At 67.3% G+C, this 56,544-nt stretch carries 52 protein-coding genes (1 of these 52 cut by a window edge); 33 read left to right on the top strand and 19 right to left on the bottom strand.

Annotated elements, in window-relative coordinates:
- The 4 genes from JF542_RS09910 to JF542_RS09895 all read left to right on the top strand — a co-directional run.
- Positions 1 to 895: the 3' portion of an ornithine cyclodeaminase family protein gene (locus JF542_RS09910; protein ID WP_207075724.1), read on the top strand. It extends 17 nt beyond the left edge of the window; only the last 895 of its 912 coding nucleotides appear in the window; its start codon lies off the left edge, out of view; the stop codon is at positions 893 to 895.
- A 402-nt stretch (positions 896 to 1,297) separates the two neighbouring features.
- Entirely contained in the window at positions 1,298 to 3,184 is a 1,887-nt protein-coding gene (gene mutL / locus JF542_RS09905; RefSeq protein ID WP_207075723.1) for a DNA mismatch repair endonuclease MutL, read from the top strand.
- The gene (locus JF542_RS09900; protein ID WP_207075722.1) at positions 3,181 to 4,314 is read left to right on the top strand and encodes a DNA recombination protein RmuC; all 1,134 of its coding nucleotides are present in this window, start codon (positions 3,181 to 3,183) and stop codon (positions 4,312 to 4,314) included. Before mutL ends, JF542_RS09900 begins: the two co-directional genes overlap by 4 nt.
- 149 nt (positions 4,315 to 4,463) lie before the next feature.
- Positions 4,464 to 4,793, top strand: a complete 330-nt coding sequence (locus JF542_RS09895) for a DUF3775 domain-containing protein (protein WP_007794976.1) — start codon at positions 4,464 to 4,466, stop codon at positions 4,791 to 4,793.
- 11 nt (positions 4,794 to 4,804) lie between these two features.
- Here the strand turns inward: JF542_RS09895 and JF542_RS09890 are convergent, their stop codons facing one another.
- Complete coding sequence (locus JF542_RS09890; protein ID WP_207075721.1) at positions 4,805 to 6,058, bottom strand: DNA polymerase IV; 1,254 nt, start codon at positions 6,056 to 6,058, stop codon at positions 4,805 to 4,807.
- A 67-nt stretch (positions 6,059 to 6,125) separates the two neighbouring features.
- On the opposite strand from JF542_RS09890, the gene JF542_RS09885 reads away from it, so the two are divergent.
- On the top strand, positions 6,126 to 6,518 hold the full coding sequence (locus JF542_RS09885) for an NUDIX hydrolase (RefSeq protein WP_340689150.1): 393 nt from the start codon (positions 6,126 to 6,128) through the stop codon (positions 6,516 to 6,518).
- Between the two features lie 5 nt (positions 6,519 to 6,523).
- On the opposite strand, the gene JF542_RS09880 is transcribed toward JF542_RS09885, so the two are convergent.
- Complete coding sequence (locus JF542_RS09880; protein WP_207075720.1) at positions 6,524 to 6,841, bottom strand: hypothetical protein; 318 nt, start codon at positions 6,839 to 6,841, stop codon at positions 6,524 to 6,526.
- 121 nt (positions 6,842 to 6,962) lie between these two features.
- Here JF542_RS09880 and JF542_RS09875 point away from each other — a divergent pair, with 121 nt between their 5' ends.
- The gene (locus tag JF542_RS09875; RefSeq protein WP_207075719.1) at positions 6,963 to 7,862 is read left to right on the top strand and encodes an SPFH domain-containing protein; all 900 of its coding nucleotides are present in this window, start codon (positions 6,963 to 6,965) and stop codon (positions 7,860 to 7,862) included.
- Positions 7,859 to 8,125 carry an NfeD family protein gene (locus JF542_RS09870; RefSeq protein ID WP_207075718.1) on the top strand — a complete coding sequence of 89 codons (267 nt, stop codon included), beginning with the start codon at positions 7,859 to 7,861 and terminating at the stop codon, positions 8,123 to 8,125. The genes JF542_RS09875 and JF542_RS09870 overlap by 4 nt, the downstream gene beginning before the upstream one ends.
- A 45-nt stretch (positions 8,126 to 8,170) precedes the next feature.
- On the opposite strand, the gene pyrF is transcribed toward JF542_RS09870, so the two are convergent.
- Positions 8,171 to 8,878 (bottom strand): orotidine-5'-phosphate decarboxylase, encoded by a 708-nt coding sequence (gene pyrF, locus JF542_RS09865; protein ID WP_207075717.1) that lies wholly within the window; start codon positions 8,876 to 8,878, stop codon positions 8,171 to 8,173.
- A 52-nt stretch (positions 8,879 to 8,930) separates the two neighbouring features.
- Positions 8,931 to 9,254: a hypothetical protein gene (locus JF542_RS09860; protein WP_207075716.1), complete on the bottom strand. Its 324-nt coding sequence runs from the start codon at positions 9,252 to 9,254 to the stop codon at positions 8,931 to 8,933.
- A gap of 192 nt (positions 9,255 to 9,446) precedes the next feature.
- Here JF542_RS09860 and clpB point away from each other — a divergent pair, with 192 nt between their 5' ends.
- On the top strand, positions 9,447 to 12,062 hold the full coding sequence (gene clpB, locus JF542_RS09855) for an ATP-dependent chaperone ClpB (protein ID WP_207075715.1): 2,616 nt from the start codon (positions 9,447 to 9,449) through the stop codon (positions 12,060 to 12,062).
- An 87-nt stretch (positions 12,063 to 12,149) separates the two neighbouring features.
- Here the strand turns inward: clpB and JF542_RS09850 are convergent, their stop codons facing one another.
- Together JF542_RS09850 and JF542_RS09845 are read right to left on the bottom strand one after the other, a co-directional pair.
- Entirely contained in the window at positions 12,150 to 13,577 is a 1,428-nt protein-coding gene (locus tag JF542_RS09850) for an amidase (RefSeq protein ID WP_207075714.1), read from the bottom strand.
- 99 nt (positions 13,578 to 13,676) lie between these two features.
- On the bottom strand, positions 13,677 to 15,425 hold the full coding sequence (locus tag JF542_RS09845) for a nitrilase-related carbon-nitrogen hydrolase (RefSeq protein ID WP_207075713.1): 1,749 nt from the start codon (positions 15,423 to 15,425) through the stop codon (positions 13,677 to 13,679).
- A gap of 347 nt (positions 15,426 to 15,772) precedes the next feature.
- On the opposite strand from JF542_RS09845, the gene JF542_RS09840 reads away from it, so the two are divergent.
- From JF542_RS09840 to JF542_RS09790, 12 genes are all read left to right on the top strand, one after another.
- Positions 15,773 to 17,008 carry an urea ABC transporter substrate-binding protein gene (locus tag JF542_RS09840; protein ID WP_007794941.1) on the top strand — a complete coding sequence of 412 codons (1,236 nt, stop codon included), beginning with the start codon at positions 15,773 to 15,775 and terminating at the stop codon, positions 17,006 to 17,008.
- Positions 17,009 to 17,031: 23 nt separating this feature from the next.
- Positions 17,032 to 17,898: a branched-chain amino acid ABC transporter permease gene (locus JF542_RS09835; protein ID WP_007794938.1), complete on the top strand. Its 867-nt coding sequence runs from the start codon at positions 17,032 to 17,034 to the stop codon at positions 17,896 to 17,898.
- 13 nt (positions 17,899 to 17,911) lie between these two features.
- On the top strand, positions 17,912 to 18,952 hold the full coding sequence (locus JF542_RS09830; RefSeq protein ID WP_207075712.1) for an ABC transporter permease subunit: 1,041 nt from the start codon (positions 17,912 to 17,914) through the stop codon (positions 18,950 to 18,952).
- Positions 18,949 to 19,683: an ABC transporter ATP-binding protein gene (locus JF542_RS09825; protein WP_007794932.1), complete on the top strand. Its 735-nt coding sequence runs from the start codon at positions 18,949 to 18,951 to the stop codon at positions 19,681 to 19,683. The genes JF542_RS09830 and JF542_RS09825 overlap by 4 nt, the downstream gene beginning before the upstream one ends.
- The gene (locus JF542_RS24400) at positions 19,667 to 20,380 is read left to right on the top strand and encodes an ABC transporter ATP-binding protein (RefSeq protein ID WP_242533698.1); all 714 of its coding nucleotides are present in this window, start codon (positions 19,667 to 19,669) and stop codon (positions 20,378 to 20,380) included. The genes JF542_RS09825 and JF542_RS24400 overlap by 17 nt, the downstream gene beginning before the upstream one ends.
- Before the next feature lie 75 nt (positions 20,381 to 20,455).
- Positions 20,456 to 21,970 (top strand): amidase, encoded by a 1,515-nt coding sequence (locus JF542_RS09820; RefSeq protein WP_242533697.1) that lies wholly within the window; start codon positions 20,456 to 20,458, stop codon positions 21,968 to 21,970.
- Positions 21,971 to 22,040: 70 nt separating this feature from the next.
- Positions 22,041 to 22,514, top strand: a complete 474-nt coding sequence (locus tag JF542_RS09815; protein ID WP_007794923.1) for an urease accessory protein UreE — start codon at positions 22,041 to 22,043, stop codon at positions 22,512 to 22,514.
- Complete coding sequence (locus tag JF542_RS09810) at positions 22,511 to 23,173, top strand: urease accessory protein UreF (RefSeq protein WP_207075711.1); 663 nt, start codon at positions 22,511 to 22,513, stop codon at positions 23,171 to 23,173. The genes JF542_RS09815 and JF542_RS09810 overlap by 4 nt, the downstream gene beginning before the upstream one ends.
- Before the next feature lie 15 nt (positions 23,174 to 23,188).
- Positions 23,189 to 23,863, top strand: a complete 675-nt coding sequence (gene ureB, locus JF542_RS09805; protein WP_207075710.1) for an urease subunit beta — start codon at positions 23,189 to 23,191, stop codon at positions 23,861 to 23,863.
- Entirely contained in the window at positions 23,860 to 25,563 is a 1,704-nt protein-coding gene (ureC, locus tag JF542_RS09800; RefSeq protein WP_207075709.1) for an urease subunit alpha, read from the top strand. The genes ureB and ureC overlap by 4 nt, the downstream gene beginning before the upstream one ends.
- On the top strand, positions 25,560 to 26,165 hold the full coding sequence (gene ureG, locus JF542_RS09795) for an urease accessory protein UreG (RefSeq protein ID WP_007794911.1): 606 nt from the start codon (positions 25,560 to 25,562) through the stop codon (positions 26,163 to 26,165). The genes ureC and ureG overlap by 4 nt, the downstream gene beginning before the upstream one ends.
- Complete coding sequence (locus tag JF542_RS09790; RefSeq protein ID WP_207075708.1) at positions 26,162 to 26,959, top strand: urease accessory protein UreD; 798 nt, start codon at positions 26,162 to 26,164, stop codon at positions 26,957 to 26,959. The genes ureG and JF542_RS09790 overlap by 4 nt, the downstream gene beginning before the upstream one ends.
- Here the strand turns inward: JF542_RS09790 and JF542_RS09785 are convergent.
- A complete protein-coding gene (locus JF542_RS09785) occupies positions 26,949 to 28,397 on the bottom strand; it encodes an amidase (RefSeq protein ID WP_207075707.1) in 1,449 nt (482 codons plus the stop codon). The two genes, JF542_RS09790 and JF542_RS09785, sit on opposite strands and share 11 nt — an antisense overlap.
- Positions 28,398 to 28,599: 202 nt before the next feature.
- Here JF542_RS09785 and JF542_RS09780 point away from each other — a divergent pair, with 202 nt between their 5' ends.
- Positions 28,600 to 29,640, top strand: a complete 1,041-nt coding sequence (locus tag JF542_RS09780; RefSeq protein ID WP_195903840.1) for a substrate-binding domain-containing protein — start codon at positions 28,600 to 28,602, stop codon at positions 29,638 to 29,640.
- Between the two features lie 132 nt (positions 29,641 to 29,772).
- On the top strand, positions 29,773 to 30,192 hold the full coding sequence (locus JF542_RS09775; RefSeq protein ID WP_007794900.1) for a MarR family winged helix-turn-helix transcriptional regulator: 420 nt from the start codon (positions 29,773 to 29,775) through the stop codon (positions 30,190 to 30,192).
- Positions 30,193 to 30,205: 13 nt separating this feature from the next.
- On the opposite strand, the gene JF542_RS09770 is transcribed toward JF542_RS09775, so the two are convergent.
- The 5 genes from JF542_RS09770 to JF542_RS09750 form a co-directional block, all read right to left on the bottom strand.
- The gene (locus JF542_RS09770) at positions 30,206 to 30,973 is read right to left on the bottom strand and encodes an HAD-IIA family hydrolase (protein WP_207075706.1); all 768 of its coding nucleotides are present in this window, start codon (positions 30,971 to 30,973) and stop codon (positions 30,206 to 30,208) included.
- Positions 30,970 to 31,836, bottom strand: coding sequence for a helix-turn-helix domain-containing protein (locus JF542_RS09765; RefSeq protein ID WP_207075705.1), 867 nt, complete (start codon positions 31,834 to 31,836; stop codon positions 30,970 to 30,972). The genes JF542_RS09770 and JF542_RS09765 overlap by 4 nt, the downstream gene beginning before the upstream one ends.
- 28 nt (positions 31,837 to 31,864) lie before the next feature.
- Complete coding sequence (locus JF542_RS09760) at positions 31,865 to 32,704, bottom strand: DeoR/GlpR family DNA-binding transcription regulator (RefSeq protein ID WP_007794892.1); 840 nt, start codon at positions 32,702 to 32,704, stop codon at positions 31,865 to 31,867.
- A 98-nt stretch (positions 32,705 to 32,802) separates the two neighbouring features.
- Entirely contained in the window at positions 32,803 to 33,753 is a 951-nt protein-coding gene (locus tag JF542_RS09755) for a choline/ethanolamine kinase family protein (RefSeq protein WP_207075704.1), read from the bottom strand.
- A complete protein-coding gene (locus JF542_RS09750) occupies positions 33,750 to 34,712 on the bottom strand; it encodes a phosphotransferase family protein (RefSeq protein WP_207075703.1) in 963 nt (320 codons plus the stop codon). Before JF542_RS09750 ends, JF542_RS09755 begins: the two co-directional genes overlap by 4 nt.
- Before the next feature lie 191 nt (positions 34,713 to 34,903).
- Between JF542_RS09750 and JF542_RS09745 the strand changes: the two genes are divergently transcribed.
- Positions 34,904 to 36,127 carry a Zn-dependent hydrolase gene (locus JF542_RS09745; RefSeq protein ID WP_207075702.1) on the top strand — a complete coding sequence of 408 codons (1,224 nt, stop codon included), beginning with the start codon at positions 34,904 to 34,906 and terminating at the stop codon, positions 36,125 to 36,127.
- Between the two features lie 31 nt (positions 36,128 to 36,158).
- On the opposite strand, the gene JF542_RS09740 is transcribed toward JF542_RS09745, so the two are convergent.
- The 4 genes from JF542_RS09740 to JF542_RS09725 form a co-directional block, all read right to left on the bottom strand.
- Entirely contained in the window at positions 36,159 to 37,256 is a 1,098-nt protein-coding gene (locus tag JF542_RS09740; protein ID WP_207075701.1) for an ABC transporter ATP-binding protein, read from the bottom strand.
- 5 nt (positions 37,257 to 37,261) lie between these two features.
- Positions 37,262 to 38,176 (bottom strand): carbohydrate ABC transporter permease, encoded by a 915-nt coding sequence (locus tag JF542_RS09735; protein WP_007794878.1) that lies wholly within the window; start codon positions 38,174 to 38,176, stop codon positions 37,262 to 37,264.
- Positions 38,169 to 39,041 (bottom strand): carbohydrate ABC transporter permease, encoded by an 873-nt coding sequence (locus JF542_RS09730; RefSeq protein WP_007794877.1) that lies wholly within the window; start codon positions 39,039 to 39,041, stop codon positions 38,169 to 38,171. The genes JF542_RS09735 and JF542_RS09730 overlap by 8 nt, the downstream gene beginning before the upstream one ends.
- Before the next feature lie 76 nt (positions 39,042 to 39,117).
- Entirely contained in the window at positions 39,118 to 40,362 is a 1,245-nt protein-coding gene (locus tag JF542_RS09725) for an ABC transporter substrate-binding protein (RefSeq protein WP_207075700.1), read from the bottom strand.
- A 211-nt stretch (positions 40,363 to 40,573) separates the two neighbouring features.
- Between JF542_RS09725 and JF542_RS09720 the strand changes: the two genes are divergently transcribed.
- From JF542_RS09720 to JF542_RS09685, 8 genes are all read left to right on the top strand, one after another.
- A complete protein-coding gene (locus JF542_RS09720) occupies positions 40,574 to 41,311 on the top strand; it encodes a response regulator transcription factor (protein ID WP_040544390.1) in 738 nt (245 codons plus the stop codon).
- A complete protein-coding gene (locus JF542_RS09715; RefSeq protein ID WP_340689149.1) occupies positions 41,308 to 42,750 on the top strand; it encodes a sensor histidine kinase in 1,443 nt (480 codons plus the stop codon). Before JF542_RS09720 ends, JF542_RS09715 begins: the two co-directional genes overlap by 4 nt.
- 216 nt (positions 42,751 to 42,966) lie before the next feature.
- Positions 42,967 to 44,358, top strand: a complete 1,392-nt coding sequence (locus JF542_RS09710; RefSeq protein ID WP_207075699.1) for an ethanolamine ammonia-lyase subunit EutB — start codon at positions 42,967 to 42,969, stop codon at positions 44,356 to 44,358.
- Positions 44,355 to 45,149, top strand: a complete 795-nt coding sequence (gene eutC, locus JF542_RS09705; RefSeq protein WP_207075698.1) for an ethanolamine ammonia-lyase subunit EutC — start codon at positions 44,355 to 44,357, stop codon at positions 45,147 to 45,149. The genes JF542_RS09710 and eutC overlap by 4 nt, the downstream gene beginning before the upstream one ends.
- A gap of 157 nt (positions 45,150 to 45,306) precedes the next feature.
- Positions 45,307 to 46,080: a DeoR/GlpR family DNA-binding transcription regulator gene (locus JF542_RS09700; RefSeq protein ID WP_207075697.1), complete on the top strand. Its 774-nt coding sequence runs from the start codon at positions 45,307 to 45,309 to the stop codon at positions 46,078 to 46,080.
- A gap of 289 nt (positions 46,081 to 46,369) precedes the next feature.
- Positions 46,370 to 47,764: an NAD(P)/FAD-dependent oxidoreductase gene (locus JF542_RS09695; protein WP_242533696.1), complete on the top strand. Its 1,395-nt coding sequence runs from the start codon at positions 46,370 to 46,372 to the stop codon at positions 47,762 to 47,764.
- Entirely contained in the window at positions 47,761 to 48,978 is a 1,218-nt protein-coding gene (locus tag JF542_RS09690; protein WP_207075696.1) for an NAD(P)/FAD-dependent oxidoreductase, read from the top strand. Before JF542_RS09695 ends, JF542_RS09690 begins: the two co-directional genes overlap by 4 nt.
- Before the next feature lie 3 nt (positions 48,979 to 48,981).
- Positions 48,982 to 50,373: an FGGY family carbohydrate kinase gene (locus JF542_RS09685; RefSeq protein WP_207075695.1), complete on the top strand. Its 1,392-nt coding sequence runs from the start codon at positions 48,982 to 48,984 to the stop codon at positions 50,371 to 50,373.
- 356 nt (positions 50,374 to 50,729) lie between these two features.
- Here JF542_RS09685 and JF542_RS09680 read toward each other — a convergent pair whose 3' ends face one another.
- The 3 genes from JF542_RS09680 to JF542_RS09670 form a co-directional block, all read right to left on the bottom strand.
- A complete protein-coding gene (locus tag JF542_RS09680) occupies positions 50,730 to 52,007 on the bottom strand; it encodes a TRAP transporter large permease (RefSeq protein WP_207075694.1) in 1,278 nt (425 codons plus the stop codon).
- A 6-nt stretch (positions 52,008 to 52,013) separates the two neighbouring features.
- A complete protein-coding gene (locus JF542_RS09675; RefSeq protein WP_007794846.1) occupies positions 52,014 to 52,523 on the bottom strand; it encodes a TRAP transporter small permease in 510 nt (169 codons plus the stop codon).
- A 65-nt stretch (positions 52,524 to 52,588) separates the two neighbouring features.
- Positions 52,589 to 53,590, bottom strand: a complete 1,002-nt coding sequence (locus JF542_RS09670; RefSeq protein ID WP_207075693.1) for a DctP family TRAP transporter solute-binding subunit — start codon at positions 53,588 to 53,590, stop codon at positions 52,589 to 52,591.
- Positions 53,591 to 54,045: 455 nt separating this feature from the next.
- Between JF542_RS09670 and ggt the strand changes: the two genes are divergently transcribed.
- Positions 54,046 to 55,713 carry a gamma-glutamyltransferase gene (gene ggt, locus JF542_RS09665; RefSeq protein WP_207075692.1) on the top strand — a complete coding sequence of 556 codons (1,668 nt, stop codon included), beginning with the start codon at positions 54,046 to 54,048 and terminating at the stop codon, positions 55,711 to 55,713.
- A gap of 32 nt (positions 55,714 to 55,745) precedes the next feature.
- Positions 55,746 to 56,480, top strand: coding sequence for an SDR family NAD(P)-dependent oxidoreductase (locus JF542_RS09660; protein WP_007794836.1), 735 nt, complete (start codon positions 55,746 to 55,748; stop codon positions 56,478 to 56,480).
- Positions 56,481 to 56,544 lie beyond the last annotated feature (64 nt).

Raw genomic sequence — 56,544 nt, 5'->3', positions numbered from 1 at the left:
CATCCCCTACGAGGCCGAGGCCAAGCTCGACTGGCTTGGCCTGACCGAGGCCTTTGTCGAGGGCCACCAGCGCCCCAAGGCCGAGATCGCCGACAGCTTCCTCTATCGCGGTGACGACACGCTCCTGAACCGGGCGGCCTGGATCGACGGGCTGGGGCTGGCGGTGAAATCCGCCACGATCTTTCCCGGGAACCAGACGCGGGGCCTTGGCGCGGTGAATGGCGGGGTATCGCTCTATGCCGATGACACCGGACTGCTCGAGGCGGTGGTGGATTTTCACCTGATCACCAAGTGGAAGACCGCCGGCGACAGCCTCTTGGGCGCGTTGCGGCTGGCGCGGCCCGACTCGAAGGAGATCCTGATCGTCGGCGCCGGCCATGTCGGGCACTCGCTGTTCGAGGCCTATAGCGCGGGCTTCCCTGGGGCCAGATTCAAGGTCTGGAACCGGACGATCGCCAAGGCCGAGGCGATGGCCGAGGAGCTTGGCATCGGCGTGGCGCGCGATCTCGAGACGGCGGTGGGCGAGGCCGATATCGTCACCTCTGCCACCATGTCGACCGAACCGCTGATCCGGGGCGACTGGCTGCAGCCGGGCCAGCATCTCGACCTGATCGGGGCCTATCGACCCGACATGCGCGAGGCCGATGACGCGGCGCTGCAGCGCGCGCGGGTCTTCGTCGACAGCTGCGACACCACGCTCGGTCACATCGGCGAGCTGAAGATCCCGCTCGAGAGCGGCGCGATCCGCCGCGAGCAGGTGTTGGCGGATTATTATGCCATGGACGCGATGCGGCGCGAGAGCGACGATGAGATCACGCTCTTCAAGAACGGCGGCGGGGCGCATCTCGATCTGATGACAAGCCGCTATGTGCACGCGCGCTGGCTGGCGACATAGCGCCCAAGGCTCTCGGGGTCCGCGAAGCGGGCCCCGGCCTCTCGCAGTCGGCTGAGGCTCAGTTGGTTTCCTTGAAGACCGCCGAGACGGGGCGGAACCAGAGGCTGGCAAAGCTCTCGCCGTAGATCTTGGCGATGGTCTCGTAGGTGAAGCGATTCACGGGCATGGCGTTTTTCCTTGGTCTGGTCGCGGGTCTCTACCGGGTTTTTGGCGCCGAGGCCCTCGCATCGGGCTGAACGTCGCTGTCAGTAAGTGCGCAACGAAATGAAAAAGGTTCGGCGCTCAAGGTAATAATATGTCTCAAACTCGCCAATTAGGACTTTGGTTCCATGTGGTGGCGAAACCCGGTAGGTCTGGCCTTTCCCGTTTCAGAATCGCGGTGTGCCTGCTAGGTTTGGTAGAATGAACACGTTCAGCCCCAATATGCGCCCGATCATCCGACAACTGGACGATTCCGCCATCAACCGGATCGCGGCTGGCGAGGTCGTCGAACGCCCCGCCTCGGCGGTCAAGGAACTGGTCGAGAACGCCATCGACGCCGGGGCGCGCCGCGTCACCATCGAGCTGGCCGATGGTGGCAAGACGCTGATCCGGGTCACCGACGATGGCTGCGGCATGAGCGCCGACGAGCTGCCGCTGGCGCTGTCGCGCCACGCCACCTCGAAGATCGACGGCTCCGACCTGCTCAACATCCACAGCTTCGGCTTCCGCGGCGAGGCGCTGCCCTCGCTGGGCGCGGTCGGGCGGCTGACCATCCAGAGCCGCGCCAGCGGCGAGGAGGCGGCCGAGATCGCCGTCGCCGGCGGCCAGATGGCGGCGGTGAAGCCCTGCGCGCTCAACGGCGGTACCGTCGTGACCCTGCGCGACCTGTTCTTTGCCACGCCCGCGCGGCTCAAGTTCCTGCGCTCGGACCGGGCCGAGATGCAGGCGATCTCCGAGGTCATCAAGCGCCTTGCCATGGCCGAGCCCTCGGTGGGCTTCACCCTGCGCGACGTGAGCGAGGGCAAGGACCGCACCACCTTCCGCGCCGATCCGTGCTCGGGCGATCTGTTCGATGCGCTGCGCGGGCGGCTGGCGCAGGTCATGGGCGGAGAGTTCACCGACAACGCGCTCAACATCGATGCCGAGCGCGAGGGCTTTCGCCTCACCGGGCTCGCGGCGCTGCCGACCTATTCGCGCGGCTCCTCGGTGGCGCAGCATCTCTTCGTCAACGGCCGTCCGGTGCAGGACAGGCTGCTGCTCGGCGCCCTGCGCGGGGCCTATGCCGACTATCTCAGCCGCGAGCGGCACCCGGCGGTGGCGTTGTTTGTCGATTGCGATCCGCACAAGGTCGACGTGAACGTGCACCCGGCGAAATCCGAGGTCCGCTTCCGCGAGCCGGGGCTGGTGCGCGGGCTGATCGTCTCGGCGCTGCGTCATGCGCTGGCCGAAGCCGGGCACCGTGCCTCGACCACCGTGGCCGGGGCGACGCTGGGCGCGATGCGGCCCGAGCCGTCGGGTCCGCCGCGGGTCTACCAGATGGACCGCCCCTCGCAGGGCGCGCTGAGCTCCGCCTACCGGGCGCAGGCGCCGATGACGCCGGCGGCGCCCTACCAGCCTTTTGAGGCCCAAGCGCCGCGCCCCGCCGAGACGGGCTTTGCCGAGTTCGCCGGCAGCTTCTCGGGCCGGGTCGATCCGGTCGAGGAAAGCCCGCAAGGATCCGACGAGACGCTGCCGCTCGGTGCCGCGCGTGGGCAGGTGCACGAGAACTACATCATCGCCCAGACCGGCGACGGCATCGTCATCGTCGACCAGCACGCCGCGCATGAGCGGCTGGTCTATGAAAAGCTCAAGCACCAGATGGCCGAGCGTGGCGTTGCCGCGCAGGCGCTGCTGATCCCCGAGATCGTCGAGCTTTCCGCCGACGATCTCTCGCGTCTTCTCTCCATCGCCGATGATCTGTCGCGCATGGGGCTGACCATCGAGGCCTTCGGCGGCAGTGCCGTCGCGGTGCGCGAGACGCCGGCGATCCTTGGCGAGGTCAACGCCAAGGCGCTGCTTACCGACATCCTCGACGAGATCGCCGATTTCGGCTCCAGCCAGTTGGTGCAGGAGAAGATCGAGGCCATCCTCAGCCGCGTCGCCTGCCACGGCTCGATCCGCTCGGGCCGCCGGATGCGCGCCGAGGAGATGAATGCGCTGCTGCGCGAGATGGAGGCGACGCCGCATTCCGGCCAGTGCAACCACGGTCGTCCCACCTATGTGGAGCTGAAGCTGTCGGATATCGAGCGGCTGTTTGGGCGCACATGACCGACCCGCTTTCCCTGATGCTCGAGGATCCGCGGCTCTGGGCCGCCGCCGCGGTGGCACTGCTGTTTCTCGTGATGATCGTCGTGGTGATCCGCGCCGCCAACCGCGCCGCGAGGCTGGCGCACCCGCTGTCCCAGCTTGGCCAGCGGGTGCAGGCGCTTGGCGAGGGGCAGGAGCGGCTCGCCGGCGGGCTGCACCATGTCACCGAGGCGCAGCTGCAGAGCCAGACCGCGATGCTCGAGCTGGTCGAGCGCCGGCTCGCGGAGGTACAGGGCCACATGTCCGAGAGCCTGCATGGCACCGCGCGGCGCACCGCCCACAGCCTCGGCGAGTTGCAGGAGCGGCTCAAGGTCATCGACCGGGCGCAGGAAAACATCACCCGGCTATCGGGCGACGTGCTGTCGCTTCAGGACATCCTGTCGAACAAGCAGACCCGCGGCGCGTTTGGCGAGATCCAGCTTAACGACATCGTCTCGAAGGCGCTGCCGACCGACAGCTACACGCTGCAGGCCACGCTCTCGAACGGGCGCCGGGCAGATTGCCTGATCAACATGCCCGAGCCGCCCGGGCCGATCGTCATCGACGCCAAGTTTCCGCTCGAATCCTACGAGCAGCTGCAGCGCGCCGAGAAGGGCGACAGCCGCACCCGCGCCGCGCAGGCCTTCCGCCTCGCGGTGCGCAAGCACCTGCGCGACATCGCCGGACGCTACATCATCGAGGGCGAGACGGCGGATTCGGCGCTGATGTTCCTGCCCTCCGAGGCGGTATATGCCGAGCTGCACGCGCATTTCCCCGAGGTGGTGCGCGAGGGGTTTAACCTGCGGGTCTGGATCGTCTCGCCAACGACCTGCATGGCAACGCTCAACACCCTTCGGGCGGTGCTCAAGGATGCCCGGATGCGTGAGCAAGCCGGGGCGATCCGGCGCGAGCTCGCGCTGCTCAATGCCGATGTCGAACGGCTCGGCACAAGGGTCGAGAATCTCGACCGGCACTTCTCGCAGGCCGCCCGCGACGTGGCCGAGATCCGCATCAGTGCCGACAAGGCCGGCCAGCGGGCGCGGCGCCTCGACAATTTCGATTTCGAGGACGGGCGCGGCGAGAAGGTCGTGCCGATGCCGCAGAACTCCTGACCCGGCTCTCTCCACCCGGGCAATGGGATTGCCGGTCCCCCCATCGACAGTCTTTGCCAGATGGGTGCGGCTCTCGTAACCTTGCGCAGGATCAAGGACGGGGGCGGGGCTTTGCCTCAGTCTGTCTGCCAGTGAAAGGAGACGGGGAAATGGAAGAGATCAGTGTCAGGAAGGTCGCCCATGTCATCCTTCTGGCCCGCGAGATGGATCGCGGCGAGGGTGAGATGCGCGGCGTCATCGAGCAGATGACCGAGGAAGAGCAGGCCGCGCTGGTCGCGATCATGTGGATCGGTCGCGATGCGTTTGACGCCGATGAATGGGCTGAGGCCTATGGAACGGCGATGGCCGAGGCCAGCACACCGACCGCCGATTACCTGATCGGCACGCCACACGTGGCCGACCATCTCGAGGCCGGGCTCGAGGCGCTGGGCTTTGACGCCCAGGACGAGGAAGACGAGCTGATGCGCCGCGGCGCCTGAGGTTCGATCCGTCAGCGCAGCGAGCGCCCCTTCACGATCGCCTCGTTGCCGAAGCGCGCGCGGATCGCATCCGTCGCGCGCTCGGCGCTGGCGCGCTTCTCGGCCTGCGGGTCGAGCAGGTCGCCCAGCCGGTCGGCCTGCTCCGCCGGCACAAGCTCTGAAATTCCAGTGCCGAGCAGGCGATAGGACACGCCCGCGCCCAACTGGTCAAACATGGCGCGCGCAGTGCGGTAGATGCGGTCGGCCATCTGCGTCGCATCGCCAAGCGCGTGGCGCCGGGTGATCAGCTTGAAATCCGCCCGCTTCACCTTCAGCACCACCACGCGCCCCGCCAGACCCTTCGCCTTGGCGCGGTCGGCGACCTTCTCGCTCATGCGCCAGAGGTGGCCGTCGAGGATGTCCGGGTCCTTGGTGTTCTCGTGAAATGTGGTCTCGTTCGAGATCGACTTCACCGGCGCATTGCGGGTGACGCGGCGATGATCCTCGCCGCGGGCCAGATGCCAGAGCCGCTCGCCCATGCTGCCAAAGCGCACCATCAGCCCCTCGCGATCCCAGCGCAGCAGGTCCTCGAAGGTGCGGATGCCCGAGCGCTCCAGCGCATCCTGACCGGCCTGTCCCACGCCCCAGATCATCCGCACCGGCCTTGGCCGGAGAAACGCCTGAGTTTCAGCCTTGCCGATCACCGAGAAACCATGCGGCTTGTCGAGATCCGAGGCGATCTTGGCGAGGAACTTGTTGTGGCTCAGCCCGACAGAGCCGGTCACGCCCAGCTCGTCCTTCATCCGTTTCACCAGCCGCGCCAGCATCACCGCCGGCGGCGCGCCATGCAGGCGCTCGGTGCCGGTCAGATCGAGAAACGCCTCGTCGAGCGACAGCGGCTCGATCGCCGGGGTCAGCTCTTCCATGAAGCCGCGGATCTGACGCGAGACTTCGGCATAAAGCGCCATGCGCGGCTTCAGCACCACCGCGTCGGGGCAGAGATCGAGCGCCTTGAACATCGGCATGGCCGACCGTACGCCTCGGATGCGGGCGACGTAGCAGGCGGTCGAGACGACGCCGCGCTTGCCGCCGCCGATGATCACCGGCTTGTCGGCAAGCTCGGGGTTTTCGCGTTTCTCGACGCTGGCATAGAAGGCGTCGCAATCCATGTGCGCGATGGAGAGGTTGCGCAGTTCGTCATGGTGCACGATCCTCGGCCGCCCGCAGGCGGGGCAGCGGGGGTCGCTCTCGAATTCCGTGAGACAGTCACGACAAAGCGCAGGCATGGGTGGTCAATCGCAGCCGAGTGGTTATCTGGGGACTATAGGACGTAACCATCGCGGGGGCCATCGCGTGCGCTTTGCAGGTGCGAAACTGATGCTGTTCCTCGGCGAGGAGCTGCTGGTGATCCGGCGCGATGAAAAGCCCGAGATCCCGTGGCCGGGTTATCTCGACTTCCCGGGCGGCGGGCGCGAGGGCGAAGAGACGCCGGAGCAATGCGCCCTGCGCGAGACCTTCGAAGAGGTCGGGCTGGACGTGACCGAAGATCAGATCGTCTGGTCACGCCAGCATGGGGCAAGCTGGTTCTTCGTGGCGCATTTGCCGGGCGCGCTGGTCTCGGAGGTGCGCTTTGGCGGCGAGGGGCACGGATGGTGGATGATGCCGCCCGAAGAATACGTCGCGCGCGAGGACGGCATTCCGCACTTCCGGGAGTTGCTGAACGCCTACCTCACCGAGCGGGGCTGAGGCGCTCAGGCCGCGCGGCCACCAATCCGGCGCAACCAGTCGACTGCGCCATGCAGCGGGGTCTTGGGTTCGGACGCGGGGCGCGGGCGCTCCGCGAGGCGCGGCTTGAGCCGGGCGCGCAAGCGGTTGGGGCTGTCCTGCCCGATCAGCGCGTCGGAAATCAGCGCGCGTTCCACGTCGACCGGATCGGCATCGAGCGGGGCGCTATGGGTACATGCGACGCGGATACGGCCTTCATCCGTGTGGAAGGTCACCAGCGCCTCGTAGCATTCATCGGCGGCATTATAGGTCAGATTGCCGATCTGAGCTTGGCTCTGTGTCATCGGAGTGTCTCCTGCCTGTTACGGCAATGAAACGCGATGCACGGGGCACGGTTCCCGAAAGGGCTTTCGCCCCGGCGGCCCGCGCGCCATAGTGCGCAGGCATTTCGTGAGGTCGGAACCCATGACCGTAGAAGACTTTCTCCTCGATTTCCTGCTCGGCGGCAATCTCGTGGTGCTGCTGCTCGCGGGCTTCATCATCCTTTGCGTCCTGCTGGGCGTGCGCATCGTGCCGCAGTCGGAAAAACACGTGGTTGAGCGCTTCGGGCGCCTGCGTGCCGTGCTCGGGCCGGGCATCAACGTCATCGTGCCGTTTCTCGACCGGGTGCGCCACAAGGTGTCGATCCTCGAGCGTCAGCTGCCCAATGCCAGCCAGGACGCCATCACGGCCGATAACGTTCTTGTGGAGGTTGAGACCTCGGTGTTCTACCGCATCCTCGAGCCCGAAAAGACCGTTTACCGCATCCGCGACGTGGATGGCGCCATTGCCACCACGGTGGCCGGGATCGTCCGGGCCGAGATCGGCAAGATGGAGCTTGACGAGGTGCAGTCGAACCGGGCGGCGCTGATCTCGACCATCAAGGGCAATGTCGAGGACGCGGTGGACAACTGGGGCATCGAGGTGACCCGGGCCGAGATCCTCGACGTGAATCTCGACCAGGCCACCCGCGACGCCATGCTGCAACAGCTCAATGCCGAGCGCGCCCGCCGGGCGCAGGTCACCGAGGCCGAGGGCAAGAAACGCGCGGTCGAGCTGTCGGCGGATGCCGAGCTCTACGCTGCCGAGCAGGTTGCCAAGGCGCGCCGCATCGCCGCCGATGCCGAGGCCTATGCCACGCAGGTGGTGGCGCAGGCCATCGCCGAGCACGGCCTGTCGGCGGCACAGTACCAGGTGGCGCTGAAGCAGGTCGAGGCGCTGACCGCGCTGGGGCAGGGCGAGGGCAAGCAGACCATCGTGCTGCCGGCGGATGCGGTCGACGTGTTCCGCGATGCCTTCGGCCTGCTCAAGGGCACGCGCGCATGATCTATCTCTGGTGGGTCTGGATGGCGGCGGCGGTGCTGCTGCTGGTGCTCGAGGTGCTGGCGCCGGGCTTCATCTTTCTCGGCTTTGCAATCGGGGCCGCCGTGGTCGGCCTCTGGCTGCTGGCAGGCTATGCGATTGCCTGGGTCTGGCTGCTGCTGATCTTCGCCGTGGTCTCGCTGATTGCGTGGCTGGTGCTGCGGCAGGTCGTGGGCGTGCGCAAGGGGCAGATCAAGCTCTGGGATCGCGACATCAACGAGGATTGAGGGGAGCGCCCCGTCAGAGGCGCACGCCATTCGTTTGCCATACGTTTACAGGGCGGCGAGCTCGCTCTGGATCGCCAGCGCCGCGTCGCGCGGGCTGTCGGCCCGCCAGACTGGGCGACCGACGACGATGTGGTCGGCGCCGGCCGAGATCGCGTTGGCGGGGGTCGCGATGCGCTTCTGGTCATCGTCGGCGGCGCCTGCGGGGCGCACACCCGGCGTCACGATCAGCCGGCCCTCGGCTTGCGGCAGGGCGCGGATCGCGGCGGCCTCGTTGGGCGAGGCAATGACGCCGTCGGCCCCGGCCTCGAGTGCGCGGGCGGCGCGCTCGACCACCATTTCGGCGATGTCGCCGGCCCGCATCATGCCGTCATCGAGATCGCCGCGATCGAGCGAGGTCAGGATGGTGACGGCGAGGATCTTGGTGTCCTTGCCCGAGGCGCCTTCCTTGGCGGCGCGCACCACGTGCGGATCGCCATGCACGGTGAGGAAGTCGAGATCGAACTGGGCCAGCCCGCGCACCGCGTTCTCGACCGTCTGGCCGATGTCGAAGAGCTTCATGTCGAGGAAGATGCGCTTGCCGTGTTCCTGCTTGAGCTCGTTGGCGAGCGCCAGCCCGCCGCCCGTCAGCATGCCGAGGCCGATCTTGTAGAACGACACCGCATCGCCGATGCGATCGGTCAGTTGCAACGCCTGCAGCGCGTTCGGCACATCGAGTGCGACGATCAGGCGGTCATCGGTGCGGGGATCGGACATGGGGGCCTCCGTCTCTAGGGTCGGCCCCTCTTGCGGTGCGCCCGGGCCTGCGTCAAGCCTGCGCTCGGCGGGCGTGCGCAGATAACCGCGTCGCGCGCTCGGTGGGGCCGGGGGCGAGCCGCATCCGCGCCACCGTCTCGGCGTCGAACCACAGCTCCTCGCGCCCCTCGCGGTATTCCGGCAGCCGCAGCACCACCGCGAGGGCGCGGCGCAACAGCCGCCGCTCGAAGGCGCGTTTCCACGGAGAGACCCGCGGCGGCGCGACAAGCGCCACCTCGATCCTTCCATTCGCCGCGATCAGCGACACGCTTCCCCGTGTCAGCCCGCCGGGCTCTTGTGTGTCGAACCCGTCAAACGCGATTTTCTTGATATGCATCGTTCAGCCTCCAGCTTCGGAGACTCCTCGCAGCAAAAGATGACGATTCCGTTGCAGGCTCATTTTTGTGATCACGGATCTTGAAGCCTCCGCTCTGTGCGACCATTTTCTTAGCGAGGCCCGATCCTGCCGCGTGCCGCCCAGTCGGGCGCGGCGAATTCCCAACGGGCGCTTATTGGAAGGAGAGACACCATGAACTTGGAGAAGTTCACGGAGCGGTCGCGTGGGTTCATTCAGGCCGCACAGACCATCGCAATGCGCGAAAGCCACCAGCGGCTCGCGCCAGAACATCTGCTGAAAGCGCTGATGGATGACGAGCAGGGGCTCGCGTCCAACCTCATCACCCGCGCCGGCGGCCAGCCGGCCCGTGTGGTCGAAACGCTCGAGCAGAAACTGTCGAAGATCCCGAAGGTCGGCGGCGATGCCGGCCAGGTCTATCTCGACCCGGCCACCGGCAAGGTGCTCGACGAGGCCGAGAAGATCGCCAAGAAGGCCGGCGACAGCTTCGTGCCGGTCGAGCGCATCCTGATGGCACTGGGCATCGAGAAATCCGGTGCCAAGCAGGCGCTGGAGGCCGGCGGCGTGACGCCGCAGACCCTCAACGAGGCGATCAACGACATCCGCAAGGGCCGCACCGCTGACAGCGCCAATGCCGAAGAGGGCTATGACGCGCTGAAGAAATACGCCCGCGATCTCACCGAGGCCGCCGAGCAGGGCAAGATCGACCCGATCATCGGCCGCGATGACGAGATCCGCCGCTCGATGCAGGTGCTGTCGCGCCGTACCAAGAACAACCCGGTGCTGATCGGGGAACCCGGCGTCGGCAAGACCGCCATCGCCGAGGGTCTCGCGCTGCGCATCATCAATGGCGACGTGCCCGAGAGCCTGCGCAACAAGCGGCTTCTGGCGCTCGACATGGGCGCGCTCATCGCCGGTGCCAAGTATCGCGGCGAGTTCGAGGAGCGTCTGAAGGCCATCCTGAAGGAGATCGAGAGCGCCGCAGGCGAGATCATCCTGTTCATCGACGAGATGCACACGCTGGTGGGCGCGGGCAAGGCCGATGGCGCGATGGACGCCTCGAACCTGCTCAAGCCGGCGCTGGCGCGCGGCGAGCTGCACTGCGTCGGCGCGACCACGCTCGACGAGTACCGCAAGCATGTCGAGAAGGATCCGGCGCTGGCCCGGCGTTTCCAGCCGGTGCTGGTGCAGGAGCCGACCGTCGAGGACACGATCTCGATCCTGCGCGGCATCAAGGAGAAGTACGAGCTGCACCACGGTGTCCGGATCTCGGACTCGGCGCTGGTGGCGGCGGCGACGCTGTCGCATCGCTACATCACCGACCGCTTCCTGCCGGACAAGGCCATCGACCTGATGGACGAGGCCGCCTCGCGGCTGCGGATGGAGGTCGACAGCAAGCCCGAGGAGCTCGACCAGCTCGACCGCACGATCCTGCAGATGCAGATTGAGGTCGAGGCGCTCAAGCTCGAGGACGATGCCGCTTCGAAGGATCGTCTCGAGACGCTCGAGCGCGAGCTGGCCGATCAGGAAGAGCGCTCCGCAGAGATGACGGCGCAGTGGCAGGCCGAGCGTGACAAGCTGGCCTCGGCCCGCGACGTCAAGGAACAGCTCGACCGGATGCGCGCCGATCTCGAGATCGCCAAGCGCGAGGGCAACTTCGCCAAGGCTGGGGAGCTGCAATACGGGCGCATCCCCGAGCTCGAGAAGAAGCTCTCCGAGGCCGAGGAGGCCGAGGGCGACATCATGGTCGAAGAGGCCGTGCGCCCCGAGCAGATCGCCGAGGTGGTGGAGCGCTGGACCGGCATCCCGACCTCGAAGATGCTCGAGGGCGAGCGCGAGAAGCTACTGCGCATGGAAGACGGCCTGCACAACCGGGTCGTCGGCCAGAACCAGGCGGTGCGCGCGGTGGCGAACGCGGTGCGGCGGGCCCGGGCCGGTCTCAACGACGAGAACCGTCCGCTTGGCTCGTTCCTGTTCCTCGGGCCGACCGGCGTCGGCAAGACCGAGCTCACCAAGGCGGTGGCCGAGTTCCTGTTCGACGACGACAACGCCATGGTGCGGATCGACATGTCGGAGTTCATGGAGAAGCACTCCGTGGCCCGTTTGATCGGTGCGCCTCCGGGCTATGTCGGCTATGACGAGGGCGGCGTGCTGACCGAGGCCGTGCGCCGGCGCCCCTACCAGGTGGTGCTGTTCGACGAGGTCGAGAAGGCGCATCCGGACGTGTTCAACGTGCTGCTGCAGGTGCTTGACGACGGCGTTCTGACCGACGGTCAGGGCCGCACCGTGGACTTCAAGCAGACGCTGATCGTGCTGACCTCGAACCTCGGCTCGCAGGCGCTGTCGCAACTGCCCGAGGGGGCCGACAGCGCCCAAGCCAAGCGCGACGTGATGGACGCGGTGCGGGCGCATTTCCGCCCCGAGTTCCTCAACCGGCTCGACGAGACGATCATCTTCGACCGGCTCAAGCGCGAGGACATGGACGGCATCGTGGATATCCAGATGGCGCGGCTGCTCAAGCGGCTGGCCAGCCGGAAGATCACGCTGCAGCTCGACGAGGGCGCCAAGAAGTGGATGGCCGAGGAAGGCTACGATCCGGTCTTCGGCGCGCGCCCGCTCAAGCGGGTGATCCAGCGCGCGCTGCAGGATCCGCTGGCCGAGCTGATCCTCGGCGGCGAGATCCACGACGGCGATCTCGTGCCGGTGACGGCCGGCAGCGACGGTTTGCTGATCGGCGAGCGCGTCGGGGCCTCGAACCGGCCGCGTCCGGACGACGCCGTTGTGCACTGATCCTCTGATCAGGTGAAACATGCAAAAGGCCCGCCATCCGGCGGGCCTTTTTCGTGTGGTGTGGCCGCAGATGAGGCGCGCGAGACCTCAGAGCGCGGGCGGGCAGGCGTTCGGCCAGTCGGTCGCCTGATGGTAGGCGTCGCCCATCGCCAGCAGCGCCGCATCGCTGCCGGTAGGGCCGAAGAGCTGCATCCCCATCGGCAGGCCCGATTGCGAGAACCCGGCGGGCATTCCGAGGCAGGGCAGCCCGGCAAGGCTCACCGGCACCACGATCTCCATCCAGCGGTGATAGGTGTCCATCTTGCGGTCCGCGATCTCCTCGGGCCAGCGCCAGTCCGCCGGGAAAGGCCAGACCTGCGCGCTGGGCAGGGCGAGCGCGTCGTAGGTTTCGAACAGCCGCGCGGCGCGGCGATACCAGAGCGAGCGTGTCTTGCTGGCCTCGTAGACGGCCTCGGCGCTCAGCCCCTGACCCTGTTCGATCTCCCACAGCGACTCGGGCTTGGTGAGCGCGCGCTTGGCCGGATCGGCGGCGAGATCGCGCTTGGCGCCAGCATTGAGCGCCGCGCGCAGGGTGATCCACGACGACCAGAGCTTTTCGGCCGGGTAGCGGGCCTGCACCGGCTCGACGATGGCGCCGAGCGCTTCGAAGACCTTCAGCGACGCCTCCACGGTCTCGAGGATGCCGGGCTCGGTGGCATAGGCGCCGCCCCAGTCGGCGAGCCAGCCGATGCGCTTGCCTTTCAGCCCTGCGCCGAAGCGCGCGGTAAAGTCTTCCGATGCGCGCCCGAACGGCACCTCGGGGTTCGGTCCGGCAAGCGCCGAGAGCAGGAGGGCCACGTCGCGCGGGCTGCGCGCCATCGGACCTTCGGTGGCCAGTGTCGACAGGAAGGTGTCACCGCCCGCGTCCGGAGGCACGAGGCCCCAGCTCGGGCGGAAGCCGTAGACGTTGCAGAAGGCGGCGGGATTGCGCAGCGATCCCATCATGTCCGAGCCGTCGGCCAGTGGCAGCATCCGCGCCGCCAGCGCCGCCGCAGCGCCGCCCGAGGAGCCGCCGGCGGTGCGCGTGGTGTCATAGGGATTGCGGGTGGCGCCGAAGATCGGGTTGAAGCTGTGCGAGCCGTGGCCCCATTCCGGCGTGTTGGTCTTGCCGATCAGGATGGCCCCGGCGGCGCGCAGCCGTGCGGCGACAAGATCGTCCGCAGCGGGCACATGATCTGAAAAGACCGGCGAGCCATAGGTGGTGCGCATGCCTTTCGTCGCCACGAGATCCTTCACCGCGATCGGCAGACCGGCGAGCGGGCCGGGATGCGGATCGGCGTCCATCGCCTCGGCCTCGGCGATCAGCGTGTCGCGGGGGCGCAGGGTGACGATGGCGTTGATTGCGGGGTTGGTGGCGTCGATGCGGTCGAGCACCGCCTGCATCAGGTCGCGGGCCGAGATCTGCTTGTTGCGAAGCGCCGCCGCGAGATCGGTGGCGGCAGCATCGGTGAGCGTGGCGGGGAGCGGAGTGGTCATGGGCGTGGCCTCTTCGGATGGGCGGTGGTGGCGATCCGGAAAGGCATGCACGTTCCCGTCGTCGGTCGGGCGCGATGTTCCACGCCCGACCGGCAGGGGTCAATCCACCGAGAGCTGACTGCCTTCGATCACCAGCGGACCGTAGTGATGCGGCAGGCGCATTGTGATCAGGTCCTTCCGCCGCACCGTGCTGGTCGGGTAGGGCGTGTCGAGATTGCCGGTGTCGATGGCCAGAAGCGCCATGCCCTCGTCGTCGAGAATGGCGCTCTCGTCGCGCGGGAAGGCGAAGGTGTCGGTGCCGAAGATGCCGCTGTGGCCGGCGTTGCCCGCCTCGGGATCGCAACCGTTGGCGAAGACGAGATGCAGGTTGTTCTCGCCGCTGCGGGCGCGGAAGGCGTGCCAGTGATAGGGATCGGCGCCTTTCGGGATGGGCGCGTTGTGCGGAACGCTGGTGCCCTCATGCGCGCCGGTGAAACCCGGCGGCAGCGCGGCCGGGCAGGCCACCGCGTCGCAGCCCTCGAGCGCCAGCACGCGCGCCGCCTCGGGCAGCAGCGCATCGTGACCGGTGAGCAGGCCCAACCGTCCGAAGGGCAGGTCGAACACCGCCCAGTCACTGCCGGCGCTGGCCCAGCCGCGATCCGCCTGCCCGAGATGGATCTTGCGATAGCTTCCGACGCGGCCCTCGGGGCCGCTCAGCACGACGGTGTTGTAGAGGTGCTCTCCGTCGCGCTCGGCAAAGCCCGCCACCATGTGCAGGCGCTGGCGCATGGCGATGCGTGTGAACGCCGCCACGGTCTCGCCGGTGATGGGCTCGGCTCGCGCGGATGGATCATCCGTGCCGGTGAGCGCCAATTCGGGGAGAACCAGAAGCGCTGCGCCGGCGGCCTTCGCCTCGGCGCCGAAGTCGGCGATCTTGGCGAGGTTTTCGGCGCTGTCGGGGCCCGGTGAAAACTGTGCGACCGCAAGCATCGAAGCGCCGCCCTCGGGCAGCGGCTGGTATCCGTAGAGCCGGTGGAAATCCAGCGGGTTCCACGTGAAGCTGTTGGTCATGAGGGTCTTGTAGAGATCCGGCCGGCGCATGTCGAAGACCGGCTCGCCGAGCACGAGGCGCTCGCGGGCGCGCGCAGGGTCGATGGTGCCGGTGACGATGCCATTGCCGCCGTCGATCTGCGCCTCGACCTGACCGTCGGGGCCGATGATGCAGCTTCCGCCCGAGAACTGCACGGTGCGCTCGAGTCCCCAGCGGTTCGATTCGATCACGTAGCAGGCGTTCTCGAAGGCGCGGGTGATCCAGTAGGGGGCCGGGGTGCGCTCGGCCAGCCAGTTCGAGATGTGGCAGATCACGTCGGCCCCGGCGAGGGTCTCGAGCCGCACGGTTTCGAAGAAATGCAGATCCATGCAGATCAGGATCGCGATGCGACCGATCTTGGTGTCGAAGACCTCGTGCGCCACGTCGCCCGAGGCGGCCCACTTGGGCTCGGCGATATAGGGGTGCGACTTGCGATGCTTGCCGACCACACCCTCGGGGCCGATCAGAGCGGCGCTGTTGTAGTAGAGCTCGGTCACAGGGTCGATCTCGGGCAGGCCCACGACGATGTAGCAGTCATGCGCGGCGGCGATCTTCTGGAAGCGCGCGGTGGTCGGGCCGGGGATCGGCTCGACCTCCGAAGCCACCTCGGCTCGGTCGTACCAGCAATAGCCGGTGGTCCCCATCTCCGGTGTCACGATCAGCTTGGCGCCGTCGGAGGCGGCCTCCTCGCACATATCGAGCAGGGTGGCGATGTTGCGCTCCTTCTCGAACATGGTCGGTTCGAACTGGATCGTGGCGGCTTTGAAGGGGGCGGTCATGAGGCTCTCCGTGTGGGTCTCGCCGGGGCCCTGCCATACGGCTGGGCAGGTCGGATTCTGCATTATTATTGAAATGGAAAATATTTATTATCAAGAGAATTGGCTTCGACCTCAGGCGACCCGGGTTGTCCGGATGCCGGTCTTACACGACGAGAATGTCTTGGTTCGACGCTAAAATTCGCCGATTCTAGCCTGAAAGCGTCTGGTTCCTCATCAGACTCCCTTGGTTTCCGGTGAAGATTTAAGCGAAAAATGTTTCCCGCATGGTGATCTCTATCGAGATATTTGCGAATTCAATAAAATGATAAAGGGTCGGGTGAGTACAAAAAACCAACAGGGACCCGACCATGACCATCCTCAGCAGACGGAAATTCCTTCACACCAGCACCGCCGCGGCGGCTGCGACGCTGGCGTCCCCGATCATCGCCCGCGCCCAGTCTGACACCATCAAGGTGGGCGGCCTGCACGACCTCTCCGGTGCGCTCGACGCGGTCGGCGTTCCGATGAACCAAGTCTTCCAGATGGCGATCAAGGAGATCAACGAGGCCGGCGGGCTGCTCGGCCGCGAGGTCGAGGCGGTGATCTACGATCCGCAGTCGAACATGTCGCTCTATTCGCAATACGCCACGCAGATGGCGCTGCGGGATCAGGTCGACGTTGTCATGGGCGGCATCACTTCGGCCTCGCGTGAGACCATCCGCCCGATCTTCCACCGCTACGACACCTTCTACTTCTACAACACCCAGTACGAAGGCGGCGTCTGCGACCGCAACGAGATCACCCTCGGCACCACCCCGGCCCAGACCGTGGCGCGCCTGATCCCCTATGGCATGAACCTCTACGGCAAGAAGGTCTACACCATCGCGGCCGACTACAACTACGGCCACATCACCGCCGCGTGGGTGAAGCGCTATGTCGAGGAAAACGGCGGCGAGGTCATCGAGACCGAGTTCTTCCCGCTCGACGTGGCACAGTTCGGCTCCACGATCTCGAAGATCCAGGGCGCGGCGCCCGACTTCGTTCTGTCGGCGCTGGTTGGAACCTCGCACCTCGGCTTCTATCGCCAGTGGGCGGCGGCCGGCATGAAGTCGGAGATCCCGGTCATGTCGACGGTGCTCGGCGCCGGCGGCTCGGACCAGCTGATCCTGACCGCCGAAGAGGGCAACGGCATCACCGCGTCGTTCGGCTATTTCGAAGAGATCGACAACCCGACCAACAAGGCCTTCCTCGAGCGCGTGGCGCAGGAATATCCCGACAAGGACTGGGTGATGTCCGAGATCTCGGAAGTCACCTACGAGGGCATGATGATCTGGGCCGACGCGGTGCGCGAAGCCGGCACCACCGAGCGCGATCCGCTGCTCGAAGTGCTGACCTCGGGCAAGGCCTACGACCTGCCGGCCGGCAAGGTGAAGATCGATCCCAAGACCCAGCACGCCATCCGCGACGTCTACATCGCCGAGCTGCAGGACCAGGTCTTCAACATCAAGGAGAGCTTCCCTGACAGCCCGCCGACCGACACGCAGATGGTCTGTGACCTGGTCGAGAACCCGGATTCGAACCAGCACTTCGAGATCAGCCTCTGATCCGAAGGGCGCAGGAGACACGTATGGATTATACAATCGTTGTCGCGCTGGAGATGGTGCGCGCCGTTGCCTGGCTGGTGTTGCTGGCCTCGGGACTGGCGATCATCTTCGGCATGATGCGCATCATCAACTTCGCCCATGGCGAATTCCTGATGCTGGGCGGATACACGGTGGTCATCTCCACCGGTCACGGCGTGAACGAGTGGATCGCCATGCTTGTCCTTGCGCCCATCGTGGTGGGCATATTCGGTGTTCTCGTGGAGCGGCTGGTGATCCAGCGGCTCTACGGCCGGATCCTCGACAGCCTCCTGGCCACCTGGGGGCTGTCGATGCTGATGATCGGCGGGGTGACGATGATCTTCGGAAACTCCGTCACCGGGGTCGCGACGCCGCTCGGCGGCATGAGCATCGGCGCCTACCAGGTGCCGCGCTACAACTTCGTGCTGATCTTCGCCGCCATCGCGCTTCTGCTGGCGATCTGGGCGGTGCTGAAATTCACCAAGGCCGGGCTGATCGCCCGTGCCACGATGCAGAACCCGGACATGTCCGAGGCGCTGGGGATCCCGACCCGCTGGGTCTACATGGCGACCTTCGGCATCGGCTCGGCGATCACCGGCTTTGCCGGCGCGCTGCTGGCGCCGCTTACCGGGGTGGTGCCGACGATGGGCGTGAATTTCATCGCCCAGAGCTTCATCACCGTGATCACCGGCGGTGCCTCGGTCATCACTGGCACGCTTTCGGCCGCCACGCTGCTGGGCTCGATCAGCCAGGGCATGACCTTCCTCACCGGTCCGGTCTACGGCGACGCCGCCCTGCTCCTCGCCGCGCTGGTGCTGTTGCGCCTGCTGCCGCAGGGCATCACCGGCCGCATCTTCAAGAAATCGCTCTGAGGGACCACGGATCATGGAAAAACCCGTCACCCGAGATCCCGGCTTCTACGTCATGGTGGCCATCGGCCTTGCCGTGATGTTCATCGCCCCGGTGATGCTGGATCTCTTCACCATCATGCAGATCACCCAGTACGTGGTGCTCTCGGTCTTCGCCCTGTCGCTGGGCTACATCTGGGGTTTCGGAGGCATCCTGAGCTTCGGTCAGGCCGCCTTCTTCGGCCTCGGCGCCTATACCTTCGCGGTGGCCTCGATCAACATGGGCAGCACCACGATCCCGATGGTGCTGGCCTTCGTCATTCCCACCCTGTTCGGCGCCGCGCTGGGCTACTTCATGTTCTACGGGCGCCTCTCGGACGTCTATCTCGGCGTGGTGACGCTGGTGGTGGCGCTGATCTTCTGGAAGCTGATCAACCACACCGCCGGCCCCGAGTACTCGATCGGCAGCGCGCGCCTCGGCGGCTTCAACGGCATTCCCTCGATCCCGACGCTGCACGTGCCCGGAGACCCCTCGGCCTGGCTCGACCCGGGCCAAATGTTCCAGGTCTTCATGGGCTTCCTGCTGGTGATCTACGTGGCGCTGCGCTTCCTCATCGCCTCGGATTTCGGCCGCGTCTCGATCAGCATCCGCGAGAACGAGACCCGGTCGTCGCTGCTGGGCTACGACGTGCGCAAGCACAAGGTCATCGTCTTCGCCATCGGCGGCGGCATTGCCGGCATCGCCGGTGCCATGTGGGCCACCTACCAGGCCTTCATCGACCCGAACTCGGTCTCGATGGAGATGTCGGCCAAGGCGCTGGTCTGGGTCATGGCCGGGGGCGTCGGTACGTTGGTCGGCCCGATCATCGGCTGCATTCTGCTGCAATGGCTGACGCTGCAGCTCGGCACAGTCGATGTGGTGAACTCGATCGCCGTGCTGGGCGCGATCATGATGGTGCTGGTGCTGGCGCTGCCCAAGGGCATCGTGCCGACCGCCCGGTCGCTGCTGCTTGGCGGTTACATCCTGTGGAAGCGCAACCACGGGCAGGCGATCCCGGGAAAGGTGGTGAAGGAATGACGACCGAACACATCCTCACCACCCGCGGCCTGACCATGCGCTTCGGCGGTGTCACGGCGGTGGACAATGTCGACTTCAACCTCCGCGATGGCGAACTGCGCTGCCTGCTGGGGCCGAACGGGGCGGGCAAGTCCACCTTCTTCAAGTGCCTCACCGGCCAGCTCACGCCGACAGAGGGCAAGATCACCTTCGCCGGGCAGGACGTGACCGGGGCGCTGACGCACCAGATCGTCAATCTCGGGGTCGGCATCAAGACGCAGGTGCCGAACGTGTTCGACGGCATCTCGGCCTACGAGAACGTCCGCCTGTCGGCCCGGCGCAAGCACCTCGCGCCGATGGCCAGGGAGCTGACCCACACCACGCTCGAGCGCTGCGGCATCACCCATCTCGCCAAGCGCGAGGTCGGCCTGCTGAGCCATGGCCAGCGCCAGCTGGTCGAGCTGGCGATGGTGCTGGCGGGCGAGCCCAAGCTGATCCTGCTCGACGAGCCCGCCGCCGGCATGACCGGGGACGAGCGCGACCGGCTGGCGCAGCTGGTGCTGGAAAGCGCCCGCAGCGCCGCGGTGGTGGTGGTCGAGCACGACATGGCCTTCATCCGCCAGATCGCCAAGTTCGTCACCGTGTTCAACCGCGGCGCCATCTTCCGTGAGGCGATGATCGACGACATCATGCAGGACCGCGAGGTCCAGGAAATCTATCTGGGGAAACAGGCCAATGTCGCAGCTGCTTGAGGTCAAAGGGCTGTCGGCGGCCTACGGGCTGGTGCCGGCGCTGCATCGCGTCGACTTTCACGCCAATCGCGGCGAGGTGGTCGGCATCCTCGGGCATAACGGCATGGGCAAGACCACGCTGATGCGCTCGATGATGGGCTACGTGAAGGTGACCGGCGGCGATATCCTGTTCGAGGACAAGTCGATCCTCGGCGCCGCGGTCAATGCCCGCGCCAAGCAGGGCATCGGGCTGGTGCCGCAGGGCCGGCAGATCTTCCCCAATCTCAGCGTGGAAGAGAACCTGCACGTGGCGATCCCCGGCAACAAGGCCGAGGTCGCCCGCACCACCGACGAGATGCTCGAGCTCTTCCCGCGCCTCAAGCGCCTGCTCGACCGGCGCGGCGGCGCGCTGTCGGGCGGTGAACAGCAGCTTCTGGCTCTGGCCCGCTGCCTTGCGCGCCACCCCAAGCTGATGCTGCTCGACGAGCCGACCGAGGGCATCCAGCCGTCGATCATCGACGAGATCTCCGAGACGCTCGCCGGGCTGACCAGGCAGATCGACATCACCATCGTGCTGGTGGAGCAGAACCTCGATTTCATTACCGGCCTGTCGAACCGCGTCTACGCGATCTCGAACGGGGTGCTCGAGAAGGAGATCCCGCGCGAGGAACTCACCGACGCGGGCGCGGTCAGCGCCTTCATGGGCTTCACCGCCTGATCCCGGTTCCGGCCCCGGCCCGCTGACGGGCCGGGTGCCACGCTAACCCGATACATCATGACAAGGACTGAACGGATGTCTGTGAAACTTCCGAACGAGGAACAATTGGCCGAAGTCGCGGCGCGGATGGGCTTTTCGTTGTCTCCCGCCGACGTGAAATCCTTCCAGGGCCTGATGCAGGGCTATGTCGATGCCTACAACAAGGTCGACCTGATGGTCGATCCGCTGCCCGAGGTGGGCTACCCGCGCAGCATGGGCGTGCAGCCTCCGAAGGAAGAGAACGAGCTCAACGCGTGGTACGTGAAATCCACCGTCGAGGGGGCGCCCGAGGGCAAGCTCAAGGGCAAGACCGTGGCGCTTAAGGACAACGTCATGCTCGCCGGCGTGCAGATGATGAACGGCTCCTCGACGCTGGAGGGCTACGTGCCCAATGTCGACGCCACCATCGTCACCCGGCTGCTCGACGCAGGAGCGACCATTCTCGGCAAGGCGCATTGCGAGTGTTTCTGCATGTCCGGCGGCTCGCACACCTCGGCGTTGGGCCCGGTCTGCAACCCCAACGACCCGACAAAGTCGGCAGGCGGCTCGTCCTCGGGCTCGGCGGCGCTGGTCGCCAAGGGCGAGGTCGATCTGGCCATCGGCGGCGATCAGGGCGGCTCGATCCGCATGCCCTCGGCGTTCTGCGGCACCGTCGGGATGAAGCCGACCCACGGGCTGGTGCCCTATACCGGCATCGTGCCGATCGAGATCACCATCGACCACGCCGGCCCGATCACCTCGAGCGTTGCAGACAACGCACTGATGCTCGAAGTGCTGGCCGGCCCCGATGGCTATGACAGCCGCCAGATCGATGTCAGCGTGTCGGACTACACCGAGGCGCTGGGCAAACCGGTCAAGGGCATGAAGGTCGCGCTGCTCAAGGAGGGCTTCGGCCATCCGCAATCCGAGACCGAGGTCGACGAGAAGGTGCGTGCCGCGGCCAAGAAACTCGAAGAGCTGGGCGTGCTCGTCGAGGAGGTGTCGATCCCGATGCATCTCGACGGCCTCGACATCTGGACCCCGATCGGCCTTCAGGGCCTGACCCAGACGATGATGCTGGGCGACGGCTACGGCACCTCGCGGCCCGACCTCTACGTGACCAGCTTCATGGATTTCCACCGCGGCTGGCGCGAGCGCGCCGACGAGCTGTCCGAGACCCTGAAGCTGGGGATGCTGTTCGCGCAGTTCGCCGACGACCAGTACGGCAAGCGCTTCTACGGCAAGGCGTTCAACATCGTGAAGACGCTGCGCGCGGCCTATGACGCGGTGCTGGCCGATTACGACGCCGTCCTGATGCCGACCGTGCCGATCGTTGCGTCCCCGATCCCCGGCCCGGATGCCAGCCGCGAAGAGATCGTGCAGCGCGCCTTCGAGATGCTGCCGAACACTGCGCCGTTCGACATCACCCATCACCCGGCGCTGTCGGTGCCCTGCGGCAAGGTCGGAGACCTGCCGGTCGGCATGATGCTGGTGGGCAAGATGTGGGATGAGGCCACGCTCTACACGCTGGGCGACGCGTTCGAGAAATCCGGCGACTGGACCGGTTGGTAAGCTCTTTCCCCGTGACCTCGCCTGTCCCCGCATCCGCGGGGGCGGGCCTTTTCCTCGAAAGGGACCGCGCATGACCGAGCATCCCCTCTCTATGCCGCTGATGCTTGAAGCGATTCTGGGCGCCGCCTCGGAGCCGCGCTGGCACGACAGACTGCACGCGCTCGAGCACGAGGGCGGGCTGGAATTCGTCTCCATCCCCGAGGCCGACGCAGCCCGCAAGCGGATGCGCGTGACCACCGACCGCGGCCGCGACTGCGCCATTGCGCTGCCGCGCGGCCAGTCGCTCACAGATGGCGCGGTGTTGTTCCACGACGGCGGGCTGGCCATCGTGGCCCGCATCGACGGCGCCGCCCGGATGCGGCTGATCCCCGAGACGATCGACGACGCCATGCGCCTGGGCCACTGGTGCGGCAACCTGCATTGGAAGGTGGTGTTCGGCGCGGGCTGGATGGACGTTGTGCTCGACGGCCCCGAAGAACGCTACCGCGACCGGCTGCGCGACCTCGCGGGGCTGGCCCGTTTCGAGATCGCCGGGGCGGAATGAGCGCCGAGAGCCTTCCCGTGATCCGCGCGATGCAGCTGGCCGACAGCGGCTTCCCCTCCGGTGTTTTCGCCTTCTCCTGGGGGCTGGAGAGCGCGCTGGCAGACGGGCAGGTCGACCGTCACAGCCTCTGCGACTGGGTGGCGACCGAGCTGCGCACCCGCTGGCACGGCTTCGACCGCGTGGCGCTGGCGGGCGGCCATCGCCTTTCCGGCGCGGCGCTCGCCGCGTGGTGCGAGACCATCGACACCATGATGCCCGTCGAACGCCTGCGCCGCGACAGCGTGCAGGCCGGTGAGGCGCTCTTTGCCTCGGCCCGCGCGGTGCGCATCGCCCTCGATCCCGGCGCGACCGAGGCCGAGCGCGCCGGCACCGGGCATTTCCCGGTCGTGCATGGCGACTTTCTGCGCGCCTGCGGGCTCGACCTGCCCACCGCGCTGATGACCTCGGCCTATGGCATGGCGCGCGGCGCGTTCTCCGCCGCCGTGCGGCTCGGCGTGTCGGGCGCCATCGCCACCCAGCGCGACCTGCTGGCGCTGGCGCCGCTGCTGGCCGAGCTCTCTGCCGACATCCCGGATGACGACGCGCTGCCCTCGGGCTTCATGCCGCTGTCGGACATCGCCCTCATGCGGCCGCGCGACGGCCGGCTTTTCATCAACTGAACAGGGACGGCCCAGATGCACCTGACCCCGACCGAACTGGAGCGGCTGACCATCTTCACCGCCGCCGAGCTGGCCCGGCGCTACCTGTCGATGGGCATCCGCCTCGCCCATCCCGAGGCAGTGGCGCTGATCGCCGACGAGCTGCTGACCGTGGCGCGGCAGGGCCTGACCCATTCGCAGATCGTCAGCCACGCCGCGACCGTGCTCAGTGCCGATCAGGTCGAGCCCGGCGTGGCGCACCTGCTGCGGACCTTCTCGGTCGAGGTGTCGATGGCCGAGGGCACCAAGCTGATCACCGTCTTCGACCCGATTGCGCCCGAAGGCGACGAGATCGTGCCCGGCGAGGTGATCCCCGCGCAGGGCGAGATCGAGCTCAACGCGGGCCGCGAGCACTGCACGATCAGCGTGCTCAACACCGGTGACCGGACCATTCAGATCCGCAGCCACGCGCATTTCTTCGAGGTCAACAAGGCGCTCTCCTTCGACCGGGAGGCGGCCTTCGGCATGCGGCTCGACCGGCCCTCGGGCGGTGGCGAGCGCTTCGATCCCGGCATCGAGAAGGAGGTCGTGCTTGTCCCCTTCGGCGGCAAGCGCGTGGTGCATGGCTTTGCCGGCCTCACCGAGGGCCCGGTCGAAGGCGGTCTCGAGGCGGCGATGACGCGGGCCAAGGCAAAAGGATACAGCGCATGAAACTGACGCGGGACGCCTATGCCCGGCTCTACGGGCCGACGGCAGGCGACATGGTGCGGCTTGGCGATACCTCTCTGCTGGCCGAGATCGAGCGCGATCACGCCCATTATGGCGACGAGCTGACCGCCGGTGCGGGCAAGATCATGCGCGATGGCGAGGGCTTCTGCACCACCGGCACGCAGGCCAACGGCGCGCTCGACATGGTGATCCTGAACGCGGTGATCATCGACGCCGAGCTGGGCATCGTGAAGGGCGATATCGGCATCCGCGACGGGCGCATCGTTGGCGTCGGCAAGGCCGGCAACCCGGACATAATGGAGGGGGTCGACCCGGATCTGGTGACCGGGCCCAACACCACCACGGTGCATGGCGACAACCATTTCGTCACCGCAGGCGCCATCGAGGCGCACGCGCATTTCCTGTCGCCGCAGCAGAGCTGGCACGCGCTCGCGGGCGGCACCACCACGATGATCGGCATGTCTCCGGGGCCGAATTTCGACGTCTCCTGCTCGGGGCCGAACGTGCTTGGCAGGCTGATCCAGGCGGCGGACGAGTTTCCGCTCAATTTCGGCTTCCTCGGGCGCGGCAACTCCAACCCGGAGGCGGTCGCCGAGAGCGTCGCGGGCGGCGCGCTGGGGGTGAAGATCCACGAGGATTTTGGCGCCTCCCCGGCGGTGCTGGACGGCTCGCTGATCGCGGCGGACGCGGCGGATTTCTCGGTCCATCTCCACACCGACACGATCAACGAGTTCGGCTTCTACGAGACCACGATGGAGGCCATCGCGGGCCGTGGCATCCACATGTATCACACCGAAGGTGCCGGCGGCGGTCACGCGCCCGACATCCTCGTGGTCAACGGCTACGAGAACGTGCTGCCAAGTTCGACCAACCCCACCAACCCCTACACGCTCCCGGCGCTCGAAGAGGGGGTGCCGATGACCATGCTCGCCCACATGATGAGCTTCGACCTGCTCGAGGACGTGGCCTTTGCCGAGGCCCGAATCCGGCCGCAATCGATGGCCGCCGAAGACCTGCTGCACGACATGGGGGCTATCTCGATCTTCGCAACCGACACGCAGGGCATGGGCCGCCTGGCCGAGAACATCGCCAAGTGCTGGCAGCTGGCCTCGGTGATGAAGGACCGGGTCGGACGCCTGCCCGAGGAGACCACGGCCCGCGCCGACAACGAGCGCATCCTGAGATACATTGCCAAGTACACCATCAACCCGGCCATCGCCGCCGGCATCGACCACGAGGTCGGCAGCATCGCACCGGGCAAGATGGCCGACATCGTTCTTTGGCCATTCGCCTCCTTTGGCGCCAAACCCTCTACGGTGATCAAGTCGGGCACCATCGTCTGGGCGACGATGGGCGACGGCAACGGCAGTTTCCCCGGTGCCCAACCGCAGGTGCACCGGCCAATGTGGGGCGCGCTCGGCACCGCCAAGCACAAGCTGGGCGTGACCTTCGTCTCCGGGCTCGCCATCGAGGCCGGGACCGAGGCGGCGCTCGGGGTGCAGAAACCTTTCGTCCAGATCCGCTCGGTCCGGGCCCTGACAAAGCGCGACATGATCCGCAACACCGCTCTGCCGAAGATTACCGTCGATCCGCAGACGTTCGAGGTCGAGGCGGACGGGGTGCCGATGGTGGCGGAGCCGGCCCGAGAGGTGCCGCTTGCAAGACGGTATTTCCTGCGATGACCGCGGCACGGGTAGGGATTGGCGGGCCGGTGGGTTCGGGCAAGACGGCACTGATCGAGGCGATGCTGCGCGAGCTGGCCGAGGCCGGCATCGACACCGCGGTGATCACCAACGATCTGGTCACCGACGAGGACGCCGAGCGTCTGCGCAAGGGCGGGCAATTGCCGCCCGAGCGGGTGCGCGCGGTGCAGGCGGGCGCCTGTCCGCACACGGTGATCCGAGAGGACCCGACGCTCAACATGGCCGCCGCCGACCGGCTCGAGGCCGAGTTTCCGGGGCTTGACCTGATCCTGCTGGAATCAGGGGGCGACAACCTCGCCTCCACCTTCTCGCCTGACCTGGTGGATTTCTGGATGTTCGTGATCGACGTGGCGGGCGGCGACGATATTCCACGCAAGAAGGGGCCGGGGATCCTGCAGGCCAACCTGCTGGTGATCAACAAGGCCGATCTCGCGCCGCATGTTGGCGTCGATTTCCCGAAGATGCTGGCCGAGGCGACCGAGGTGCGCGGTGGCGGTGCGGTGCTGCCCACCGTCTGCCGCAAGGGTGAGGGCGTGGCCGAGGTGGTCGGCCACCTGCGCCGCGAGGTGCTGTTCAAGTGAAGGACGGTCCGGGCGAGGCTCCGCAGGTCGCGCTGGTCTGCGGGCTGGCGCGAGATGGCGGAACGGCGCTGCTCGAGCGCCACGTCGAATGGCCGTGGTCGCTGCCGCGCGGCTATCGCCGGGCGGGGCGTGATGGCCCGCTCACGGTGCTGCCGCAATGCGCCGGGGCGGCGCTGCTGCCGGGGGACCGCTGGCGGCACCGTATCGAGGCGCAGGCCGGGGCGAAGGTCGACTTGATCAGCGCCGGGGCGCTGCTCGTCCATGCCGACCGCAAGCGCCCACGCGTGGCGCGCTCGGACTGGGAGCTTATGGCCGGCGAGGGTGCGGTGCTGCGCCACCTTCAGGATCCCAACGTTCTGATGACCGGAGCGCGCATGGCGCAGCGTATCGACCTGACACTGGCGCCCGGCGCCACGGCGGTGCTGTTCGACGGCATGTGCCGGCAGTCTCCTGAGGCCGGGGACGCGGGCGGCTGGTGGCTTTCGGATCTTCAGGTGACGGCGCCCGGCGGCCGGGTGCTGCTGCGTGACCGCCAGAGGGTCTCCGAGGCCGATCTGGCCGGCATCCGCGCGCTGCCCGGCGGGGCGGCAGCCTTCGGGACGGTGACCATGTTGGGCGCGGATCATGGGGCGCTGAGGCAGGCGTTCCCCGAGGGGGCGATGGCGCTGCGCGACTGCTACGCGGCCTGTGGCGCGGCGCGGGGCGGCGCGGGGCTGGTGCTCCGCATCGCCGCCCGGACGGGAGGCGCGCTCGACCGCGCCTTCCGCCATGTTCGCGAGCGTCTCAGGCCTTGAAGGGCGCGAGGTCGGGGCGGAGCGTGTGCCAGTCGGTGACCCGCTGGAACGCCGCGCCGGCCTTGAACAGCGTGGCCTCGGTCAGCGCCGGCCCCATGAGCTGGAAGCCGATCGGCGCGCCGCGGCTGTCGAACCCGCCGGGCAGGGTCAGCGACGGGAAGCCGGTGAAATCCGCGGGGGCGGTGAATTTCAGCATGTCGCCGAGGTTCTCGCCCTTGCCCGCGGTGGGGGCGCCGTAAACGTTGTCGAGCTCGGGCATCGGCGCCCCGGTGATCGGGAACAGCACCATGTCGACGCCGTGCATCGCGCGCGCCACCGAGCCGTTATAGACCAGCCGCCACTGCATCGCCGCGCCCACGTCCTTGGCCGAGAGCGTCAGGCCATAATCCAGCAGTTCGGTGAGGTGCGGGGCGTAGCCGTCGCGCTGCTCGGGGAAGCGGCCCTGATGCGCCAGCGCCACCTCGATGGCGCAGAGCACCGTCCACTGGTCGACCGCCTCGGTGGGCCATGGGAACGAGATCGGCACGATCTCGGCGCCGAGCGACTCGAACACCGCGATGGCCTCGTTCAGCACCTGGGCGGTCTCCGGGGCGGCGGCGTCGATCACCGTGGCGCGGTCGAGCCCGATGCGCAGGCCGCGGATCGGCCCTGTGCAGGCGGCGAGGTAGTCGGGCACCTCGGCCAGCAGTGCGGTGGGGTCGTTGGCGTCGGCCCCGGCGATCGCCGTCAGGATCGCGGCGCAATCCTCGGCGCTGCGCGCCATCGGCCCGACATGGTCGAGACTGTCGGCCAACGCGAAGACGCCGTGCCGGCTGACCCGGCCCCAGGTGCCCTTCATGCCGGTGATGCCGCAGCTGCCCGAGGGAAAGCGGATCGAGCCGCCGGTGTCCGAGCCGGTGGCGCCGAAGCACAGGCCGGCCGCGACCGAGGCGCCAGAGCCCGACGAGGACGATCCGGCCCAGCACTTGGGGTTCCACGGGTTCTTCGGCACCGACATCTTGTCGTTGTGGCCGGAATAGGCGCCCTCGGTCATGCCGAGCTTGCCCATGGTGATACAGCCCGCCTGCTCGAGCCGCTCTGTCACCGTGGCGTTGCGCCCGGTCTCGTTGTCGCGCAGCAGGTCCAGCCCGGCGGAAGTGGGGGCGAAATCGGTTTCGCAAAGATCCTTGAGGGCAAAGGGAATGCCGTGCAGCGGGCCACGGTCGAGCCCTGCGGCGCGCTCCTTGGTGGCGATCTCGGCCTGCTCGAGTGCGCGGTCGCGTGTCACGGTGATATAGGCGGTGATCTTGTCCTCGACCTCGTCGATGCGCGAGAGCACGGCCTGCGTGACCTCGAGCGGAGTGGCCTGACCGCTGGCGATCAGGGCGCTGGTCTCCATCAGCGACAGATCGGGAATGTCTCGGGTCGACAGGTCTGCGACCTTGGAATGTGCGTTCATGGAACATCTCTCTGGTTGCGTCATAATTACTAGAAATGGAAAATAACTAATTTGCAAATGATGCGCTGTGGGAGATCGGAAGCGTCAAATTTATGGAGCCCCGGTCCGAAAATGTGATTAAGAGATGTGCATATGCCGCTTGGGGCAGAGCGCGAGTTCCACATCCTTTGTGGGGAGTCACAACCTGCGCTACCGATTCCATATGAAAGTCGGCTTGATCCTCTCCCATCACGGCCTTGCCGGTCTCTGGACTCTCGGGTGCCAGGGCGCGGCCTTCCTCGCGGCAGCAGAGCTCAACGCCTCGGGCGGCGTGCTCGGCGAGGAGATCGAACTGGTCGAGATCGATTCCGGCGACACCCAGGCGAGCGCCTTCGCCGCCGCGCGGCGGCTGGCGCTTGAAGAGAATGTCGACGCGGTAATCGGCCTCCAGTCGAGCGATCTTCGCCCCGCGGTGCGCCGCGGGCTGGCTGGCCTCGCGCCCTACATCTACACCCCGCATTATGAGGGCGGCTTCTGCGGGCCCGGCACCGCGCAGCTCGGGATCACCGATTCCGAGGTGCTGAACCCGAGCCTCGAATGGATGGCGACCCACCGCCATGCCCGCCGCTTCTTTTTCGTCGGCAACGACTACATCTGGCCCCGCGTTGCCCACGGCACCACAGATGAGGCGATCCGCAACGCCGGCGGAACCTTTGTCGGGCAGGCCCTGATGCCCTTCGGTCAGCGCGACTACGAGGCGACGCTGGCACAGATCCGGCAGGCCCGCCCCGACGTGGTGGTGATCGCCATGCTGGGCGAGGACTCGGTCTGCTTCAACCGCGCCTTCGCCGAGGCCGGGTTCAGCCGGCGCATGGTGCGGCTCAACCTCGCCTTCGACGAGACCCAGCTTCTGGCACTGGCCGATGGCGCGTCCGAGAACCTGTTCGCGGCGCAGTCCTATTTCGACACCAGCCGCGGCAACGACCGCGATGCGCTGGCCGAAAAATACGACGCCTGCTACTCGGGGCAGCGCCCGACGATGACCGCGAACTCGGTGCAGTGCTACGATGCGATCTACCTGGTCGCGGCGCTGGCGCAGCAGGTCGGGCGGGTCGATGGCTGCCAGATGGCGCATTTCCTGCGTCCGCGCCTGTCGCGCGACAGGGCTTACCAGATGATCGGGCGCAGCGATGCCGACGCCCGTGTCCGGCTGGCCGAAGCCGAGGGCGTCGATTTTGTCGTGCGGAGGGCCTTTCAGGCCTGAGCGCGGCGCAAAAAGCGTGGCAAGCTTGCAACCGGCACCCTTGGCGTCGGGGTATTTGTATTTTCAAATGTTGTGGCTTTCTCTAATCGCACCGCTATACTCAGTGACAGCGCGGGTGCGCGAGGAGGTACCATGGCAGATCCCAAGTTTACCGAGCAGCTCGGCTACCTGATCGCGCGCGCGAACCGGCTGATCGAGGAAGACCTTTCCAAGCGCCTGCAGTCGAACGGCATCGCCATCGAACAGTACCGCGTTCTGAAGTCGCTCGAGGAAGAGGGGCCGCTGCCGATGGGCCGGCTTGCCGAGCGGGTCCTGGTCGAGCCCGCGACCCTGACCAAGATCATCGACCGCATGGTGCGCGACAACCTCGTGTTCCGGGTGCCGGACGAGAAGGATCGCCGCAAGGTGCGGGTGGCGCTCTCGGCCAGCGGCGTCGCGATCTGCCGCCAGCTCGAGGGTATTGGCGACGACCACGAGAAACACATCGCCGAGACCCTCGGCGAGGGCGAGCTCAAGGACGTGCGCCGCATCCTCTTCGGGCTCGGGACCTGATCCCGACCGCCGCTCAGACCGGCCGGATCTCGGCCAGCCGGTCGATCACCTCGTGCAGCGGATCGTCGGCCTGCGCCACGTGGCGCGGGTTGGTGGTGATGCGGAAGCCGCGGATGCCTGCCGCCGCAGCGGCCCGGATGTCCGTCGAGACCTGATCCCCGATCATCACCGTCTCGTCGCGCTGCGCGCCAAGCAGCGTCATTGCCGCCTCGAGCAGCGCCGGTTGCGGCTTGCCGAGGATGACCGGCGTCGTGCCGGGCACCGCCGCAGTGAACAGCGCCACGAGCGCGCCGACACAGGGCTCGAACCCGTCCTCGACCGGCGACAGCAGGTCGGGATTGGTGGCGATCAGCGTCGCGCCGTTGAGCAGCGCATTGGTGGCGCAGCGCAGCTTGGTGTAGCTCAGCTCGTAATCGGTGCCGAGCACCACCAGATCCGCCTGCGCGTCTTGCACCACGGTGCCGCCGGCCTCGGCCACCGCGAGGGCCAGCGCCGCGCCGCCGATCACGTAGACCCGGGCGCCGGCGTGGCGCTCGCGCAGGAGGTTCTTCAGCGCCTCGATGGGGGTGATGACGTGGCTCGGCGCGACGGCAATGCCGAGCCGGTTGAGGATGCCGGCGAAATCCTCGGCGGAGTGGGCGGAGTTGTTGGTGACGAAGGCCAGCGGCACACCGCGGCCGCTCCAGGCGCGCAGCGTATCGACCGCCTCGGGGATCGGCTCCTCGCCGCGCCAGACGACGCCGTCGAGATCGGAGATGATGGCGCGGATCGGGGCGCTCATGCCTGCGCTCCTTTCGCGTGCTGCCCGGCGCGCACGCTGCGCGGCGTGGCCTGGAAGTGGCGCGAGAAGCTGCGCGAGAAATGCGACACACTCTTGAAGCCCGTGCGATAGGCGACTTCCGAGATCGCCAGCCCGCCGCGACTGTCGGCAAGCAGCATCTCGTAGGCGGCCTGCAGGCGGCGGGTGCGGATGAAGCCGGCGACGGTCTCATTACCTTCGGCGAAGAGCGCGTAGAGGTAGCTGCGCGACACGCCCATGGCGCGGGCGATGCCTTCCGGCGCAAGGCCCGGGTCGCCCAGATGGCGCTCGATATGCGCGACGATGCGCTGCCGCGTGCGGTTGCGCCCTGTGCGACCGAGATTGCCCTCCTGCTCGCCCTCGCTGCCGATCATCAGCGCGATCAGCGCCACGAGTTCTCCGGCCAGCGCCTCGGGGCGCGGGGCGGGGCTCTGACGAAACACCTGGAGGGTGGCCGAGAGCGTGCGCGCCACGAGTGCAGCCATCTGGGGGTGCGGGGCAAAGCGACCGCCCACATGGGTGTCGACCGCGACCAGCCGATCCTCAAGCGCAGCCGCCGGGAGCCGGACCCGCCATTGCGACAGGTCGCCTTGCGCACGCAGCTCGTAGAACCGGTCGCTGCGCAGCAGCACGTAGCCTCCCGGGCCTACCTCTCCGGTCAGCCCGGCCTGGCAGAAGGAGAGGCTGCCATGGGCGGGAAAGATCAGGTCGTATCCGGGCGCGGCCACCGGGGTCTCGCCGTTGATGTGGCGCGACAGCCCCTGTCCCTGGCGCAGGATTTCGATCGGGCCGAGCGCCATGCGGCTCTCGGGCGGCAGGGACAGGCCGGTCTGCTGGATGGACATGGGAGGGTTCCTCGGACGGGGCGGGCGCTCAGGAGGCCTGCGGGTGGACAACGTCGACGTCGTTTGCGGCCAGCGCGGCGGCCAGCGGCCCCTTGGGGGCGGCGTCGGTGATGAGGAGGTCGATCTCGGACCAGTTGGCGATGCGGGCCAGCGCCGGGACGTCGAATTTCGTGCTGTCGGCGACGATGGCGACCCGCACCGACTGGCGCACCATGCGCCGGTAGATCCCGGCGGCGTGGTCGTCGATGTCGTGCACGCCGAGCACGTCGAGACCCGAGGCGCCGATGATCGCCCAGTTGGCCCGGTAGCGTGACAGCTCCTCGATGGCCTGAGGGCCCCACGTGTAGCGTTCGGTGGCATGCAGGCGCCCGCCGAGCGAGATGATCTGCAGGGTCGGCCCGTCGCAGAGCGCGGCGGCGACATGATGGTCGTTGGTGATCGCGGTGACGTGCTGGCAGCCGGAGGCGATGTGCCGCGCCGCGTGCCAGACGGTGGAGCCGCTGCCGATCATCACCACCTGTTTCGGCGCGATCATCGCGGCCGCTTCGGCGGCAATGCGGTCGCGCGCCTCGACATTCATGATCTGGCGCTCGGCCACCGGCGCCTCGAAGCGCAGCGGCCGTTCGGCGCCGCCATAGGTGCGGCGCAGCAGGCCGCGGCGGTCGAGATCGATAAGATCGCGGCGGATGGTCTCGTGCGAGACGTCGAGCATCTGCGCCAGTTCCGAGGCGCGCAGCATCGGCTGGGCCTGTAGTTCGGTCAGAATGCGGTCCTGCCGGTGGACGCGCGCGCGTCGCAAGGTGGGAGGGGGCGGTTTTTCGAGCATCTCGCGGTCGTGATTGAAATCCGGTGCCGCGCGAAGCGACAAATTAACTCTTCAATTTGAAGTTTGAAAATTCAAACAAACTGTCGAGAATAAGACAGGCGCCCGGAGGCGCCTGCTCAAATGCTGTGCATGGAGGGGGCTCAGACCTGCCGCAGCCAGGTGTCGAAGCGCGGGTCCTGCATCATGGCGCGGCCGCGCATGTATTTCCAAAGGCCGTATTTCTGGAAGTCGAAATCCCAGTCGGTGAGCATCCGGTTCACCACCGCCCAGCTGCCCCACTTCATGTCTGCCAGAACCCGGCAGAGCGAGACGCGGGCCTGCATCTGCGGCGTCACGGTACCGAAATAGGTCTCGATCAGCGCGTCGGTCTCGTCCTCCTCGAGAAACATCTCGCAGGCGAAGACACCGATGTCGTAGCTGCGCTCGTTGGCCGAGGCGAACTCGTAGTCGATGAGCTTCAGGGCTCCGTCCGGGGCGAACAGGAAATTGCCCGGCATCGGATCGTTGTAGCAGGTCACCAGATCCATCCCCGAGGCCTCGAAGACGGCGCGGATCTTCTCGTAGTGGTGCAGCAGCCATGGCAGGTCCTCGGGCATCGAGGAGCCAAGCTCGCGCGCCTGCTCGAGATGCTCGTCGATCAGGTCGAAAATGGTCTTCACCTGGCTCAGCACCGGGCCGGAATGCAGGGTTCGGAACAGCCGGATGACCTGCTCGCGCACCTCGGGCCGGGCGAAGTCCGCGGTGGTGCAGGTCACGTGGTTGTCGAGGAACTCGTGCACCTCGGTGCCGGTGGTGGGGTCGTGAAAGATCACTTCTGGCGCGATGCCCAACCCGTGCGCGTGCACCGCCGCCTCGTAGGAGGTGGCGCGGTTGATGAAGATCTCGGTGCCGTCGCCGGGGATCTTGAGGAAGTAGTCGCGGTCATCGTTGGCGACCTCGATGCGCCAGTTGCGGTTGTTGAGGCCGCCCACCATCATGCCGTAGCTGATCTCGCCTTCGCGGCCGCGCCAGCCGGGCACCATGGCAATGGCGGTCTCGGCGTTCTGTTCATCCTTGCTGCGGGCCTCGCCCATGCGGCGTTTCACGATCATGCGCAGATCCTCAGTTTCTCGCCGAAGCGGGGGTCGCGGAGCGAGGCTCGGGCGCGGACATGGCGCCACAGGCCGAACTTGTAGAACTCGTGCTCGATCCGACGCGGCGAGAGATGCGCCATCAGCATGGCGATCATTGCCCATCGCAGGTCATCGGCAATGCCGTAGAGCCGCACGCGGTCGAACACCTCATCTTCGGCCGGCAGGTTCCAGGCCTTGGCGGCGCAGCGCAGAAAGGCGGCGCGGGCGCCGGCCTCGAAGGCGCACATCTCGACCAGGGCGGTGCCGATTTCCTCGCAGGGGCTGGCCATGCCGGCGCGGTCGAAATCCACCAGCCGGATCTCGCCGGAGCTGTGGAACAGCACGTTCGACAGGTTGCCGTCACCGTGGATCGCCACCGGAGCCTCGTCCGTGCCGGTGGCGCGCTCGGCGGCGAGCATCAGGGTGTCGCAGAGCCAGCCCATGTCGGGAGGCGTCGCCGCGCCCTCCGAGACCAGCCGGGTGTGAAGGCTCTCGATCTCGGCGAATGCATCGGCGCGCGGGGCGAGCGACGCGGCCTGCGAAAAGCGCGCGCGGGCCTCGAGCACGCGGTCGACAAAGTCCGGGTCGGCGGCATGCTCCAGCCCGGCCACGCGCCAGCCCTCGCCAAGATGCTCGGTGATCAGGACGCGCGCGGCGGGATCGCTGAGCAGGACCCTCGGCCCGACGCCGACATCGCCGGCCTGCTTGGCGGCGGCGAAGGCCTGAACCGGGTCTATGTAGAAGCTCGTGTCCTCGTGCAGGCGCTTGACGAAGACGCTGTCGCCGGTTTCGGTGTCGCGCGCGATGAAGGGGGCGCCGTCGACGCCGCGCCACGAGGGCGAGGCGAGCACGGCGATCGCCGGCTCGATCTCGACCGGGCGGTCCTCCCAGCCGGGCAGCCGGCGCAGAAGGGCGAGTATGTCTGAGGTCTGGTCCATGTCTGCTCCGCGGTTGTGCGGGCATCGTGACACAGGCCGCCGGGCGCTGTCGCTCGCCGAACCGGGGCCGGCTTGCCCGCCTGTCCACTGGTTCTTGCCTCTCTGGCGCAGGCGGGCGCCTGCCCCTGTCGCGGGGCGGTTGCCGCGGGCAGGGTGCCGGGACCAGATCCCGACTGCCAAGGACCGCCCGCATGTCCCAAGACCTGCTTTCCCTGCTCGACCGCTTCGCCGAGATCGGCGCCACGCCCGGCGGCGGCGTCCGCCGCCTGACCGGCAGCGACGAGGACGGCGCCGCGCGGCGCCTGTTCGCCGAGATTGCCGAGGCGCGCGGCGCTCGGCTGCACGTGGACCCGGTGGGCAACATGTTCGCTACCTTCCCGACCGCGCCAGACTCCGACGCCACGGTGCTCGCCGGCTCGCATCTCGACAGCCAGCCCACCGGCGGACGCTTCGATGGCGCGCTCGGCGTGCTGTCTGCGCTGGTCGCGGCCTCCGAGATCCATGCCGAGGGCGGTCCGGCGGCGCATAACCTGACGGTGGTGAACTGGACCAACGAGGAGGGGGCGCGCTTCCAGCCGAGCCTCACCGGAAGCTCGGTCTTCACCGGCAAGTACGATGCGGGCTTCGCTCTGGGGCTGTCCGACCGGCTCGGCACGACGATGGGCGAGGCGCTGGCCCGGATCGGTTACCTCGGCGAGGCGCCGTTTCCGCTGCGGCCGGTGCGCAACCTCGAGCTCCACGTGGAGCAGGGCGGGCATCTCGAGGCGACGGACGTGCAGATCGGTGCGGTCACCGCCTCATGGGGGGTGCGCAAGCTGACGCTGAGCTTCGTCGGGGAGCCGAGCCATACCGGCCCGACCGCGATGCACCAGCGCCGCGACGCCATGCGCGCTGCCGCCTGGGCAATCACCGAGTTTCACCGGCTGATGGAGGCCGAGGCCCAGCATGTCGAGCTGCACTGGTCGGCGGCCAAGATCGTGGCCGAGCCCGACAGCCCCAACGTGGTGGCCTCCCGCGTCACGGTCTATTTCGAGATGCGCAACCCGGCTCAGCAGATCTGCACGGCGGTCGGAGACCGCTTCCTCGCGGCGATCCGGCCGCATGTGGAGGCGATGGGCATCGGTATCGAGACCTTTACCGACGAGGCCCGTCCGGGAACCTCGCTCGACCCGGTGGGCGTGGCGATGACGCTCGAGGCCTGTGCGGAGCTTGGCGTGAGGGCGGTGCCGATGATGACGATCACCGGCCATGATGCGCTGGCGCTGGCGGCGATGATGCCGAGCAACCTTGTCTTCGTGCCGAGCGTAAACGGGCTTAGCCACAACGAGGCAGAGCTGACCCATCCCGAGGATCTCGCCAATGGCTGCGCGGTGGTGAAGGCGCTGCTGCAGAGGATGATCTCGGAACAGGGGTGAGCAGGGCCGCGCAGGCGGCCCCGCCCGGGGATCAGTTGATGCGCTTGCCGCTTTCTGGCTCGAAATACGACACCTTGGCGAGGTCGAAGGCGAGGTTGTGCACCGTGCCCGGCGCCGCCTCGGTCTCGGAATGCAGGCGCGCGGTCAGGGGCTTGCCGCCGAGCCGGGTCTGCACGTAGGTGTCGGCGCCCGCGGGCTCGACGATCTCGACCTTGCAGGGCGCTTCCTGCACCAGCTCGCCCACCCGGAAGCCAGGCTCCGAGATGTCCTCGGGACGCAGGCCGAGGATGATGTCCTCGGGCAGGCCCTGGGCGCGCGGATCGGTGAGCCGGATCGGCTCGAGATCCGGGCGCTGGATCTCGATCATCGTGCCGCCGCTGCCAGTCTGGGTCTTTGCCGGGATCAGGTTCATCGCCGGCGACCCCATGAAATCCGCCACGAAGAGGTTGGCGGGGCGGTTGTAGATCTCAGAGGGCGAGCCGATCTGCTGGATGATGCCGCCCTTCATGACGACGATCTTGGTTGCCAACGTCATCGCCTCGATCTGGTCGTGGGTGACGTAGACCATCGAGGCGCCGAGCTTGTGGTGCAGGGTCTTGATCTCGGTGCGCATCTCGACCCGCAGCTTGGCGTCGAGGTTCGACAGCGGCTCGTCGAAGAGGAACAGCTTGGGATCGCGCACCAGCGCCCGGCCCATGGCGACCCGCTGCCGCTGGCCGCCCGAGAGCTGGCCGGGGCGGCGGTTCAGGAAGGGCTCGATCTGCAGCTGTCGGGCGACCTCGGCAAGCTTGCTCTTCTGGGTCTCGGGATCGACGCCGCGCACCTTCATGCCGAAGGTGATGTTCTTGGCCACGCTCATCGTCGGGTAGAGCGCGTAGGACTGGAACACCATGGCGATGTCGCGGTCCTTGGGCGAGACATGGGTCATGTCGTGCCCGTCGATCCGGAGCGTGCCGCCCGAGATCGGCTCGAGACCCGCGATGCAGTTCAGCAGCGTGGACTTGCCGCAGCCCGAGGGGCCGACCAGCACGAGGAACTCGCCCTTGTCGATCGAGACGTTGATGTCCTTGAGCACCTCGGTCGCGCCGTAGTTCTTGTAGAGATTGTTGATTTCGAGGATCGGGGCCATGGGGGTCATCCTTTGACGGAGCCGGCGGTCAGACCGCGGATGAAGTACTTGCCGGCGACGATGTAGACGAGGAGGGTCGGCAGGGCGGCGATGATCGCGGCGGCCATGTCGACGTTGTATTCCTTCACGCCGGTGGTCGAGTTGACGATGTTGTTGAGCGCGACGGTCACCGGCTGGGTGCCGGCCTGGCTGAACGACACGCCGAACAGGAAGTCGTTCCAGATCTGGGTGAACTGCCAGATCACGCTCACCACGATGATCGGGATGCTGAGCGGCAGGAAGATCGCGAAGAAGATCCGCACGAAGCCCGCGCCATCCACCTTGGCCGCTTTCACCAGTTCGACCGGGATGGTGACGTAGTAGTTGCGGAAAAACAGCGTGGTGAAGCCGAGCCCGTAGATCACGTGCACGAAGATCAGCCCCGGGATGGTGCCTGCGATGCCCATGAGGCCAAGCATCCGCGCCATCGGAAGCAGCACCACCTGGAACGGGATGAAGCAGCCGAACAGCATCAGTGCGAAGATGATGTTGGCACCGGGGAAGCGCCACTGCGCGATCACGTAGCCGTTCATCGCGCCCAAGAGCGTCGAGATCAGCACCGCCGGAACGGCGAGCATCACCGAGTTCCAGAAATACGGCTTCACGCCTTCGCACTGGATGCCGGTACAGGCCTCCGACCAGGCGGTGCGCCAGGCGTCGAAGGTCAGCTCGCGCGGCAGCGACAGCAGGTCGCCGGTGCGGATCTCCTCGAGGCTCTTGAGCGAGGTGGTCAGCATCACGAAGAGCGGCATGAGGTAGTAGAGCGCGAACAGGCCGAGCACGATGTAGAGCAGCCAGCGCAGGGCGATCTTGCCGAAGGAGCGGCCACGAGGGCGCTCGGAGGTGGCGGCGGGGGCGGGGGTTGCGGAGACGTCAGTCATTGCGCGCCCTCAGTTCGGAATAAAGATAGGGAACCACGATGGCGAAGACGACGAGCATCATGATCATCGCCGAGGCCGCGGCCTGGCCGATGTCACCGCGCGAGAAGGCCATCGCGTACATGTAGGTGGCGGGAAGGTCTGTGGCGTAGCCCGGTCCGCCGCCGGTCAGGGCGATGACGAGGTCGAAGGCCTTGATGGCGAGGTGGGCGAGCACGATGAAGGCCGACAGAAAGATCGGCGCCATCGAGGGGATGATGATCGAGACATAGACGCGCCAGGTGGGGATGCCGTCGATCTGCGCCGCGCGGATGATCTCGGTATCGACCGAGCGCAGCCCGGCGAGGAACAGCGCCATGACGAAGCCCGAGCTTTGCCAGATCGCCGCCAGCACCACGGTGTAGATCGCCATGTCCGGGTTAACCAGCCAGTCGAAGGTGAAATTCTCGTAGCCCCAGCCCTTGACCATCGCCTCGAGCCCGAGGCCCGGGTTGAGGATCCATTTCCACGCCGTGCCGGTGACGATCATCGAGAGCGCCATCGGGTAAAGATAGATGGTGCGGATCGCCCCTTCGACGCGGATCTGCTGGTCGAGCAGGATCGCGAGGATCAGCCCGAGGATCATCGACACGCCGATGAACAGCGCGCCGAAGATGTAGAGGTTGTTCATCGCCGTGTCCCAACGCGGCGAAGCGAACAGGCGGTCGTACTGGATGAAGCCTTCGATCTCGTATCTCGGCAGCAGGCGCGAGCGGGTCAGCGAGACCCATGCGGTCCATGCGATGAAGCCGTAAACGAAGATCAGGATCGCGATGAAGCTGGGCGCCAGCACGATCTTTGGCAAATGGGTTTCGAACCACTTGGCCATGATATCCTCCCCTGAATGCCCCGCCCCGGGATACGGGGCGGGACGGGTCTTGGTCTGGTGTCGGGCCGGGCCCGGATTACATCGAGTTGGCGACCGCGTCGGCAAGCATCTGGACCGCCTCGTCAGAGGACATGTCCGAGTTGAAATGCGCCGTCACCACGTCGGTGATCGCACCGGCCTGAGCGCCGCGCAGCGCCATGCCATGGGCATAGGAGGGGAGAAGCGCGCCGCTGTCGGATGCGGCCGTCATGTCCTCGGACGACTTCTGCGCGCACATGTCGAACTCGTCGAGGGCGACGTCGGTCCGCACCGGGATCGAGCCCTTGTTCATGTTGAACACCTTCTGGAAGTTCGGCCCGACGATCAGCTTGGCAAGCAGGTCCTGGCCGGCCTTCTTGTCGTCGCCATCGACGTTGAACATCGCGAAGCTGTCGACGTTGTAGAGGTAGCCGTCACCGGGGGTGGAGGCGCAGAGGAAGTCTTCGCCCGGCACCTTGCCGGCGGCGAGGAATTCACCCTTGGCCCAGTCGCCCATGATCTGGAACGCGGCTTCGCCGTTCATCACCATCGCGGTGGCGAGGTTCCAGTCGCGGCCCGAGAAGTTGTCGTCGACATAGCCGCGCAGGGTGCGCATCTGGTCGAACGAGGCCTTCATGGTGTCCGAGGTCAGCGCTTCCGGGTCGAGATCGACCAGCGCCTTCTGGAAGAACTCCGGCCCGCCGAGGCCAAGGACCACGGTCTCGAACACGGTGGCGTCCTGCCAGGCCTGGCCGCCATGGGCGAGCGGGATCACACCGGCTTCCTGAAGCTTCTCGGCGGCGGCGTTGAACTCGTCCCAGGTGGTCGGCATCTCGATGCCGTTGGATTCGAGCACGTCGGCGTTGGCCCAGATCCAGTCGACCCGGTGCACGTTGACCGGCGCGGCGCACCAGGTGTCCTCGCACTTCATGTGCCCGGCGATCGAGGCGGGCAGGATGTCGGCCCAGCCCTCGGCCTCGGCGACGGACGAGATGTCGGCCAGAACGCCTTCCTCGTACCATTCCTGAATCGCCGGGCCCTTGAGCTGCACGGCTGTGGGCGCATTGCCCGAGAGCACGCGGGCGCGCAGCGCGGTCATCGCCGCGTCGCCGCCGCCGCCTGCGACCGGCATGTCGGTCCAGCTGCCGCCGTTCTCGGCGAATTCTTCCTGCAGGACGCCGACCGCCTTGGCTTCGCCGCCCGAGGTCCACCAGTGCAGCACCTCGGCCTGAGGCTCGGCATGACCGATGGTCGCGACGGAGAGGGCCAGCGACGAAATCGCGGCCAGAGTGGTATATTTCATGGTGTAGTCCTCCCAAACTAGACTGCCGGTCCGGCAGCTCCGACGCAATTTTGCGCCTCGGTGCCTGACTCGCGCAAGAGTATTGCCCGGGCTGTTTGCGCCCAAAGGATGAGATTTTGGGCGTTCTTGTTACAACCTGTTACAGGCTCGCGAATTTCCCTTGCGCGTGATAGAACGCCGCAGCTTCTGGGCGAACGTGAAGGAGGATCATGTGAGCATCTCGAGACTGCTGGTTGTCGATGACGATGACGAGATGCGCGACATGATGACCGAGTATCTCCGCAAGCACGGCTTCATGGCGCTGGGCGCGGCCTCGCTGGCCGAGATCGAGGCGGCGATGTCGGCGGGGCGGATCGACCTGATCCTGCTCGACGTGATGCTGGGCTGCGAGAGCGGGCTCGAGATCTGTGCCGCCTTGCGCCGCGATCAGGACGTACCGATCATCATGGTCTCGGCGCTGTCGGCGGATCACCAGCGCATGGCGGGCTACGAGGTTGGCGCCGACGACTACATCGCCAAGCCCTTCAATCCGGACCTGCTTCTGGCGCGGGTGCGCGCGGTGCTGGCGCGGGCCGGGCGCTCGGCCTCGCTGGCCTACAGGCGCCGCACCAGGACCTTCCGATTCAACGGCTGGCGCTACGATGCCAAGCGTAACGAGGTGCTCTCGCCCGACGGCTACCAGGTGGCGCTGTCGCGCCGCGAGACGGCCTTGTTGCAGGCCTTCCTCGCCAACCCGCATATCCCGCTGACCCGCGAGGAGATCGCCGCCGCGCTCGACGTGACCGGCGACGGCGATCACAACGACGAGGCGCATGGCCGCGCCATTGACGTGCTGGTGGGCCGGCTGCGCTCGAAGATCGAGACCGCGCCGAAGGAGCCGCAGATGCTGCGCACCGAGCGCGGCGTGGGCTATGTCTTCGCCGCCGACGTGACCTCGGAAGACGCGTGAGTCGCTGGGGCCTCAGCATGCGCGACAGCGGCGCGCTGCTGATGTTCGCGGCGATGGCGGCGGGGCTCTTGGTGGCGACCATGTGGGGCGTGACGCAGGCGCGCTGGAGCAGCTATCTCACCCAGGCCGAGCGCAACGGCTTGCTGCTCTACAACACGCTGTCGCGCGGCGCCATCGCGCCCGAGGGCATCATCATCAAGCCGCTTGCGGCGCAGGACCAGGCACTGGCCGAGGCCGGGGAGTTCTCGCGCATCAGCGGGCTGCCCCGCCCGGCCTATCTCACCATCGCGCCGATCCTTCCCGATGCCACCGGAGGCGCCGGGCTAAGCCTCGTGGTGGTCTCGGACGACCTGCAATACCGGGTTGCGGATCTCGTCACCCATCCCCGGCAGCGCCCCGAGGAGACACTGGGCCAGCTGACCCGGTTGATGGCGCGTTATTGCAGCCAGCCGCTGATCCTCGCCAAGCCGGGCAACGGGCAGTGGCTGCGGGTGCAGGGCGGCGACCTCTGGGGCTGCGCGGCGGCGCCCACCGACCTGCGCCTGCCGGCCATCGCGCTGGGCCTGTTCGCTGCGGCGGTGATCTTCACGCTCGTCAGTGATACCGCGGCGCGCTTCGCGGGCTTTGCCCGGGCGCTCGGCACCCGCCGTCAGCTCGGTGGTCCCGAGAGCTACGAGGCCGAGGGCCCGGCAGAGCTGCGCGCCATCGTCGACGCGGTGAACACCTATCTCGAGACCGAGCGCCAGCGCCTCGAAGAGCGCGCGGTGGTGCTGTCCGGGGTGAGCCACGACCTTGGCACACCGGCCACCCGCCTGCGGCTGCGCAGCGCGCTGATCGAGGATGCCGAGCTGCGCGCCCGGCTCGAGACCGACATCGACCGGATGACCGGCATCATCGAGAGCGTGCTCACCCTGACCCGCGCCGAGCTCAACGTCGAGGAGCCGCGCGAGCTGTCGCTCGGCGCGCTGGTCGAGGCGCTGGTCGACGACTACCAGGACATGGGCCACCCGGTGAGCCTGGCCGAGGGCGCGCCGGTGACGGTGCAGGGCGGGCGCTCGCTGTTCTCCTCGCGGCGGTCGTCGCAGGTGATCGCCGGGGAGCACCGCATCATCGTCACCGCGCGCCCGGTCTCGATCCAGCGGGCGCTGTCAAATCTGATCGACAACGCGCTGAAATACGGACGCCGCGCGGTGGTGCGGCTCGAGGCCGGGGTCGACATGGCGACGATCTCGGTCGAGGACGAAGGCGGTCGCCGCCCGCTCGAGGAGATCGAGGCGCTGATGGCGCCGTTCCGCCGCGGCGAGAACGCTCGCTTCACCGACGGTACCGGGCTCGGGCTCAGCATTGTCTCGACGATCGCCATGATGCATGGCGGCGAGCTGCGCTTCGAGACCGCCCCGCACGGGTTGCGCGCGGTATTTACCATCCGCCGTGCCTGAGGGGCCTCTCGTTTTGCCCAAATAAGCGTCGCTTTGCATTTCAGTGCCGCTCTCGCGGGCCGCGCGCAATGGACCGGGCGCGAAACCTCGCCTAACACTCGACAAAAGACCGTTCGGGCACTTGATTCATGCTAATCTGCCCGAACGGGCACTAGAGAGACCGCGCCTTCGCACATCGCCTCGGCGCATATCGCTTAATTTGAACGGAGGGCTGACATGTACAGCCATCAAGTCGGGGCCGAGCTTTTCCGGTTCCCGGATCTCAGAACCCTGATGGCGCGCGCCACCCCGCTGCGCTCGGGCGATCAGCTGGCCGGGATCGCCGCGGCCACCGATGTCGAGCGTGCGGCGGCGCAGGCTGCGCTGGCCGATGTCCCGCTCAAGACATTCCTGAGCGAGGTGGTCGTCCCCTACGAAGCGGACGAGGTGACCCGGCTGATCATCGACACCCATGACAAGGCCGCCTTCGCCCCGGTAAGCCACATGACCGTCGGCGATTTCCGTGACTGGCTGCTCTCGGACGCCGCCGACAGCGCCGCGCTGGCGGCGCTGGCCCCGGGGCTGACCCCCGAGATGGCCGCCGGCGTGTCCAAGCTCTGCCGGGCGCAGGATCTGATCCTCATCGCCTCCAAGTGCCGCGTGGTGACGACGTTCCGCAATACGCTCGGCCTCGAGAAGCGTCTCGCGACCCGGTTGCAGCCGAACCACCCCACCGACGACCTGCGCGGCATCGCCGCTTCGACCTTCGACGGGCTGATGTATGGCTCCGGCGACGCGGTGATCGGTATCAACCCGGCGACCGACAACCTGCACGCCACGGTCGAGCTGCTGCACCTGCTCGACGAGGTGATCCAGGAATACGCTATCCCGACGCAATCCTGCGTGCTGAGCCATGTCACCAACACCATGGCCGCCATCGAGGAGGGCGCGCCGGTCGACCTGACCTTCCAGTCGCTCGCCGGCACCGAGGCGGCCAACACATCTTTCGGCATCAATCTCGACATCCTGACCGAGGGTCACGAGGCGACGCAGTCCCTCAAGCGCGGCACGGTCGGTCAGAACTGCATGTATTTCGAGACCGGGCAGGGCTCGTGTCTCTCTGCCGACGCCCATCACGGCGTCGACCAGCAGACGCTCGAGGCCCGGGCCTACGCGGTGGCGCGGAAGTACGAACCGCTTCTGGTCAACACCGTAGTGGGATTCATCGGGCCGGAATACCTCTATGACGGGCGTCAGATCATCCGTGCCGGACTCGAGGACCATTTCTGCGGCAAGCTGCTCGGCGTGCCGATGGGCTGCGACATCTGCTACACCAACCACGCCGAAGCCGATCAGAACGACATGGACATGCTGCTCACGCTGCTTGGCGCGGCGGGGATCAACTACATCATGGGCATTCCCGGCTCGGATGACGTGATGCTGAGCTACCAGACCACGTCGTTCCACGATGCGCTCTATGCGCGCCGCGTGCTGGGCCTGCGCCCCGCCCCGGAATTCGAGGAATGGCTCGACAAGATGGGGCTGATGGCCTCCGACGGCGCCTTCGCCCCGGCCAGCCAGCCGCCCGCGGCGCTGTCGAAACGCATGTCGCTCCTGGAGGCACAATGACCAAACCGACCGATCTGACCGATCCCGCCGCGCTTCAGCGCAGCGAAGACCCCTGGGCCGGGCTGCGCCGCCACACCTCGGCGCGGATCGCGCTGGGGCGTACCGGCGTGTCGCTCTCGACCGCGCGCAATCTCGAGTTCCAGATGGCCCACGCGCAGGCCCGCACCGCGGTGCACTCGCCGCTCGATCTCGACGCGCTCGAGGCCGATCTCGGCGAGCCGATACTGAGGGTGGAGAGCCGCGCGCCCGACCGCCCCGCCTACCTGCAACGCCCCGACTGGGGGCGCAGACTGGACGCCTCTTCCGTCGCGCGGGTCGAGGCCATCCGCCCCGTCACCGCGCCCGACGTGGCTCTGGTGCTGGCCGACGGGCTGTCGTCGCTGGCAACACAGCAATCGGCGCCGGGCTTCCTGAAGGCGTTCAGGCCGCTGCTGGCCGAGGCCGGCCTGAGCGTCGCGCCGCCGGTGGTTGCGACGCAGGGCCGGGTCGCCATCGGCGACGAGATCGCCGCCATCCTCGGCGCGAAGCTGGTGGTGATGATGATCGGCGAGCGCCCGGGCCTGTCGGCCGCGGACAGTCTCGGTCTCTACCTGACATGGGCGCCAAAGGTCGGGCGCACCGATGCCGACCGGAACTGTATCTCCAATGTCCGCCCCGGCGGCCAGAGCTACGAGGATGCCGCCTACCGCGCCGCGTGGCTGACCCGCGAGGCCTTCAAGCTGCAGCTCTCGGGCGTCGGACTGAAGGATCGCACCGTCACGGTCGATGCCTCGGCGCAGGTCGAGGGATGAAAATGCCGTCTGATCTGTCGGTTACGAAGCGGCAGGCGCGGGGCGAACCCCGTTGCAGCCGCGTCGTCCTTGGGTCAGAACGTGGGAACAGGCAGCGCTCTGTGACCGGATCTAGGGGTCTGGCCGGAGTGAAATGCGCAACCAGAAAGGACGCCGCATGAAACCGGCCGCCCGCCGCGAGGCGATCGTACAGCTTGTCGAGGACTGCGGAGAGGTGCATGTGGATGCCCTTTCCGAGCAATTCGAGACGTCACGTGAAACCATCCGCCGGGATCTCAACGAGCTCGACACCGCGGGGCGCATCCGCAAGTTCCACGGTGGCGCGCGCAAGACCGCGAGCTTCACCGACAGCGGCCTCACCGAGGGTCCGTTCGATGCCCGCATGGTGACGATGACCGCGGAGAAGACCGCCATCGGGCGCTGTGCTGCCGAGCTCTTCGACGAGGGCGCGGTGATCTTCGTCGATACCGGCTCCACCACCATCGCCTTCGCCCGCGCGTTGGCGCGGCGGCGCGGGCTCACGGTGATCACCAACTCGCCCGAGATCGCCGGGCTGCTGGCTCGCCCCGAAGGCCATCACCGGCTCTACCTGCTCGGCGGCGAGATCGCCGCCGAGGGGCGCGAGACGCTGGGAGCGCTCGCCATCGAGCAACTCGGACGCTTCAAGGCCGAGCACGTGGTGCTCACCATCGGCGGCATGACACGTGGCGAGATCATGGATTACGATCTGCGCGAAACCGAGATGGCCCGCGCGATGGTGGCGCGCGGCGCCAAGCTCACGGTACTGGCCGATCACACGAAGCTCGACCGGGCGGCGGTGTTCGAGGTCGCGGCGCTCTCGGCGGTCGACCGGCTGGTGACCGATCGCGCGCCCGAGCCCGAGATGGCCGAAGCGCTGGCCGAGGCAGGCGTCGAGGTGGTGATCGCCTGAGCCGGCGGTTCCCGTCCGCACGGAGTGCAGCGAACGACACCGGGCCACGTCGCCGTGCCCGGTGTTTTCTTTTGGTCGGACGCCGGGCGAGCTGGGTCGTGATGCGTCGAAATCCCCCGGGCTGTGAGCTTGGTCTGCCGAAAATTGCCGCAGGTTCTGACCGAATTGGCGGAAACTGAGGATTTTACGCCAGTCAATATTGTGGATTCGGTCAAAATTATGCACGTTCAGGAAAAGCCGCCCGTCTCTCCGAGAGCTTGGCGGTACGATTCTAGGACGGAGACGAGGCTTGGCTGATTTTTCTGCCGAAATGGATGTTGCGATCATCGGTGCAGGGGTGGTCGGTTGCGCCATGGCGCGCCGCTTCGCGCTCGAAGGGGCGCGGGTCTGCGTGCTCGAGGCCGCGCCCGACATCCTCTCGGGGGCTTCGAAGGCCAACAGCGCGATCCTGCACACCGGCTTCGACGCGCCGCCGGGCTCGCTCGAGCTCAGCTGCATGCAGGACGCCTATGACGAGTACATGGAGATCCGCGAGGCGATGAACCTGCCGGTGCTCGAGACCGGCGCGATGGTCGCGGCCTGGACCGAGGACGAGGAAGCGCGCCTGCCCGATCTGCTGGCGCAGGCCCAGGGCAACGGGGTGACCGACACGCGGATCATCAGCCGCGATGAGGCGCTGGCCCGCGAGCCCGCGCTTGCCGGCCATGTGCGTGGCGCGCTGCTGGTCCCGCGTGAGCATGTCATTGATCCGTGGTCGGCACCGCTGGCCTACGCCACGCAGGCCAAGGCGCTTGGCGCCGAATTCCGGTTCAACGCGCCGCTCACCGGGGCGCGCCGTGACGGCGACACCTGGCAGCTCGAGACTGGCGCGGGCTCGTTGATGGCCAAGACCGTGGTCAACTGCGCCGGGCTCTACGGTGACAAGGTGGAAGAGATCCTCACCGGTACGCCGTCCTTCGAGATCCGCCCGCGCAAGGGCCAGTTCGTGGTGTTCGACAAGGCGGCATCGCAGCATCTGCGCACCATCCTGCTGCCGGTGCCGAATGAGCGCACCAAGGGCGTGGTGCTGACCCGCACCGCCTTTGGCAACCTGCTGGTCGGTCCAACCGCCGAGGAGCAGGAGGCGCGCGACCGCCCCGACGTGACAACGCCAGAGCTGGAGATGCTGATCTCCAAGGCGGTGGAGCTGGTGCCGGCGCTACACGATATGCCGGTGACGGCGGTCTATGCCGGTCTGCGCCCCGCCTCCGAGCGCAAGGAATACCGCGTCCATGCCGATGCCGATCTGGGCTATTACTGCGCTGGCGGGATCCGGTCGACTGGCCTCACCGCGGCGCTGGGCATCGCCCGGCATGTCTTCGCACTCTGGAGCGAGAGCCACTCTCTGGCCTGGTCGAAGCCCAACGATACGTTGGCGCCTTCGATGCCGAACCTCGCCGAGCACCTGCCGCGCGATTACCAGATCCCGGGGCATGACGGCATCGTCTGCCATTGCGAGATGGTCACCGCGCGCGAAATCCGCGCCGCCTTCGACAGCCAGCTGCCGCCGGGCGATTTCGGCGGGCTGCGCCGCCGCACCCGCTGTGCCATGGGCCGCTGTCAGGGGTTCAACTGCCTCGGGCGCATCGCCAGTCTCGCCGAGGGCAAGCTGCGCACGCCGATCCTGCCGGAGGACGCGTCATGAACACGACCTGTGATGTGGCCATCGTCGGCGGCGGCCCCGCCGGGCTTGGCGCGGCGCTCGAGCTGAGCAAGCTGGGCCTGCGCCGCGTGGTGGTGCTGGAGCGCTTCGGTGAGGCCGGCGGCATTCCGCGTCATTGCGGCCACCCGCCCTTCGGTATGCGCGAGTTCAAGCGCGTGCTGAGCGGCCCGGCCTATGCAAAGCGGCTCGTGCAGGCGGCCGAGGATGCCGGCGTCGAGATCCGCACCGACACCACCGTGACCGCGATCCGTCCCGGCGGCGTGCTTGAGCTTGCCACCACCGCAGGGGCGCAGACGCTCACCGCGCGCCGGGTGCTCATCGCCACCGGCAACCGCGAGCGCACCCGCGCGCAGCTGCTTGCCCCGGGTGTGCGGCCGGTCGGCGTGATGAACACCGGCGCGCTGCAATCGATGGTCTATCTCGAGGGCAAGCGCCCATTCTCGCGCCCGGTGATCGTGGGGACCGAGGTCGTCGCGCTTTCGGCGCTGCTGACCTGCCGCCGTCACGGCATCAAGCCGGTTGCCATGGTCGAGACCCGCGACCGTCCGCAGACCCGCCGCATCGACATGATGCTGGCGCGGTTGATGGGCGTGCCGGTGCTCGCCGGGGTCGAAATTCTGGCCATCGAGGGCAGGCCGCGCGTCGAGGCGCTGCGCCTGCGCCACAAGGGCGAAGAGCGTCGTCTCGACTGCGACGGCATCGTTTTCTCGGGGCGGTTCACGCCCGAGGCGACTGTGGCGCGGCAGAGCGACCTGGCGCTGGATGCCGGCACGCTGGGGCCCGAGATCGACGCGGATGGGCGCAGCTCTGACCCGCAGGTGTTCGTTGCCGGCAACGTGCTGCACCCGGTCGAGACCGCCGGCCATTGCTGGGCCGAGGGCCGCCGGGCGGCTCAGACGATCTTCAGGGATCTGCGCAAGACGCCGAAGCTCGGAGCCGGTGCGCGCATCGTGCCGGGCGCGGGCCTGCGCTACGTCGTGCCACAGCGGCTTGGCGCTGGATCGGCGGCGACGCTCAACATCCGCACCGATGGTGCGGTGCGCGGCCGTGTGGTGCTGAGCGATGCGAGCGGGCGTGAGCTCGCGGCGCGTTCGGTGCGCAGCTATCCCGAGCAGCCGGTGCGGCTGTCCGTGCCGGCTCTGGATTCCGCCGCCTTGGCGGGTGATCTTGCCCTGCGGCTGGACAGGAAAGACTGAGACATGCGGATTCTGGCGCTCGATCAGGGCACGACCTCGACGCGCGGACTGGTCGCCGATGACAGCGGCACGGCCGAAATCGTGCATGCGGTCCGGCACGAACAGCATTTCCCGGCGGCCGACCGGGTCGAGCACGACCCCCAAGAGCTGCTCGCCAACCTGCGCGCGGTGATCGAGGCTGCGGGCGAGGTCGAGGCCATCGCGCTGTCGAACCAGGGCGAGAGCTGTCTTGCCTGGGACGCGGTGACCGGTGAGCCGCTGTCTCCGGTCATCGTCTGGCAGGACCGCCGCACCGAGGCCAAGCTCGCCGGCATGGCAGGGCAGGCCGAGATGGTGCGCGCCCGCACCGGGCTGCCGCTCGATCCGTATTTCTCGGCCGCCAAGCTGGGTTGGCTCTGCGACAACAATCGCGGGGTGCAGCAGGCGCATCGCGCCGGGCGCCTGAGGCTCGGGACCACGGATGCGTTCTTTCTGCAGCATCTGACTGGCGAGGCGCGCACCGATGTGACGACCGCGTCGCGGACCTCGCTGATGTCGCTCGAGACGGGCCAGTGGGACCCGGAGCTCTGCAAGCTCTTCGGCGTGCCGATCGAGTGCCTGCCCGAGATCCGCCCGACCGTGTCTGACTTTGGCTGCATCGGCGAAGTGCCGGTGACGGCGGCGGTGGTCGACCAGCAGGCCGCGCTTTACGGCCATGGCTGCCGGGCGCCGGGCGATGCCAAGATCACCTTCGGCACCGGTGCCTTCGCGCTCGCGGTGACCGGCGAAACACGGCCTCCCGAGGATGACAGCGGTTTGCTGCCCACGGTGGCATGGCAGGTCGGTGAGACCACCACCTTCGCGGTGGATGGCGGCGTGCATGCCGCCGGCGCGGCGGTGGAATGGGCCATGCGCATCGGCCTGCTTGACGGGCCCGAGGCGTTGGGCGCGTTCGAGGCCCCGGCGGCGATCGACCGCGGGTTGGCTTTCGTGCCGGCGCTCGCAGGGCTTGCGGCGCCGCATTGGGACGGCTCCGCCGCGGGGCTGTTCATCGGCATGACCGGGGCCACCACGCGGCAAGATATGGCGCAGGCGCTGATCGAGGGCGTCGCCCTGCGCGCCGCCGAGGTCATCGCCCGGATGGGGCCGGTGGCGCGGTTGTCGATGGATGGCGGGCTGACACGCTCGGCTTATCTCTGCCAGTTCCTCGCCGACGTGACCGGGGCCGAAATCGTGCTGCCCGGCACTGAAGAGCTGACGGCTCTGGGGGCGGCGCAGCTTGCCGCTCTGGGGCTTGGCGGCACGCTGCCCTCTCCCGCGCCCCGCGCGGTGGTCACGCCGCGCCCTTGCGACCGGGCTGCGCGCCTGGCGCGGTTCTCTGATGCGGTCTCCCGCGCGCGTGGCTGGCGGAGCTGACCTCTCCTCCTGTTTCGACAGCAACGCGCGAACACTGCGCCGGGTGGGTTTCCCACCCGGCGTTTTTTGTGGCCTGTCGGCAGGGGCGGGGGGAGATGCGCCGGAAAAGAGACGCGCCGGATGCGAGGTCTGAAGACCGGCCCGGAGGCACGGCGCTCGTGCGCGGCTCCGAGATGCTTCGGAGGTGAGCGAGACAAGACGGGGATCGCGCCTGTCCGTCGTGGCCGCGAGGCGGCCGGGGCGCAACCGATAGGCCCGTCCCTTCGTGCAAACAAAAAAGCGCCGCTCCGGTGGGCGGAGCGGCGCTTGTGCCCGGACCTAGGGGAGACTCGGTCCGAGCGGTGTCTTGGCGGGACCTAGCGAAGCAGGTCCAGCGGACCGGTGATGATCACCGGGAAGGCGACCAGCAGGCCCAGCACCGCGAGCTCGGCGAAGAGGAAGGGCAGAACGCCCACCATGATCTTGTCGAGCCGGACCTTGCCGACGCCGGCCACCACGTTGAGCACGTTGCCCACCGGCGGTGTCAGCATCCCGAGCGCACCGGCGATGGTGAAGACCACGCCGAAATAGACCAGGTCGATGCCGGCCGCCTTGGCGAGCGGGATCACGATCGGCATCAGGATCAGGCTGAGCGGCGTGAAGTCGAGCACCATGCCCAGCAGCAGCGTCAGCACCACGATCATGCCAACCAGAAGCTGCGGCGTGTCCATGAAAGGCTGCAGGAAGGCGATCACCTGGGTCGGCAGGTTGGCAATGGTGATCAGCCAGGCCGAGACCATCGAGGTGCCGATCAGGAACATCACCACGGCCGAGGTCTTGCCGGCCTCGACGAGCCCTTCGTAGAAGCTCTTGATGGTCAGCTCGCCATAGACGAACGCCCCCACGAGCGCGGCGTAGACGGCGGCGATCACCGCGGCCTCGGTCGGGGTGAAGATGCCGACCCGCAGACCGCCGATCACCACGATGGGCAGCACCAGCGCCGGCAGGGCACGCCAGAGCGCGCGCAGGACCTCGGCGCGGGGCTGACGCTCGAGCGTCTGGAAGCCGCCGCCGCGCGACACGAAGCGCCAGGCGATGATCAGCGACACGGCCATCAGGGTGCCGGGCACGATGGCGGCCATGAACAGCCCGCTGATCGAGACGTTGGCGATGGCGCCGAAGACCACGAGCGCGATCGAGGGCGGGATCACCGGGGCGATCACGCCGCCTGCCGCGAGCAGGCCGCCCGAGGAGCCCTCGGGGTAGTTGCCGAGCTTCATCATCGGGATCAGGATCGCGGCCAACGCGGCGCTGTCGGCGATGGCCGAGCCCGAGAGCGAGGCCATGATCAGCGAAGCGCAGATCGCCACGTAGCCGAGCCCGCCCGAGACGTGGCCGAAGGCGGCCATGGCGACCTCGATGATGCGGCGTGAGAGCCCGCCGCGGTTCATCAGCTCACCGGCGAGGATGAAGAACGGGATCGCCAGAAGGATGAAGTTGTCGGTGCCGAGGATCATGTTCTGGGCGATGATCTGGGCATTGAAGTAGTCGAGATGCATCATCAGCGCGATGCCGCAGGCGATCAGCGCCCAGGCGATGGGCAGGCCGAGCACGATGCCGAGGATCAGGACGGAAAGGAAAACGACAAAGGTCACGCAGGATCACTCCGCGATATCGGCCGAAGCGGCCTGGAAGAAGGTTTCCGGCTCCATGCGACCCGAGAGGATCAGCACCATGCGCACCGCGACGACCAGCGCCAGTGCGGCGCCGGCAAGGGTGGCCACGACGTAGATCGTCGCCATGGGCAGGCCGGAAATCGGATAGGAGGAGGAGAAGTTCAGCGTCGCCTGCATCCACGCGCCCTTGGCGAGCAGGTAGTTGCCGTAGAGCATGATTGCCCCGGTCAGCGCGACGACGGCCTTCTTGGCCCCTTTCGGCAGGCGGTCGACCACCAGCGTCATGGCGATGTGGCGTTGCTGGATCAACGCGAGCACGGCGCCGCTGAGGATCAGGATCGACAGCACGATCCGCGACAGCTCTTCCGTCACCACGATGCCGGAATTCATGAAGAAGCGCAGCATGACGTTGACGAAAACCATCGCCACGAGTGCAAAAAGCAGGGCGGCGACGAGAGCCTCGAGCAGTTTCTCGGCGAGGCGCAGTACAGGCATTCAGGGTCTCCTTGAATAAGAAAGGGGCCGGCGCTGGGAGCGGCACCGACCCCTTGGCGATACGATCAGTCCGCGGCCAGAGTGGACTGCATCTCCTCATAGAGGGGACGGATCGCATCGGTGAGCAGCTCCTCGGTCACCGGGGCCACCGCTTCGACGATCTCGGCGCGGGCTTCCGGGGTGAACTCGGAAATGGTCATGCCGCCTTCTTCGCTCGACAGGAACGCCTTGGCGTCCTCGACGGCGGCGCGCATGATCTTGCGGTTCTCAAGCGCGGCGGCGTCGGCTGCGTCCTGCAGCATCGCCTTGTCTTCGTCCGAGAGGCTGTTCCAGAACGGCTGGCTGACCAGCAGCACCAGCGCCGAGTAGGCGTGCTTGGAGGTGGTCAGGTAGTCCTGAACCTCGAAGAAGTTCACGTCACGCACGGTGATCAGCGGGTTGTCCTGACCGTCGACGGTGCCGGTCTCGAGCGCGGTGTAGACCTCGGGGAAGGGCATCGGAACCGGGTTGGTGCCGAGCGCCGAGAAGGTGTTGATGAACACGGGTGCGCCGATGACGCGGAACGACAGGCCGTCGAAGTCGGCGAGGCTCTCGATCGGGCGCTCGGAGTTCGACAGGTCGCGGAAGCCGTTGTCGATGAAGGTCAGGCCCTTCATGCCCGAGCCGTCAAGCCCGGCCAGCATCTTCTCACCGACTTCGCCGAGCAGCACCTTGTCGGTGGCGGCGTCGTCTTCGAAGGCGAAGGGCAGGTCGATGAGCTGGAACAGCTCGTTGTACTTGATCAGGTTGGTCGAGGAGGTGATCAGCATCTCCTGCAGGCCGCCCTGAAGTGCGCCGATCTGCTGCGCCTCGTTGCCAAGCTGGCCCGAGGGGAAGTTGGTGACGGTGTATTCACCGTCCGACAGCGCCTCGACCTGCTCTGCGAAGTATTGCACGCCCTGATCGAACGGGGTGCCCGGGGCGCCGAAATGGCCGATCTTGATGTCGCGCGCCGCGGCGGGGGCGGCGATGGCTGCGCTCAGCGCCGCAGCAGCGACCAGTGTGCCGAGGGGTTTGGAAAAGGTCATGTCGTGTCTCCTTCGGTGGCCCGTTAGCGTCGTGTCCGGGCGAATCCCTGTTGTGAACGGTGTTGGTCCGTGTGACGCCTTTATGACTGAGTAATCATAAAATATCGACTGTTCGGGCATCTTTTTGGCCATTTTGGTGAATTTTGCCCGAATTTATCGGAAAATCCAAAATACTTGCCCGTTTTTTGAGCGAAATGCGCGGATCTGCGCGCTGTTGGGAGCGAAAATCTCACGAGATCTGCCGGTCGCGATGGCGGATACGGTCATTTCAGCGCAAGAACAAGCCGTATCCGATGCGCCTCAGGGGCGGTTTTCCTGAGGTTTTGAAGGCCTCGCCGTGCGCAACCTTGCCAACATCATGAATGCGCGGGTATTTTGACCGAAACCACATTCTGCTGCGCCCAGGCCGCAGAGATGCTAAAGACAGACCGTACCGGAATAGAGAGCAAAGACCGATGACCACCGACCCCACGCCGCTGCCCTTCCTTTGTCGCAAGACCCCCGCAAGCGGATCGCAGGGCGTGGTGGTGACCAACCACCCGCTGGGCTCTGCTGCCGGCCACGAAATGATGGCGCTCGGCGGCAATGCCGTCGACGCGGCGGTTGCGGCATTGCTCACTCTGACCGTGGTCGAGCCGATGATGGTCGGTATCGTCGGCGGTGGCGTCTCGCACCTGCGTCTGCCCGACGGCACCCACAAGGTCTATGACTGCCTGTCGCAGGCCGGTGCCTCGGCGACGCCCGAGATGTTCACCCCGGTCTCTGACGCGCTGCCCGACTATATGGAGACCGCCGGCCGCCGGAACCTCGTCGGGGCCTCCTCGGTGGCGGTGCCCGGCAACCTGCGCGGCTGGTGCCAGATGCACGCGGCCCACGGCGCGCTGCCCTTCGCCGACGTCATCGCGCCGGCGATCCGTCTCGCCGCAGGCGGCTTCCCGGTGACCAGCTACCTGTCGTCGAACATCGAGCGCCACGCCGAGGACATGTCGAAGGACCCCGAGATCTCGCGCCATTTCCTTCCCGATGGCAGCCCGGCCAAGCCGGGCCATCGCCTCGTGCAGGCCGACTACGCCGAGAGCCTGAAACTGGTTGCCAAGGAAGGCGCCGAGGCGCTGCATGGCGGTGCGCTGGGGGCGGCGCTCGTCGAGGCGCTGGCCACCGGCGGCGAAGATGCGGGCCATGTCTCGATGGCCGATCTCGAGGGTTACACCGCGCGCGAGCGTGACGCGATCTTCGGCAGCTATCGCGGCCACGACATCGTCGGCCCGCCGCCGCCCGCTTCGTCGGGGGTGCACGTGGCGCAGATGCTCAACATGCTCGAGGCCTATGACCTCAAGGCGATGGGTTTCGACAACCCGGAGCGGCTGCACCTGCTGGCCGAGGTGATCCGGGTTGGCTTCGAGGACCGCCGCGCCGCATCGGGCGACCCGGATTTCGTCGACATCCCCGTCGAGAAACTGATCTCCAAGGACTACGCCGAGGCCTGCCGCGCCCGCATGCGCCCCGCGGGCGGCGCCGGCCACGTGCCGCCGGGCTACGAGAGCAACAACACCACCCACATCACCGTGGCGGATCGCGACGGCATGATCGTCTCGGCGACCCACACCATCAACGGGCTCTTCGGCGCGCGCTTCATGGTGCCGGGCACGGGCATGATCCCCAACAACTACATGTACAATTTCGACCCGCACCCGGGAAAGGCGCTGTCGATCGCGCCGGGCAAGCGGGTGCCGACCTCGATGGCGCCGATGATCGTGCTGAAGGACGGCAAGCCGAGCTTTGCTCTGGGGCTGCCGGGCGCGGTGCGGATCTTCCCCTCGGCGATGCAAGCCATCGTCAACCTGATCGATTTCGGCATGACCCCGCAACAGGCGGTCGAGGCACCTCGGATCTGGACCGAGGGCGCCCATGTGGAACTCGAGCCGGGCTATGCCCATCACGAGGAGGCGTTGGCGGCGATGGGGCACGAGATGAAGATCGTGCCGCATATCGGCGGCGGCATGAACGCCATCGCCTTCGGGGAGAATGGTGAAATGACCGGCGCAGCCTGTTGGCGGGCGGACGGAACCGTCTCGGCCCTCGGCGGCGGCCTTGCCGATGCCGGCATTGCGTTCCACATCTAGGCCGTGAGTCGCACGGGCGGAAAGGCGAAGCCATGACAGAACAGAAGACACTGCTGCTGACCGGCGCGAGCCGGGGCATCGGCCATGCCACCGTGAAGGTGTTCCAGGCGGCGGGCTGGCGGGTGCTGACCGTGTCGCGCACCGCGTTCGATTCGCGCTGCCCGTGGCACGCGGGCTCGACCGACCATTTCCAGGGCGATCTGGCCGACGCGGACGCGCGCGCCGACCTTGTGGCGCGGGTGCGCGAGACGCTGGGCGAGGGCGGCTTGCACGCCATCGTCAACAATGCCGGCATCTCGCCCAAGGGCGAGGACGGCGCGCGGCTCGGCATCGCCGAGAGCAGCGACGAGGTCTGGCAGCAGGTGCTGTCGGTCAACCTGCTGGGGCCGGCGGCGCTGATGCGCGACCTTCTGCCGGAGCTCGAGCAGGCGCGCGGCGCGGTGGTCAACGTGGGCTCGATCGTGGGCAAGCGGGTGCACCCCTATGCCGGCGCGGCTTATGCTTGCTCGAAGGCGGCGCTCGACGCGCTGACCCGCGAGGCGGCGGCCGAGCTTGGCCCCCGCGGCGTGCGGGTGAACCTCGTGACGCCGGGCGAGATCGAGACCGAGATCCTGTCGCCGGGCACGGAAGAGATGACCGAGATCATTCCGCTGCGGCGGCTGGGCAAACCCGACGAGGTGGCACGGGTGGTGCTGTTCCTGTGCTCGGAGCAGGCCTCCTACGTCAACGGCGCCTCGGTCGACGTAAACGGCGGCCAGCACGCCTGAGGATTTGGGGATTTGAGTTGCGAGGCCCTTGCCGCAATTTTCTGCGGCGGGGGCCTTGTCGTCT

Source organism: Salipiger bermudensis (assembly GCF_017309175.1).
In the GTDB taxonomy this organism is placed as follows: Bacteria; Pseudomonadota; Alphaproteobacteria; order Rhodobacterales; family Rhodobacteraceae; genus Salipiger; species Salipiger bermudensis.
The sequence above is the reverse complement of the archived record's forward strand: the minus strand, read 5'-3'. Positions and strand labels throughout refer to the sequence as shown.

Coding starts and splice junctions, on each gene's coding strand:
- JF542_RS09810 (WP_207075711.1), top strand. CDS start 22,511: ATGAGCGCCGAGAGCCTTCCCGTGATCCGCGCGATGCAGCTGGCCGAC.
- ureB (WP_207075710.1), top strand. CDS start 23,189: ATGCACCTGACCCCGACCGAACTGGAGCGGCTGACCATCTTCACCGCC.
- JF542_RS09785 (WP_207075707.1), bottom strand. CDS start 28,397: ATGAACGCACATTCCAAGGTCGCAGACCTGTCGACCCGAGACATTCCC.
- JF542_RS09745 (WP_207075702.1), top strand. CDS start 34,904: ATGTCCCAAGACCTGCTTTCCCTGCTCGACCGCTTCGCCGAGATCGGC.
- ureC (WP_207075709.1), top strand. CDS start 23,860: ATGAAACTGACGCGGGACGCCTATGCCCGGCTCTACGGGCCGACGGCA.
- JF542_RS09900 (WP_207075722.1), top strand. CDS start 3,181: ATGACCGACCCGCTTTCCCTGATGCTCGAGGATCCGCGGCTCTGGGCC.
- JF542_RS09890 (WP_207075721.1), bottom strand. CDS start 6,058: ATGCCTGCGCTTTGTCGTGACTGTCTCACGGAATTCGAGAGCGACCCC.
- JF542_RS09690 (WP_207075696.1), top strand. CDS start 47,761: ATGAACACGACCTGTGATGTGGCCATCGTCGGCGGCGGCCCCGCCGGG.
- JF542_RS09710 (WP_207075699.1), top strand. CDS start 42,967: ATGTACAGCCATCAAGTCGGGGCCGAGCTTTTCCGGTTCCCGGATCTC.
- JF542_RS09830 (WP_207075712.1), top strand. CDS start 17,912: ATGGAAAAACCCGTCACCCGAGATCCCGGCTTCTACGTCATGGTGGCC.
- pyrF (WP_207075717.1), bottom strand. CDS start 8,878: ATGTCCGATCCCCGCACCGATGACCGCCTGATCGTCGCACTCGATGTG.
- JF542_RS09735 (WP_007794878.1), bottom strand. CDS start 38,176: ATGACTGACGTCTCCGCAACCCCCGCCCCCGCCGCCACCTCCGAGCGC.
- JF542_RS09870 (WP_207075718.1), top strand. CDS start 7,859: ATGATCTATCTCTGGTGGGTCTGGATGGCGGCGGCGGTGCTGCTGCTG.
- JF542_RS09780 (WP_195903840.1), top strand. CDS start 28,600: ATGAAAGTCGGCTTGATCCTCTCCCATCACGGCCTTGCCGGTCTCTGG.
- JF542_RS09675 (WP_007794846.1), bottom strand. CDS start 52,523: ATGCCTGTACTGCGCCTCGCCGAGAAACTGCTCGAGGCTCTCGTCGCC.
- JF542_RS09875 (WP_207075719.1), top strand. CDS start 6,963: ATGACCGTAGAAGACTTTCTCCTCGATTTCCTGCTCGGCGGCAATCTC.
- JF542_RS09845 (WP_207075713.1), bottom strand. CDS start 15,425: ATGACCGCCCCCTTCAAAGCCGCCACGATCCAGTTCGAACCGACCATG.
- JF542_RS09825 (WP_007794932.1), top strand. CDS start 18,949: ATGACGACCGAACACATCCTCACCACCCGCGGCCTGACCATGCGCTTC.
- JF542_RS09815 (WP_007794923.1), top strand. CDS start 22,041: ATGACCGAGCATCCCCTCTCTATGCCGCTGATGCTTGAAGCGATTCTG.
- eutC (WP_207075698.1), top strand. CDS start 44,355: ATGACCAAACCGACCGATCTGACCGATCCCGCCGCGCTTCAGCGCAGC.
- JF542_RS09850 (WP_207075714.1), bottom strand. CDS start 13,577: ATGACCACTCCGCTCCCCGCCACGCTCACCGATGCTGCCGCCACCGAT.
- JF542_RS09750 (WP_207075703.1), bottom strand. CDS start 34,712: ATGGACCAGACCTCAGACATACTCGCCCTTCTGCGCCGGCTGCCCGGC.
- JF542_RS09770 (WP_207075706.1), bottom strand. CDS start 30,973: ATGAGCGCCCCGATCCGCGCCATCATCTCCGATCTCGACGGCGTCGTC.
- JF542_RS09765 (WP_207075705.1), bottom strand. CDS start 31,836: ATGTCCATCCAGCAGACCGGCCTGTCCCTGCCGCCCGAGAGCCGCATG.
- ggt (WP_207075692.1), top strand. CDS start 54,046: ATGACCACCGACCCCACGCCGCTGCCCTTCCTTTGTCGCAAGACCCCC.
- JF542_RS09755 (WP_207075704.1), bottom strand. CDS start 33,753: ATGATCGTGAAACGCCGCATGGGCGAGGCCCGCAGCAAGGATGAACAG.
- JF542_RS09880 (WP_207075720.1), bottom strand. CDS start 6,841: ATGACACAGAGCCAAGCTCAGATCGGCAATCTGACCTATAATGCCGCC.
- JF542_RS09670 (WP_207075693.1), bottom strand. CDS start 53,590: ATGACCTTTTCCAAACCCCTCGGCACACTGGTCGCTGCTGCGGCGCTG.
- ureG (WP_007794911.1), top strand. CDS start 25,560: ATGACCGCGGCACGGGTAGGGATTGGCGGGCCGGTGGGTTCGGGCAAG.
- JF542_RS09860 (WP_207075716.1), bottom strand. CDS start 9,254: ATGCATATCAAGAAAATCGCGTTTGACGGGTTCGACACACAAGAGCCC.
- mutL (WP_207075723.1), top strand. CDS start 1,298: ATGAACACGTTCAGCCCCAATATGCGCCCGATCATCCGACAACTGGAC.
- JF542_RS09700 (WP_207075697.1), top strand. CDS start 45,307: ATGAAACCGGCCGCCCGCCGCGAGGCGATCGTACAGCTTGTCGAGGAC.
- JF542_RS09895 (WP_007794976.1), top strand. CDS start 4,464: ATGGAAGAGATCAGTGTCAGGAAGGTCGCCCATGTCATCCTTCTGGCC.
- JF542_RS09660 (WP_007794836.1), top strand. CDS start 55,746: ATGACAGAACAGAAGACACTGCTGCTGACCGGCGCGAGCCGGGGCATC.
- JF542_RS09820 (WP_242533697.1), top strand. CDS start 20,456: ATGTCTGTGAAACTTCCGAACGAGGAACAATTGGCCGAAGTCGCGGCG.
- JF542_RS09685 (WP_207075695.1), top strand. CDS start 48,982: ATGCGGATTCTGGCGCTCGATCAGGGCACGACCTCGACGCGCGGACTG.
- JF542_RS09835 (WP_007794938.1), top strand. CDS start 17,032: ATGGATTATACAATCGTTGTCGCGCTGGAGATGGTGCGCGCCGTTGCC.
- JF542_RS24400 (WP_242533698.1), top strand. CDS start 19,667: ATGTCGCAGCTGCTTGAGGTCAAAGGGCTGTCGGCGGCCTACGGGCTG.
- JF542_RS09740 (WP_207075701.1), bottom strand. CDS start 37,256: ATGGCCCCGATCCTCGAAATCAACAATCTCTACAAGAACTACGGCGCG.
- JF542_RS09730 (WP_007794877.1), bottom strand. CDS start 39,041: ATGGCCAAGTGGTTCGAAACCCATTTGCCAAAGATCGTGCTGGCGCCC.
- JF542_RS09775 (WP_007794900.1), top strand. CDS start 29,773: ATGGCAGATCCCAAGTTTACCGAGCAGCTCGGCTACCTGATCGCGCGC.
- JF542_RS09840 (WP_007794941.1), top strand. CDS start 15,773: ATGACCATCCTCAGCAGACGGAAATTCCTTCACACCAGCACCGCCGCG.
- JF542_RS09725 (WP_207075700.1), bottom strand. CDS start 40,362: ATGAAATATACCACTCTGGCCGCGATTTCGTCGCTGGCCCTCTCCGTC.
- clpB (WP_207075715.1), top strand. CDS start 9,447: ATGAACTTGGAGAAGTTCACGGAGCGGTCGCGTGGGTTCATTCAGGCC.